The organism is Aquabacterium sp. G14 (assembly GCF_037482285.1).
GTDB lineage: Bacteria > Pseudomonadota > Gammaproteobacteria > Burkholderiales > Burkholderiaceae_C > Aquabacterium.
This window is the reverse complement of sequence record NZ_JBBEYB010000002.1, coordinates 287,930-344,689: the sequence shown is the minus strand read 5'-3', so window position 1 is coordinate 344,689 and position 56,760 is coordinate 287,930. Positions and strand designations below refer to the sequence as shown.

Here is a 56,760-nt window from a genome sequence, read left to right as displayed (position 1 = left end):
CAGCATCCATCCGGCCAGCGTCCAGCACAGGACCAAGGGCGCGTCGGTGCTGGCGAACATGCCGAGCAAGCCGACGGCCGGGATGGTGGCGAACAGCGCTGCTGCGACCACACCAGTGCGCACGCCGCTGCTGGTTGGCCACAATGCCCGCGCAAAGCCGACCATGGCCAGCGCTGACAAGGGGTAGAGCAGCATGACCAGCAGCTTCACGCCGAGCACGCCGTTGCCAAACAGTTGCGTGCTCAACCAGATCAGCCCGGCAATCATCGGGGGCTTGGAGTAGTAGCCCCAGGACAGGTCTTGCGCCCAGTCCCAGTACTGCGCTTCGTCAAAAAACAGCGAGATGCCGGAAGACTGAACAACCCACAGGCGGTAACAGAACAGCCCGATCAGGAAAACCAGCAGCAAGCCCAGAGAGGGGCCCCACAGGCGTGGCCAGCGCGAGGCACTGCGAGCGGGCGCTTGAGAAGCAGCAGAGGAAGGGCGACTCATGGGCATCAGTCCTGACGGTGCCATGCCTGATCGGCATCCTGGGGCGCGGTGTGGCTGGTGTGGTACGGGGCGATCTCACCACGGTTGTAATAGATGCGGATCAGCAGTTCGGCGATCACGCCGGTGGTCAGGAACTGCAGGCCACCGAGCACGCAGAAGAAGCCCAGCCACAGCAGCGGGCGGCCGCCGATGTCTTCACCGCTGATCTTCAGGGCCGCCAGGTAGGCCAGGATCAGGCCACCGATCATGGACACGCCCAAGCCCACCCCGCCGAAGAAGTGGCCGGGGCGGCTGGCAAAGCGCAGGAAGAAATTGACGGACAGCAGGTCGAGCACCACGCGCAGCGTGCGCGAGATGCCGTACTTGGACTCACCGTGGGCGCGGGCATGGTGGCTGACCGGCTCTTCGGCCATGCGGGCTGGGGAGGTGACGGTGGCCATCCAGGCCGGGATGAAACGGTGCATTTCGCCGTACAGGCTCACGCGCTTGAGCACGCTGGCGCGGTAGGCCTTGAGGCTGCAACCCAGGTCCTTGAACTCCAGCTGCGTGATCTTGCGGATGATGCGGTTGGCGATCTTGGAGGGCACCTTGCGCAGCCACAGGCCGTCTTGGCGGTTCTGACGCCAGCCGGCGACCAGGTCCATGTCTTCCTTGAGCAGACGGGCCACCAGCTTGGGGATGTCCTTGGGGTCGTTCTGCAGGTCGCCGTCGAGGGTGACGATGACGTCGCCGCGCGAGGCGTCGATGCCAGCCTGCATGGCGGCGGTCTGGCGGAAGTTGCGCCACAGGTGGACCGGGCGGACGTGCGGGCCGCGCAGGCGTGCCTGTTCGTCGAGCTTTTCACGCGTGCCGTCGCGACTGCCGTCGTTGACGATCAGCAGCTCCCACTCAAAGGGGTAGTTGCCCAGGGCGTCGTGCACGGCCGTGACGAAGGGCTCGACGTTGTCGACCTCGTTGTACATCGGCACGACGATGGAGAGGCGGTGCGGTGGGACGTCGGTCAGGACGTCGCCCGACGGGGCGGTGAAGGTGGTCATGGTGCGATTTTCCAGCATATGGGGGCGTCGGCTCAGGGGGTGCCGCGGGGCGGGTGGCCACGCTGAGGCGAGGGCGAAGAGGGGAGTTGGCTGAGCAGCCAGGCCAGTGCGCCAGCGAAAACGGCGCACAGCAGAAAACAGACGTGCAGGGCGAGGGCGGCGCTCACGGCCAAGGCCAGCGCGGGCGAGGTGGCGCTCAGGTGCGCGGCCATGCCCGCCCAGACGCCGGCCTCGTAGGTGCCAAAACCGGCCGGGCCTTGCAAGGGAACGACGGCGGCCAACTCTCCACCGAGGGCGCCGGACCAGGCGGTGCCCCAGTTGCTGCCGCTGATGGCCGACAGCAGGCAGGCGCCCGCGGCCAGCTTCACGCTCCAGTTGGCCAGCGTCAGCAACCAGGCCATGGGGCGGTGGTGGGCGGGCTCCAGCAGGGCGTGGCGCAGGCGCTGCAGCACTTGGGTCACCTTGCCTGCCGGGGGCGTTGGAGCGGTGGGTGCTGTGGCGGACGATTCGGGGTGCTGCCCATACCAGAGGCGCATGCCCCAGCTCACCATCCACCAGCCCAACACCATCGCGGCCAGCGCCGCGGCGCGCCAGACCAGCGGCACACCGGGCCACAGCAGCACACCCAGGGTGACCAGCACGATGAGGTCCTGCACTCGCATCCACAGCAGGCAGGCCACCGCGCGGGGCAGCGGCAGGTTCAATTCACGTGAGGCCAACCAGGGAAAGCTCAGCTCGCCGGCGCGCATGGGCAGCAGGTTGACGGCGGCGTTGTGCATCAGGATGACGCGCAGGGAGTCGGTGCGCAGGCCCAGCCAACGTCGAGGCGCACGGGTGTGGTCGTCGAGGGCCAGCACCACCTGCAGGCGTGCGGCACGCAGACCGTAGCTCAACAGCAGGCCACACAGTGTCAGCGCCCAGATGCCGATGCTCGGCCGTGTGATGGCTTCGCGCACTTCGGAGAACGGGGTGTGACTCAGCAGCCAGGCGAGCAGCGCCAGGCCCACGGTCCAGGCCACGATCATCTTGATGCGGGCTTTGGGCGTGGCCGAGGGACTCTGCGGTGGCGGCGGGCTCTGAGGCAGCACGGGGGCGGGGTGGGTTCAGATCAACCCTCTATTGTCTCGCATCTCCGCCTCGCGTGTGGGACGGCCGGGGGGCAGGGCACCCAGAATGTGCGTGGGGGCAGACAGTGAGGGCCCGGTGCGGCGCCTGGCGCGGATTCGGGGGCAACTGGGTGGACAATTTCGGCTCAGAATTTCGATTCCCCTTCATTTCGAGGATGACTGAGCATGACGACGAACTTTGCGACCTGCGACCTGTGCGACGACCACAAGAATGACACCGATGGCGCCTTCCGTGTGCTGCCCCCGGTGTTCAAGGACTACGGCAAGCGCATCAAGTTCAGCGGCCCGGTCAGCACCGTGAAGTGCTTTGAGGACAACACGCTGGTGAAGGCCGCTGTGGACTCTGCTGGCAACGGTCGCGTGTTGGTGGTCGATGGCGGTGCCTCGTTGCGTCGCGCACTGGTGGGTGGCAACTTGGGCAAGGCCGCGGCCAAGAACGGCTGGGCTGGCGTGATCGTGGACGGTTGCGTGCGCGACTCGGCCGAACTGGCCGAGTGCGATGTGGGCATCCGTGCGCTGGGTCTGATGCCCCTGCCGACCGAAAAGCGCAACGAGGGCCAGACCGATGTGGCCGTTCAGATCCAGGGCGTGTGGGTGCGCCCCGGTGACTGGCTGTATGCCGACGAAGACGGCATCGTCATCATGGACAAGCCCAAGGCCTGATCCGTTTCAGCCCTGAGACCTTCTCAGGGTGTGGGCCACAGCGCACCGCGCTGCACGGCCCAGCGCCACTGGGCCAGCCAGGCATCGACTTCAGCCTGAGCGGCCACCAGGGCTTGCTCATTGGCCAGGCGGCGTGCTTGCAGCACCTCGCTCAGGGCGCCTTCGCCCAGGGCAAAGCCCTTGTCCAGCGAGCGGGCCACCGATTGCAGTTGCTGCAGTCCCTCTTGTGCCAGTTGCCACAGACGCAGGCTGTCTTGCGCGTCTTGCTGCAGCAGGGTCAGGTCCCGATTGAGCTGGCGCAGTGTGTCTTCATGGCGCTGCTGGGCGGCGTCGGCCAGGGCTGCGCTCGATTGCGCGCCCAGGTCGCGGGCCGTGCTGCCGATGGGCCACGACAAGGTCAGCGCGACCATCTTTTCGGCGCTGCCGCGCGCCTGTCCCACTTTCACACCTACCGTGGGGTCGGCGGTGGTGTCGGAGCGGTCCAGCTGCGCCTGGGCCTGGGCGTAGTCGGCTTCCAGCTGGGACACGCGGGCTTCCGGCGTCTGGGCCAGCAGGGTCTGCTGCTCGGCGGCGTTCAGCGTGGTGCTGTGCGAGGGCAGCGTCGGCGTCGCCAACTGCGCGGGCCATCCGGGGAAGGCCGATTGCAGGCTGGTCCAGCGCGCCTGGCGCCGTTGGCTGGCGGCCTGGGCCTGCACGCTCGCTTGCGTCAGGCTGGCTTGCATCTGCAGGCTGTCAATCTGGGCGGCGTCTCCCAGCTTGTGGCGCTTGCTGACAGCCTCGCTTTGTTGCGTCAGCACTTTGACTTGGTCCATCCAGACCTGTTCTTGCCGGTATTCGCGCAGCCAGTCTGCGTAAAGCTGAATGGCTTGCAGGCTCAACTGCCGCCAGGTTTGCTGTTGCCGCGCTTCGGCCAGCGCGTCCTGGCGCTGGGCAGCCTGGTCGGCGGCGTGGGCCTTGCCCGGCAGGCGGATGCCGCGCTCGATGGCGGCTTCCCATTCGGCCTGGGTGGTGCGCGGCGTGGTGGCGTCGGCCTCGTAGGTGCGGCGGCCGTACTGCACCGATGGGGTCCACTCGTGCGGGCCTGCACGCTTTTGGGCGGCCAGGTGGCGCTCGGACTGCGTCTGGGCCAGTTGGGCCAGCCATGCAGGGTGGCGGGCGATGAGCTGGCGCATCAACTCGGCGTCAGGCAGACCCATGGCACCAGACGCGGGTGCCGATGCGGCAGACGCCACCTTGGCCTGGGGCGGGGCGGTCTGGGCGACAGCCTGCATCGATGAGGTGGATTCAGCCGCGGTGGCTAAACCCGATAAGCCGCTGACACAGACACTCAGGATCGCCAGCCGACGCCATGCGGTGGACGGCGTGGTCGGGATGGCGTCCGCAGAGGCCGTGCCGGTGCGCAAGATGTGATGCAACATGATGAAAACCTTCAAGCCTGTGCGGGGGTGTCGTCGGCGTCTGCCTGGACGCCGAAGCGTTCGTACACCAGGGGCAGCAGCAACAGGGTCAGGGCGGTGGAGCTCACCAGGCCGCCGATCACCACGATGGCCAGCGGCTTCTGGATTTCACTGCCGGGGCCGGTGGCGAACAGCAGAGGGATCAGGCCCCCCGCACTGATGGAGGCGGTCATCAGCACCGGGCGCAGGCGGCGCTTGGCGCCTTCCACCACGGCCTGGCGGGGTGTTCGGCCTTCCTCGATCAGTTGGTTGAAGTAGCTCACCATCACCACGCCGTTGAGCACCGCGATGCCCAGCAAGGCAATGAAGCCCACCGACGCCGGCACGGACAGGTATTCACCCGCCACAGCCAGCCCCACCACGCCACCGATCAGGGCCAGTGGGATGTTGGACAGCACCATGGCTGCCTGGCGCACCGAGCCAAAGGTGGAAAACAGCAGGAAGAAGATCAGCAGCAGGGCAATCGGCACGACCAGACCCAGGCGCTGTGCGGCGCGTTGCTGGTTCTCGAACTGGCCACCCCAGGTGACCTGGTAGCCGCTGGGCAAGGGCATGGCCTGGGCCAGCTTGGCCTTGGCCTCGTCGACAAAGCCCACCAGGTCGCGGCCACGCACATTGGTCTGGATGACCACATAGCGTTGGGCCTGCTCCCGGTCGATCTTCACCGGACCGTCGCGGTGGTCCAGGCTCGCCACCGAGCTCAGCGGCACGGCATCGCCGTTCGGTGTCGTCAGGCGCAGTGCCTCAAAATCGGCCGGGCTATTGCGCAGCTCGCTCGCGCCGCGGATGACCAGGGGCGTGCGGCGGCCGTCTTCGTGCACCAACCCGATCGGCTGGCCTTCAACCCAACGGCGCAGGTCGGCCTGGATGCTGGCTGCGTCCAAGCCCAGCCGGCCTGCAGCCTGGCGGTCGATGGTGACCTGCAGGTACTGCACGCCATCGTTGCGCAGGGTCAGGGTGTCGGTGGCACCAGGCACCGCCGCGATGATCTTTTGGGCTTTGGCCGCCATCTCATTGAGCGTGGCGAGGCTGCTGCCGTAGATCTTGATGGCGACGTCCCCGCGCACGCCGGTCAGCATCTCGGACACGCGCATGTCGATGGGCTGGGTGAAGCCTGCATCCACGCCAGGGAAGTCTTCCATGACCTTGCGCAATTCACTGATCAGCCATTCCTTGTCAGGCTGGCGCCATTCGGCCATGGGCTTGAGCACCATGAAGGTGTCGGTTTGGTTCAGACCCATGGGGTCGAGGCCCAGTTCGTCCGAGCCGCTGCGGGCCACGATGGATTGGATTTCGGGCACGCGTTTCAAGATGGCTTGTTGCACGCGCAGGTCCAGGTCCACCGTGCCCTTGAGGCCGATGGCGGGCAGCTTTTCCAGCTGCATGATGATGTCGCCCTCGTCGAGCGTGGGCATGAAGGTCTTGCCGATCTGGGTGAACAGCACGCCAGCCACGGCCAGCGCCGCCAGGGCCCCGCCCATCATCCAGCGCGGGTGCAGCAGGGCCTTGCTCAGCAGCTTGTCATAGATGACATCGAGCTTGCGCATCAACCAGGGTTCTTCGCCGTGGCCGGCTTTGAGCAGCCAGGAGGCCAGCACCGGCACCAGGGTGAGTGACAGCACCAGCGACACCGCCAGGGCGAACACAATGGTCAGCGCCACCGGGCCGAACAGCTTGCCTTCCAGACCCTGCAGACTGAGCAGAGGCAGGAACACGATGATGATGATGGCGATGCCAGAGGCTACCGGCGACACGACCTCGCGGCCTGCGCGGAGCACGACCTGCAGCATCGGCATCTTTTTGGCGTCGCCATGCGCCAGGTGACTTTCGATGTTCTCGACCACCACCACGGCACCGTCCACCAGCATGCCGATGGCAATGGCCAGGCCACCCAGGCTCATCAGGTTGGCCGACAGGCCGAACTGGCGCATCAGCACAAAAGTGCCCAGGGCGGACAGCGGCAGCATCACGGCCACCACAATCGCCGCCCGCAGGTTACCCAGGAAGGCCAGCAGCAAGAGCACCACCAGCACGACAGCTTCCAGCAGCGCCTTGCTGACGGTGTACACCGCGCGGTCCACCAGGCTGCCGCGGTCGTAGAAGGTGTTGATGGTCATGCCCTTGGGCAGGCTGGCTTGCATGCTGTCGAGCTTGGCTTGCACGGTGGCGACCAACTGGCGCGCGTTGGCGCCACGCAGGCCCAGTACCAGGCCCTGCACGGCTTCGCCCTCGCCATTGCGGGTGACCGCGCCATAGCGTGTCAGCTCGCCAATGCGCACTTCGGCCAGGTCGGCCACGCGGGTGAGTCGGCCGTCTTCGCTTCGCACCACGGTGTTGCGCACGTCGTCCAAATTCTGAATGGCCCCCTCGGCACGCACGATCAAGGCTTCCTCGCCGGCGTTCAAGCGGCCGGCACCGTCGTTGTGGTTCGACGCAGTCAGAGCCGTTTCCAGCTGGTTCAGGGTCAGTCCTTGCGCCAGCAGGGCTTGGGGGTCAGGGATGACCTCGAAGGTGCGCACAAAGCCGCCCAGGCTGTTGACGTCGGCCACGCCGGGCAGGGCGCGCAGGGCAGGGCGGATCACCCAGTCCAGCACGCGGCGGCGCTCTTCCAGCGTCTGCGGGCCTTCGATGGTGAACATGTACATCTCGCCCAGCGGCGTCGTGATGGGGGCCAAGCCGCCGGAGGCCGTGGGCGGCAGATCCGCCATCACGCCGGCCAGGCGCTCGCTGACCTGCTGACGTGCCCAGTACACATCAGTGCCGTCTTCAAAATCCAGCGTGATGTCGGCCAGGCCGTACTTGGACGTCGAGCGCAGCGACTTCTGCTTGGGGATGCCCAGCACCTCCTGCTCGATGGGGATCGTGATGCGGGTCTCGACCTCTTCCGGGGTCATGCCCGGTGCCTTGAGAATGAGCTTGACCTGGGTGCTCGACACGTCGGGGAAGGCGTCAATCGGCAGGCCCATCCAGGCGGCCACCCCGGCGCCCCCCAGCATGAACACCAGCAACATCACCAGCACGCGCTGGCGCAGAGAAAACTCGATCAGTTTCGCAAGCATGCGTCGGTCCTCAGTTGCCCAGCAGGGCCTTGAGGGCCGAGGTGCCACGGGTCACGACCTTGGTGCCGGCTGCGAGCCCGGATACCGTCCAGTTCTTGCCTTGGCGGCTCAGCACCTGCACGTTCGTGAGTTGATAGCGACCAGCGCCCTGATCGACGAAGACCTGGGTCACGTGACCGGGCGAGGTCAGCACCGCATCGCTGTTGAGCGTGACCGCGTTGGCGCTGTGCCCGGTTTGCAGGGCGGCTTCGACCCATTGGCCGGGTCGCACGGGCATCTCACCAGACTTGCCGTTGGTCGGGGTGATGCGTGCTCGCACCATGATGGATTGGGTTTTTGCGTCCACGCTGGCACCCAGGCTGATGACCTGACCCTTCACGCCGTCGGCGCCGGCCAGTTGCACCACGTCGCCCGTCCGCACATCACCGGCCAGTTTGGCGGGCACCTGGATTTCCAGCCACAGGGGGCTCAAGGTGGCAATGCGGTAGAGCGGGGTCATGGCGTCCACGCGTTGCCCCACCTGCACCAGCTGCGCCAGCACGCGGCCACTCAAGGGGGCAGACACGCTGACCGCGCCATTGGGCGCCATGCTGGTGCCGCCGGCCATCGCCAGGGCTTGACGGCGTTCCTGCGCTTGAGCCTGTTGTTGGGTGAGCTGCGCACGGCTGGCCTCCAAGCGTGACAGCGGGATCAGCCCTTCCTTGTAGAGCGCTTCATCGCGTTGAGCGGTGCGGCGCGCCAGCTCCAGCTGGCTGCCCGACTGCAGCACATCGCGCCCGAGTTCCTGGGCCTGGGGGCTGCGCATACGCACCAGCCATTGTCCAGCCCGCACGGCATCGCCCGTGCTCACCGACACGGATTCGATCAGCCCGGCCACCGGCGCAGCCACGACCTGCTCCTGATTGACTGGGATCACCACCTGCGCCGGGAAGCGCTGCTGAGTCAGACCGCCCGCTTGCACCGCCTCCGACGCGATGCCCAGGCTGCTGACCTGGGCCGGCTTGAGTGTCACGGGCGCCGCAGGTGGTGCCGCATGGGCAGCTTGGGCCATCAACAGTGCGGTCAGCAAAGGCAGGAGGGAGGGCAGACGCAAGGCAGAGGTGTTCATGGCGACAAGGACAAGAGTTCCGATCAGCTTAGGGTGTAGACCTGAATGGAAGCTGAAGTTGCACGATGCCTGGTGGTGCTAAGGTCGAGTCATGGCGAGTTCGGAGCGAAGACATGCGGCTGTTGTTGCTGGAAGATGACGAAATCCTGGGAGAGGGATTGCGCGACTTCCTGCGTTCGGAGGGGCACCTCGTGGACTGGGTCAGTTGCTTGCGCGAGGCGCGCAGCCAGGTCGGTGAGGCCTACGACGCCCTGCTGGTGGATTGGCAGCTGCCTGACGGCTCTGGCTTGGACTGGGTGCAAAGCCTGCGCCGGCAGGGAGACGATCGCCCGCTCATCATGCTCACGGCAAGAGACACGCTGGAAGACCGCGTCAGGGGTCTCAATGTGGGCGCGGACGACTACCTCGTCAAGCCCTTTGATCCGGAGGAGTTGGTGGCCCGCCTGCACGCCATCCGACGCCGAGCCGGCGGAGCGCAGTCAGGCGTGCTGCGGTTTGGCGATGTCACGCTGGACCTGAACGCTCGTGGGGTCTGGTTGCGTGACGTGACCGAAACCGATGTACGTGTTGAACTCACGGCGCGAGAGTGGACCGTCCTGGAGGCCCTGGCCTTGCGAGCCGGTCGCATCGTGCTCAAGTCCGATCTCGAGCAGTTGATGCTGGGATCGGTCAGCGAGGTGTCGAGCAATGTGCTGGAGGTGCACGTGGCCAATCTTCGGCGCAAGCTTGGGCGCGGCCTGATCGATACCGTGCGGGGATTGGGCTACCGCATGCAGAGCCCAGGGACATGACATGCGCATGCCGACCTTGAGGCAGGCTTCGTTGCCTTCGATCCGTGGGCGCTTGACCCGGTGGATCCTCGCGGTGTCCTGGGTTGCAGGCCTGGCGCTAGCCACAACCGTGGGCGTGCTGCTCCATTACGCTTTGGACGAGTTGCTGGATGACGGCCTGCAGGAGTCTGCTGAGGTGCTGTACGGCCTGCTCAGTCAGAACTCTGACCACATTGCGCGCCAGCGCGGCATGTTGCCCGCCCCCTCGCACGAGGAGGGTTTGGTCTGGCAGTTGGTCGGGAACGACGGTCGCATGTGGTTGCGCTCACATCGTGCGCCAGGGACGCCGCTCACACCCCATACCGCGGCGGGCTTCAGCAACGCCCCCTTGTGGCGCATCTACAGCATGCCCTTGCCCGACGGTACGGCCCTGCTGCACGTGGCCCAATCTGCGGACCACCGTCATCACGCACAGCTGTGGACCGTGGGTGGCAGCCTGGGTTTGTCCCTGTTGGTGGGCTGTCTGGCCGTGCTGTGGCTGAAGGTGCGCGTCAGCACGGAGATGCAACCTCTGCACAACCTGTCGGCCGTCGTGCGAAGTTTCGATCCCTTGCGGCCAGATGCCACCTTGCCCGCGGCGGCCCGTGCAGAGCTTTTGCCCTTGGTCTCCGCCCTCAATGACTTGGCCGAGCGCCTTCGTGCCCGCGTGGCCCATGAGCGCGCCTTTGCTGCCCATGCCGCTCATGCCTTGCGCACCCCGCTGGCGGGGATCGACATGCAGCTGGCTGTCGCGCAGCGTGAAGCGCCGGCATCGATGCAGGCGAGGCTGAACCAGACCCGCGAGGCGGCGGCCCGTCTGCGCCGCGTGACCACGGCGCTCATCAGCCTGTTTCGTGCTGGAGGGCAGATGAACTGGCAGGCTGTCCAGCTGAAAGCCCTCGTGGACACTTTGCCCGTACGCGGGGTCCATGTCTCCGTGCTGGGAGAGGACACGCTCTGGTGCGACCCCGATCTTCTGTCCGCCGCGCTCTTGAACCTGTTCGACAACGCCGCGCGTCACCATGCCAGCCACCTGCAAGTGAAGGTCACCGGTCATGACCCCATACAGCAGATCAGTGTGAGCGACAACGGAGAAGGCCTGTCAGCAGAGCGCCTCGCGGCCGTGCAGCACGCGCTGCAAACCGGGCAGAGCGAGGATGTGCTGGGACTGGGTTTGACCTTGGTGGATCTGGTGGCGCGCAACCACGGCGGACAGGTGAGTCTGGCGAGTGGGGCGGGCGGCGCGGGCTGTTGCGTCACGCTCACCTTGTCGCGTCAACCCCGAGCTTCACGTACCTGAGCGCGCGAAGCGCCCTGCATTCAGGCCAGTACTTCCAGCACGCGGTCCAAGCCGCCTTCATTGATGGCCACCATGGCCTGCTCACGCACCTTGGGCTTGGCGTGATAAGCCACGCTCAGGCCCGACACCCCCATCATCAACAGGTCATTGGCGCCATCACCCACGGCAATCGACTGGCGGGGGTCGCAGCCCAGGCGCGCGCACAGCTTCAGCAGGTGTTGCTTCTTGGCTTCGCCGTCCACGATGTCGCCCAGCACGCGGCCGGTCAGCAATCCACCTTCGATTTCCAGCGTGTTGGAGTGTGCCTCGTGCATGCCCAGACGCTCGCGCACGCGGTCGGCAAAGAAAGTGAAGCCACCAGACACCAGCAGCGTCTGCAAGCCGGCCGCCTTGGCCGCATTGATCAACTCGGGCGCGCCGGGGTTGATCTTCAGTCGCTGGTCGTACACCTCTTGCAGAGATTCGGCAGGCACACCCTTGAGCAGGGCGACGCGGCGGCACAGGCTGTCCTTGAAATCGGTGATCTCACCGCGCATGGCGGCCTCGGTGATCGCAGCCACCTCGGCCTTCTTGCCCACGGCATCGGCGATCTCGTCAATGCACTCGATGCTGATCAGCGTGGAGTCCATGTCAAAGGCAATCGCCTTGAACTGGGCCAAGGCCAGAGGAGGGGTGAAGTGCTGTATGACGAGGCCGGGGGCGAATTCTTGGGCAGACATGGGTGGGATGAAGGCGAGGCGTGCCAGGCCGGTCGAGATGGCAGGGGTGGAATTATCCCTCGCTCTGGCGTTGGCGAGGGCGTGATGGATGCACGCTCCGATCTGGGGCCAGGTGAAAAAAAATGAAATCCCAAGTTGTATGGGCTTTCAGTCTGACTTACGCTTGAATCTGGACAGATCCAAGGTTGGGCATGGCGTATCCGGAGTCTTCGATGCATCTGGAGCAAGAGGCATGGCACGCGCTGCCATGGGGCTTGCTCTGGGTGGACCTGTGCGGTTGGCGCATTGCGCACGCCAACCCGGCTGCATCAGCGCTCCTCGGCTTGCAGGAGCATGCCCCTTAGCACAGCCTGACCGATTGTCTGTCGGCCTCCGCCACGATCGCCTTGACCTCGGCGGCCCAAGATCCTGCTGGCTGGCCCAGCGCGTCAGTGCGCCTGCACATCAAGGCAGGTGAGCGCGTCTGTCGGGCGCATTGGCTGCGTTGCAGGGAGGAGGGCACACGTCGTCTGGGGCTCCTGTCCATCGAGTTGACCGTGCCAGCCGATGCGCGTGAAGACGCGCACGCCCAGGAAGCCGCGGCCACGGCCCGTCATTTGGAGGACGTGCTCGAGCAGAGCATCGAGACGCTTTCTGGCGCCTTGGCCGAGCGCGATCCCTACACCGTGGGACATCAACGTCGCGTGGCCGAAATTGCCGTCAATCTGGCCACCCACCTGGGTTTGAGCGCGGAGCGCCGCCATGTGCTGCACCTGGCTGCCATCGTGCACGACATTGGCAAGATCCGTGTGCCCATCGATCTGCTGACCAAGCCCACCCCTCTCCGACCCCAAGAGTTCGAAGTCATCAAGCAGCACGCTCAGGCCACCATTGACATCCTGGGAGGCATCCAGTGGCCCTGGCCTCTCAAGGAAATCGCCGGTCAGCACCACGAACGTCTGGACGGCACAGGCTATCCAGCCGGACTCAAGGGAGACGAAATCCTGTTCGAGGCACGCATTCTGGCCGTGGCCGACATCATCGAGTCCATGTCCGCGCCACGCCCTTACCGCCCGGCAGCGGGCTTGCCGGCTGTGCTGGACGTCTTGCGCCGCGGCCGAGGGCTGACGCTGGACCCCGACGTGGTGGATGCCGCGCTGTTGTTGTATGGCGCTGTGCAGGTGTCTGACTCGGGGGCATGACATGTTCATCAACGCGCAACTGTGGGAGACACAGCTCGACATGATGGGCAACACCATGATCCTGTTCATGGTGTACCTGCTGGCCGAGGCTGCCTTGCCCCGCCTGCCGTGGCTGGCATCGCGCGCTCGTCGCAAATACGTGCGGTTGTCGTCTATTCGCTGCTGGCTTCACTCAATGTGATGACGGCTTACGAGCCCGCGCCAGGGATACGGGTGGACACGCGCATGGGGGTCGAGGCCGCAGCCACCTTGACTCTGGGGCCGCTCGCTGGTCTCTTCGTCGGTGTGGTCACCGGGCTCACTCGCGTGTTCCTGGGCGGGGCGGGGTGGTTGTCGGGATCGCTGGCGATGCTGGGCGTGTGGGCTGCCACCAGAGCGCTGATGGCCTGGCAGGCAAGGCGCCGCCCGGGCCAGGATCCAGGGCGACATCTTGGCGTGGCCATCGGCGGTGCGATCTTCTCTTGGCTGATGAGTTTGCCTTCGCTGGTCTGGCTTGATTGGCGCGGCCACATGGAGCTGGATGCCGCCATCGTGCTGGTGGTTTTCCTGTGCAGCACCGTGACCACCCTCTTGCTGTGGGCGACGATCGCCCTGACCAGTTCGCGCACCCGGGCACTGGAGCAACTCTCGCAGGCCAATGAGGCCCTTCAGCAGTCTTTGCGTCAGACGATTGGTGCGCTGGCACAGGCGGTCTTGCACCGAGATCCTGGGTCGGCCCGACACCAACGTCGCGTCGCTGATCTGGCCTTGGCGATTGGCCGCGCCATGCAACTGGCGCCCCATCGGCTGGAGGCGCTGGAGTTGGCCGCACTGGTGCACGACATCGGACAGATCGAAATCCCCAGCGAGATCATCTCGCGCCCTGGGCCGTTGACGCCGGCGGAGATGGCACTCGTGCAGCAACACCCCGTGATGGGGTACGAGATCCTGAAAGACGTGCAGTCTCCCTGGCCTCTGGCCGACATCGTGCACCAACACCACGAGAACCTCGACGGCAGCGGCTATCCCCGCGGTCTGGCGGGCGACGCGATCTGCCTGGAGGCCCGCATCCTGCGCGTGTGCGACATCATCGAGGCCATGAGTTCCCACCGCGTGTATCGCTCCAGCCACCCCATGGACAGCGTGCTGGAGGAAGTCCAACGCATGGCGGGGCGAGAACTGGACGCCGAGGTGGTCCGCATCGGAGTGGCGCTGATCCGGCGCGAGGGCTACGCTTTTCCGGCTTGAGTGGCGGGCGCATGGTCTGCGTACCCGCCGCGGGACAGTTTCCACTGCCTGCCGGTTTGTGGCCTAATGCTTGATTGGATTTTTTTTGCCCACGCATCGCACTGCCATGCTGCGAATCACTGAACTGCGTCTGCCCCTGAATCACGCCGAGGACGAGCTGCGTCCTGCCGTGGTGGCCAGGCTGGGCATCGAGGATGCCCAACTCCTGAATTTCACCGTGTTCAAGCGCAGCTACGACGCGCGCAAGAAGACGGCCATCGTGCTGATCTACACGATCGATTGCGAGCTGGCCACGCCCGAGCTGGAAGCCCATGTGTTCCAGCGCATGGCCGGTGACACGCACATTCGCCCGACGCCGGACACGTCGTACCAGTTTGTGGGCCACGCGCCCGCCGATTTCCGTGCACCCGATGACCTGCGTCCGGTGGTGGTGGGCTTCGGCCCCTGCGGCATCTTCGCCGCCTTGATCCTGGCTCAGATGGGCCTGCGTCCCATCGTGCTGGAGCGCGGCAAGGAAGTGCGTCAGCGCACCAAGGACACCTGGGGCCTGTGGCGCCAGAGCGTGCTTAACCCGGAGTCCAACGTGCAGTTTGGCGAGGGTGGGGCGGGCACCTTTTCCGACGGCAAGCTCTACAGCCAGATCAGCGACCCGCGCCACCTGACCCGCAAGGTGCTCACCGAATTCGTCAAGGCCGGCGCGCCCGAAGAGATCTTGTACGTGAGCAAACCTCACATTGGCACCTTCCGCCTGGTCAGCATGGTCGAAAAGATCCGTGCCGACATCGTGGCGTTGGGCGGCGAAATCCGCTTCGAGCAGCACGTCACCGACGTCCAGATCGAGGATGGCCACATCCGCGGTGTCACCCTGCAAAACGGCGAGCAGATCCGGGCGGACCATGTCGTGCTGGCGCTGGGCCACAGCGCCCGCGACACCTTCACGATGCTGCATGAACGCGGCGTGTACATGGAAGCCAAGCCCTTTGCGATCGGCTACCGCATCGAACACCCGCAAAGCCTGATCGACAAGGCACGTTTCGGCCCCAACGCCGGCCACCCCATCCTGGGCGCGGCCGACTACAAGCTGGTGCACCACGCCCAGAACGGTCGTGCGGTCTACAGCTTCTGCATGTGCCCAGGCGGCACCGTGGTGGCGGCCACGTCCGAGCCCAATCGCGTGGTCACCAACGGCATGAGCCAGTATTCCCGCGCCGAACGCAACGCCAATTCGGGCATCGTGGTGAACATCACCCCGCAAGACTACCGCCAGGACGGTCAGACCGACGGCCCCGTCAGCCCGCTCGATGGCATCGCCTTCCAGCGCTTCTGGGAGTCGCGGGCGTATGAGTTGGGCGAGGGCGGCTACAAGGCGCCTGGTGCCCTGGTGGGTGACTTCATCAAGCGTCAACGCAGCAAGGTGCTGGGCAACGTCGAGCCATCCTACAAGCCGGGTGTGACCCTGACCGACCTGGCCCAGCCCGGCTACGGCAGCCTGCCCGATTACTGCCTCGACGCCATCCGCGAAGCCTTGCCCGCGTTTGACAAGCAGATCAAGGGCTTTTCGATGAAGGATGCCGTGCTGACCGGCGTGGAGACACGCACCTCGTCGCCGCTGCGTATCACCCGTGGCCGCGATTACCAGAGCCTCAACATCCAGGGCCTGTACCCCGCTGGCGAAGGTGCCGGTTATGCCGGCGGCATCATGTCCGCCGGGGTCGACGGCATCGAGGTGGCCGAGGCGGTGGGCGCCAGTATCCTGGGTGTGAAGGCCCCCTCAGCGTTGCGCTGAAGGACAACACCGTGAGGTGTGCAAGCATCCCGTGCCAGGGGCGCGGGGATTCACGCTTGCCAGATCATCAACGTGCCGCGGACGGGTTGACCATTCTCGACACGCAATGTCGTCTCGTGGGCTTCACGCACTTGGAAACCATGCTGTTGAGCCAGCTGGTTCATGTAGGTGCGTGACTGGCTGTAGCGCCCGGTGGCATTCAAACGGAAGTCCACTTCGGTGGTCTGCGCGCCTTCGTCACTATCCAGGTTCTCGATGGAGAACGCCAGCAGTCCGTTCGGGCGCAGCAGACGCTTCACCTCTTTGATCGTTTCGTCCAACTGGCCGATGTAGATGAACACATCGGCTGCAACCGCCAGATCAAAGCTGTCGGCTGCTTCGGCTTGCATCATTTGAACCAGATCGGCCTGGATCAGGCGCTGGTACACCTGTCGTGCTTGAGCGTGTGCCAGCATGCGCGCTGACAAATCGACGCCCACCAGTTGCGCCACCATGGGCGAGAGCGCGGCGCCCACCAAACCGGTGCCACAACCGAGGTCGAGGGCGGTCCAGTCAGTTGTCTCGGCGTCGGCGCAGGCCTGAATCCGTTGTGCGAGCTGGGCAGGCACGTCGTAAGCCAAGGTGCCCGTCAGATGCTGATCAAACTCGTCGGCATACACGTCAAAGGTGCGGCTGACGTAATCTGCGGGTGCCTGGGCGGTTTGTTGCCCCGTCAACATGGCAATCAGGTGCTTGGCATGACCGTCGTCGGGGGTCAAGCTCAGGCGACGCTGGTACATGGCCACCGCTTCCGCCACCTTGCCCTGCAGGCGCAGCACGTCGGCCAGGTTGTCCAAGGCTTCCAGAGAGTCGGGCTTCACTTGCAGCGCGTGCTGGTAGCAGGCTTCTGAAAAGGCCAGGTTGTTCAGCGAGCGATGGGTGCTGCCCAGGTTGTTGAAGGCTTCCCAGTCCATCGGCGACAGCTTGGCAGCCATCTGCATGGCGGTGAGGGCTTCCTGAGCGCGGCCTTGCTGCTTGATGGCCGCTCCCAGCAACTTCCAGCCAAAGCTGTCCTGAGGGTAGCGTGTCGTCAGACTCCGACTGGACTTCTCTGCTTCTGCAAACTGCCCTTGCTGGTAGAGCGTCAGTGCGATCTGGCGCTCGATGTCGCTGGCTTGCGCCGGTGGGCGGGCGACCGGTGGACGAGCAAAGACATGAGGAGAGTTGGACATGGCGGGCTCTTCGCGCGGTTGGCAGAAACGAGCCAGTGTAGTGGGGCCTCAGGGTCTGTCGCCCCCCTCATTTGAGCGCGGGAACTCCCCTCAGGTCTTGAGCGGCTGCCCCAGTTGCCGCAACAGATCCCGCACATACTGGGCCCGGTCCTTCGGGTCGGACAGGGCCTTCTCGATGCGCAGCTTGTCGTTGCCCGCCAGCTTGATCTGCTTGTTCTTCTGCACCAGCTCGATGATGCGCAGCGGCTCCACCGGCGGGTTGGGGCGGAACGTGATGTTGATGATGCCCGGTGCGGCATCGATCTTGATCACGCCATAGGGCTTGGACTGCACGCGCAACTTGTGCGTGTCGAACAGGGCCTGGGCCTGTGGCGGCAGCTTGCCAAAGCGGTCCACGATCTCTTCGAGCATCCCGTCGATCTTGTCGAGCGAGTCGGCGGTGGCCAGGCGCTTGTACAGGCTCAGGCGCACATGCACGTCGCAGCAGTAGGCGTCGGGCAGCAAGGCCGGGGCGTGCAGGTTCACGTCGGTGTTGCTGCCGAACATGCCCAGGGGGGACAGCAGATCGGGCTCCTTGCCCGCCTTCAGCGAGCGCACGGCCTCGCTCAGCATCTCGTTGTACAGCTGGAAGCCCACCTCCATCATGTTGCCGCTCTGGTTGTCGCCCAGCACCTCGCCGGCGCCGCGAATCTCCAGGTCGTGCATGGCCAGATAGAAGCCCGATCCCAGCTCTTCCATGTTCTGGATCGCATCCAGACGCTGGGCCGCCTGCTTGGTCAGCCCTTCCACATCGGGCACCAGCAGGTAAGCGTAGGCCTGATGGTGCGAGCGCCCCACGCGACCGCGCAACTGGTGCAACTGCGCCAGGCCGAACTTGTCGGCGCGCGACATGATGATGGTGTTGGCGCTCGGCACGTCGATGCCGGTTTCGATGATGGTCGAGCACAGCAGCACGTTGTGGCGTTGCGCCACGAAGTCGCGCATCACCCGCTCCAGCTCGCGCTCGGGCATCTGACCGTGGGCAATGCCGATGCGGGCCTCGGGCACCAACTCGGCCAGCTTGTCGCGCCGGTTCTCGATGGTCTCCACCTCGTTGTGCAGGAAGTAGACCTGGCCGCCGCGCTTGAGCTCGCGCAAGATGGCCTCGCGGATCACGCCGCTGCTTTCGCTGCGCACAAAGGTCTTGATGGCGAGACGACGTTGCGGTGCGGTGGCGATCACGCTCAGGTCGCGCAGGCCTTCCATGGCCATGCCCAGCGTCCGCGGGATGGGGGTGGCGGTGAGGGTGAGCACGTCAATTTCAGCGCGCATGGCCTTCATCGCTTCTTTGTGGCGCACGCCAAAGCGGTGCTCCTCGTCGATGATGAGCAGACCCAGGCGCTTGAACTTCACCGAATCACTCAGCAGCTTGTGGGTGCCGACCACGATGTCGATGGTGCCGTCTTCGAGCCCTTGCATCGCGGCCTTGATTTCCTTGGCGGAACGGAAACGCGACATCTCGGCCACCTTCACGGGCCACTGCGCAAAGCGGTCGGCGATGTTCTGGTAATGCTGCTCGGCCAGCAGCGTGGTGGGGGCCAGCAGCACGACCTGCTTGCCTCCGGTCACGGCCACAAACGCCGCACGCAAGGCCACCTCGGTCTTGCCGAAGCCCACGTCGCCGCAAACCAGTCGGTCCATCGGGCGCGGGCTGATCATGTCCTGGATGACGGCGTGGATGGCCGCACGCTGGTCGGCCGTCTCCTCAAAGCCGAAGCTGGTCGCAAAGGCCTCGTAATCTTGCGGTGAGAAGCGGAAGGCAAAGCCCTCACGGGCCGCGCGGCGGGCGTACAGGTTCAGCAATTCGGCCGCAGTGTCACGCACCTGTTCGGCCGCCTTGCGCTTGGCCTTGTCCCACTGGGGCGAGCCCAGCTTGTGCAGTGGTGCCTCTTCGGGGCTCACGCCGGTGTAGCGGCTGATCAGGTGCAGTTGCGACACGGGCACATACAGCGTGGCCTTGTCGGCGTATTCCAGATGCAGGAACTCCGACGGCCCGTCACCCAGGTCCAGGTTGATCAGGCCTTGGTAGCGCCCGATGCCGTGGTTGCTGTGCACCACCGGGTCGCCCACATTCAGCTCGCTCAGGTCTTTGATGAGCGAATCGACGTCGGTGGCCTGCTCGTTCTTGCGGCGGCGGCGCGTCGCCGGCGTCGCATCGAACAGCTCGGTCTCGGTCACGAACTGGATGCCGGCCCCCGCGCTGCCGTCGTGCCAGATGAACCCGCCTGCCAGCGGTGCCGCCGTGATCGCATGTCGATGATCGCCACGCACAAAGGCGTCGAGCGTGTCCACACTGGGCAAGTCGATGCGGTGGTCGCGCAGCAACTCCATCAGGTTCTCGCGGCGGCCGGCGCTTTCGGCCACCACCAGCACCCGTTGCCCGGCACGATCGGTCTGGGCAATGTGCTGCTCCAGCTTGCGCAGAGGGTCCTGGCCACCACGCTCCACACTCAAATCGGGCAGCGGGCGCGCCCACTCAGTGGGCTCTTTGCCACGCACGGCCAGTTGGGCATGGGCATTGGCATGGTTGAAAAACTCTTCCACCTTCAGGTAAATGTCTTCGGGAGGCAGCAGGGGGCGCTCTGGGTCGTGCTGCAAGAAGCGATGGCGCTCGCGCGTCTCGTTCCAGAAACGCTCCAGCGACTCGGTGATCTCACCATGCAGCACCAAAGCGGCCTGTTCGCCCATGTGCTGGAACAGCGTCGAGGTCTCGTCAAAGAACAGCGGCAGGTAGTACTCGATGCCGCCCGTGGCCACGCCCGTGCCCATGTCCTTGTAGATGCGGCTCTTGGTCGGATCGCCTTCCATGCGCTCGCGCCAGCGGTCCCGGAAGGCTGCACGTGACGCCTCGTCCATCGGGAACTCGCGGCCCGGCAGCAAGCGCACCTCGGGCACCGGGTACAGGCTGCGCTGCGAGTCCGGGTCAAAAGTGCGGATCGAATCGACCTCATCGCCGAACAGGTCCACGCGATACGGCACAGGTGAGCCCATGGGGTACAGGTCGATCAGTCCGCCGCGCACCGCGTATTCGCCAGGCGACACCACCTGGCTCACATGGTTGTAGCCCGCCAGCGTCAGCTGCGACTTCAGTGCCGCCTCATCGAGCTTTTGCTTTTGCTTGAAGTGGAAGGTGTAAGCCGCCAGGAAGGAGGGCGGGGCCAGACGCGTCAGCGCCGTCGTGGCTGGCAGCAGCACCACGTCCACGCCGGTCTCGGCCTTCACGCCCTGCTGCATTCGCCACAGCGTTGCCAACCGCTCCGAGATCAGATCCTGGTGCGGCGAGAAGGTGTCGTACGGCAGCGTCTCCCAGTCCGGGAAGATCGCGCAACGCAGTTCCGGCACAAAGAACGCCATCTCGTCCATCAGCCTCTGCGCGTCGGATGCATCGGCCGTCAGGATCGCCGTCAGCTGTCCCTGCGCCTTGCGTGCCTGTGCGAAGTGCGCCAGCAGCAGCGCATCCCCGGAGCCGGCTGGGCGGGGCACGGTGTAGCGTTTGCCAGGGGCGATCGAAGGCAGGGGCAGGGCGGGCAACATGGCGTTCAGAAATGACAAAGCGCCCGTTCACCGAGGTGGCCGGGCGTGTTGAATTCAAAACGCACATTCTAGGTGGGGGACAATCTCCCCATGTCCCTCACGATCGCTTCACACGAATTCAAACCCCGGGCGTTCGCCCTCGTGCCCTGCGCAGGCGTGGGCGAGCGCGCCGGTGTCGGCGGCCCCAAGCAATATCACCCGGTGGCAGGCAAGGCTGTGGTGGCGCATACCCTGGCGGCGCTCGCGGCGGTCCCTGGCATCGATGCCACCTTGGTGGTGCTCTCCCCCGATGACACGCAGTTCGAGCAGCATGCGCCTGACTTTCAGGGCGACCGTGCTTGGGTGGCGCGTGTCGGTGGCGCCTCACGCGCCGACAGTGTGGCCAACGGCCTGCAAGAGCTGCTGGCCCGTGGCGCTCAGCCTCACGACTGGGTGCTGGTGCACGACGCCGCGCGCTGTTTGATCCAGCCCGATTGGGTGCAGCGCCTGATGGACGCCTGTGAACACGATGAGGTGGGCGGCTTGCTCGCCTTGCCCCTGGCCGACACGCTCAAAGCGGCGGTCAGCGGCCCCGGCGGCGAGCCCCGCGCCCAACACACGGTGGACCGCGCGGGCAAGTGGGCCGCCCAAACCCCTCAGATATTCCGTCTTGGCTTGCTGCAACCGGCTTTGACGGCGGCCCTGGCTGATCCCGGCACGGCCGCAGCCATCACCGACGAAGCCAGCGCCATCGAGATGCTGGGCCACCAACCTCGTCTGGTCCCCGGCGCTTATGACAATTTCAAGGTTACCTGGCCGGGTGATTTCGCGCTGGCCGAGCGGCTCCTGTCCACCCGGCCCTGAGCGATCACCAGGACACTTCCTGCTCCGGGCTGGCCTTGATGCGGTGCACCGACAGGTCGGCGCCGTCAAACTCTTCCTCTTGCGACAGGCGCAGGCCCATCAGGCGGTTCAACGTGCCGTACACGACAAAGCCGCTGACCAGCGCAAACGCAACGACGAACAAGGTGCCCAGCACCTGCGCACCCAGGTTCACCCCGCCGGCGCCGCCCAGCCAAGGCTGACCAAACAGCCCCGCAGCAATGCCACCCCAGGCGCCGCACAGGCCATGCAGGGGCCACACCCCCAGTACGTCGTCGATCTTCCACTTGTTCTGCACCAGGGTGAACATCAGCACGAAGATCGCGCCGGCAATCGCTCCCACCGCCAAGGCGCCGGCTGGGTGCATGATGTCGGACCCGGCACACACGGCCACGAGTCCCGCCAAGGGGCCGTTGTAGGCAAAGCCTGGGTCATTCTTGCCCATCAGCAGCGCCACCAAGGTGCCACCCACCAGAGCCATCAGCGAGTTCACCGCCACCAGACCTGAGATCTTGTCGATGGTCTGTGCGCTCATCACGTTGAAGCCGAACCAGCCCACCGCCAGAATCCATGAGCCCAGCGCGAGGAAAGGGATGCTCGACGGCGGGTGAGCCGACATCGCACCATCCTTGCGATAGCGGTTGCGGCGCGCGCCCAGAATCAGCACGGCCGGCAGAGCCAGCCAGCCTCCAAACGCGTGAACGACCACCGAGCCGGCAAAGTCATGCATGGTGCCGCCAGTCACATGCTGCAGCCACACCTCAAAGCCGAAACGGTCGCCCCAGATCGCACCTTCGCACAGCGGGTACAGCACCCCCACGATCACCGCCGTGGCGATCAACTGTGGGTTGAAGCGTGCCCGCTCGGCAATCCCGCCCGAGATGATCGCCGGTATGGCCGCGGCGAACGTCAGCAGGAAAAAGAACTTCATCAGCGCATAGCCGTTGCCCTCGGCCAGCGTGTGAGCGTCCACATAGAAGTCCACGCCATAGGCCACGGTGTAGCCCACGAAGAAGTACGCGATGGTGGACACGCAGAAGTCCACCAGGATCTTCACCAGCGCATTCACCTGGTTCTTGCCCCGCACAGTCCCCAACTCCAGAAACGCGAAGCCCGCGTGCATCGCCAGCACCATGACCGCCCCCAGCATGATGAAGAGGGTGTCTGCACCTTGTTTGAATGAATCCATGTTCAACTTCCGCAATCCAACGGCCTTGAGCGCACTGTTTTGAACCCTCTGCCGCATTCAGGTTCAAAGCGCACCAAGGTGAAGCACAAAACATGCCCGCATTTGGCGCCTGCGCTGAGAGGTGTTTGCACCGAGTTGGCGCTGCGGTGACCTTGCTTGGTGCTTGCGCCTTCCCTTGGGTTGCGGTGGCCCTGTGATGGTGCGCGAGGTGGCTGCATCGATCTGGCGGGCATGCTGGCAGGACGTCTTTCCAGCGACAATCACACCTTGTTCATTTTTGCCCTGCGAGACCATCATGAATGTGCCCGCCTTGCGTGTGGGGGAAGGCTGGGATACCCACGCCTTGGTGCTGGACCGTCCTCTGATTCTGGGTGGTGTGACCATTCCCCATACCCATGGGCTGCTCGGCCACTCCGATGCCGACGCCTTGCTCCATGCCATCACCGACGCCCTGCTGGGGGCGGCGGCATTGGGGGACATCGGCCGTCATTTTCCCGATACCGAGCCACAGTTCAAAGGCGCTGATTCCGTGGCCTTGCTTCAGGAGGCTGCGCGACGTGTGCGCGCCACGGGCTGGGATATTGGCAACCTCGATGCCACCATCGTGGCGCAAGCCCCCAAGATGGCCCCTCACATTCCACTGATGCGCACACGCATCGCCGAGGCCTTGGGACTGAGCGAGGATCAGGTCAACGTCAAAGCCAAAACCGCCGAGAAGATGGGTCCCGTGGGCGAAGGTCGTGCCATCGAGGCGCGCGCGATCTGTTTGCTGTTCCGGGCTTGACCCGAATGGGCCCTTGAGTCACCGAGGGCGGGGCCCTTTGACCTGGGCACAGTCCGTGAGGTCAGGGCGCGCGCTTGAGTTTGATGTGTGCCACCAAGCCGCCCCCGGCAGCATTGGCCAGTTCAAAGTCTCCGCCCATGCGCTGCAGGGCCTTCTCCACAATCGCCAGCCCAAGTCCGGCACCGGTCGCCGCGGTGCGCGCTGCATCGCCTCGGAAGAAGGGCGTTGTCAGTTCCGCGAGTTTCTCCGCCGCGACACCAGGCCCATGGTCGCGCACGCTCAGCACCACCCACGAGCCTGCACGCGCATAAGTCACCTCGACATTGGTCACGCCGGTGTAAGTGTTGCGACCATAGCGCCGCGCGTTTTCGAACAAATTGGTCAACACCCGGCCGAGTTCGGTTTCGTCAGCCATCACACGGGTGTCAATGGGCAGTTTGCTGGTGATGCGGATGCGCTGCGTGTCACGGAACTGACTGATCGCCTTGTCCACCACGGTGGCCACATGGACGGGTACCAACTCCACCTCACCAGGGCGCGCGTAGTCCATGAACTTGTCGATGATGGCGTCGAGCTGTTCAATGTCTGCCACCATGTTGCGGCGGGCCTCTTCGTCGGCCACGCTCATTTCCGTTTCCAATCGCATGCGCGCCAACGGCGTGCGCAGGTCATGTGAGATCCCTGCCAGCATCACGGCACGGTCCTCTTCCACCTTGGCCAACTCTCGAGCCATGCGGTTGAAGCCTTGGTTCACCTCCCGGATTTCGCGCGTGATCATCGACTCATCCAGTCGGGAGTCGTACTCTCCCTCTCGGATTCGGCTGGCGGCAAACGACAACTCTTTGAGTGGTTTGTTGATCAACCGTGCGATCACGATCGAACCCAGCAAGGTGGCAATCAAGGCGATGCCCACCCACACAAACCAGGTGCGCCCGGTCATGCTCCCAAAGCGACGGCTGTCGGTTTGCAGCCAGTAAAGATCCCGCTCGATCGCGAAGCGCACCCACAGGCCCTGCACACCATTGACACTGCCTGCGACCACCGTGTTGTCACCCAAACGAGAGCGCAACTCTGTGGCAATCGTGCGTGTGAAACGATCTTGCTCAAAGGGCAGATAGGTGTCGGTCGGTTCGCTGGGCTTCAGCGTGATCGACTCCTGATCGAACAAGGTCTTGATCAGGGTCACCCGGTTGATGCTGTCGGCATAGCGTAGCCCTGCTCGAGACAGGTTGACCAAGCTGGCAATCTGCTGAGCGGACTGAACCGCGCGCGGTTCGAATTCCAGCGCGCGAAACGTTTGCACCCATGCCACGATCCCCACCGTGAGCAACAGCCCCAGCAGGATGAAAGTGCGCCAAAACAGGCTGAGTGCCAGACGGTTTTCAGGCATCAATCAGGTACCGCCGTCCGGCACGAACACGTACCCCACGCCCCACACCGTCTGGATGTAGCGAGGTTGCGCGGGATCGGGTTCGATCATCTTGCGCAGGCGCGAAATTTGGACGTCCAGGCTGCGATCGAAAGGCTCGAACTCGCGCCCGCGCGCCAATTGGGCGAGCTTGTCACGTGACAACGGTTGACGGGGATGGCGTACCAGGGCCTTGAGCATGGAGAACTCACCTGTGGTCAGCGCGATCGGCTCACCGTCCTTGCTCAGGCGACGCAAGGTCAGGTCAAACTCGAACGGTCCAAAGTTGACACTTTGCGCGTCCTTGGCAGGGGCTCCTGGCGCCTCTTGGGCAGGACGGCGACGCAACACAGCGTGAATGCGTGCCAGCAATTCACGGGGGTTGAAAGGTTTGGGCAGGTAGTCGTCAGCGCCCACCTCCAGGCCCACGATGCGGTCCACATCCTCAACCTTTGCGGTCAGCATGATGATCGGCGTGACGTCGTTGGCGGCACGCAGGCGACGGCAGATCGACAGACCATCTTCGCCGGGCAGCATCAGGTCCAGCACGATGAGGTCGACGGTTTCGCGCGTCAGCAGGCGATTGAGCGCCTTCGCGTCTTCGGCCAGCAGAACTTCGAAGCCTTCCTGACTCAGATAACGACGCAGCAGATCACGAATGCGGGCATCATCATCGACCACGAGCACGCGATCAGGACGCTGATTGGGGGAAGGAGACGACATCGGCATTCCTCGGAATTTGTAACAGAGGCGGATTGTGCGCAGTTTCGAACCCGGAAAGTCGGATCGCTGACCACCTGTTACAAATCTTGCGGCTCTGTGTCAGGCCCGTCAACCCCCTGAAAGCACCGGTCAGCCAAGTTGGCAACTCGCACGTTCAATGGGCACAACCAACCTCCGAAAGGGAAGTTTTCATGCACACGCATACCGTTTCTTCTCGCTGGCACCAAGGGCTGAGCGTACTGGCTTTGAGTCTGCTGGCTGGTGTGGTTCACGCTGAAGCGCCGCGCCAAAACGCCTTGTCATTCAGTGCCAGCGCCACCGAAGAGGTCACGCAGGACTTGCTGGTGGTGACCTTGCAGGCGACCCGAGAAGGCAACCAGGCCTCGGATGTGCAAACGGCGCTCAAGCAGGTCATGGAGTCTGCCCTGACCGAGGCGCGTAAAGCGGCTCAAGGCCAGGCCGGTATCGAGGTCCGTACGGGTTCCTTCTCGGTGCAGCCTCGCTATACCAATGCCGGTCGCATCAGTGGTTGGCAAGGCACTGCGCAGTTGATGCTGGAGGGGACCGACACTACACGCATCTCGCAGACTGCAGGCAAGCTCACCCAGCTCAACGTGGTCAACATGCAATATGGCCTGTCGCGAGCCCTGCGGGAGCGGCATGAGGCGGCTCTGACCAGCGAGGCCATCCAGCGATTCCGCTCACGTGCCGGCGCCATGGCGCAGGCCTTCGGTTTCAAGGGCTACACGCTTGGCGAGGTGTCGGTTTCGTCCACCGAGCCAGGCTTTGAGCCACGCCCCTACATGATGGCAGCGCGAGCCAAAACCATGGAAGCCGCAGATGCGGCTCTGCCGGTCGAGCCAGGCAAAGGACGCTTGTCGGTCAGCGTCAACGGACAGGTTTACCTGACGCCCTGAAGCCCTGGCGGGGCTTGCCATGCCCCGTCCAGCAAGATTTCGTGCGGGGTGAACTGAGCCTTGTAGGCCATTTTGGGGCTCTCGGCGATCCAGTAGCCCAGGTAGAGGTGGGGCAACCCCAACTCCTGGGCCTGGTGAATCTGCCACAGCACATTGAAGGTGCCGTAACTGGCCTGATCGTCGGGATCGTAAAACGTGTACACAGCTGACAGCCCATCGCTGAGGATGTCCACCACCGACACCATCTTCAGCGCACCTGGTGTGCCATCGGCTTGCTCTGGGGTTCGAAACTCGATCAACCGCGAGTTCACGTTGCTTTGCAGCAGGAACTGACTGTACTGATCAACCGAGTCCAGGTCCATGCCCCCTCCCTGATGGCGCCTCTGCTGGTAGCGCAGGTACAACTCGTAGTGCTCCTGCACGAAACACAGCGGCAGCACACGCGCCTGCAGGTTCTTGTGCGCCTGCCATGCGCGCCTCTGACTGCGCCTGGCTACGAACTGCGCCACCTTGATCCGCAGCGGCAAACACGAGCGACAGCCGTCGCAGTGAGGTCGGTAGGTGAACAAACCGCTGCGCCGAAACCCATTGACGACCAGTTCCGAATACACATCGGCATGGATCAACTGGCTGGGTGTGGCCACCTGCGAGCGTGCCTGTCGGCCGTCCAGATAGCTGCAAGGGTAGGGCGCTGTGGCGTAAAACTGCAAAGACGCCAGGGGAAGCTCTTGAAGTTGGCTCACGGGCGGGGGGCTCCAGACGGTGCATCCAGGTAAGACCACAGAGTGTCATCATAGGCCCAGGTGCCCACGGGCGGCAGATCGACCACATCACGCAAATGTGCTTCAAAGCGCTCGCGCGGCCAAGGGCGAGCACCCAGAGAGGCGAGATGTGCGGTCTGCTGTTGGCAGTCGATGACCGTGATGTCGTGGGCTCGGCAAAAGCACACCAACGCAGCAAGGGCAATTTTGGAGGCGTCGGTTCGGTGGGCGAACATCGACTCACCGAAAAACATGCGGCCCAGGCCCACGCCATACAAGCCCCCGACCAGTTGACCGTCTACCCAGGTTTCGAACGAGTGGACCTTGCCCTGGGCATGCCAGTGCGCATAGGCCGTGCACATGTCCGGCACGATCCAGGTGCCGTCTTGACCTTCGCGAGGTGTGTGGGCGCAGGCCGCCATCACCTGGCTGAAAGCGTGGTCAACGCGCACCTCGCAAGCCGGGGTTCGACGGAACTTCTGGATGGTTTTGCGCAGCGAGCGACTCAGCTTGAACGCTGACACGGGCAACACCATGCGTGGATCAGTGGTCCACCACAGCACAGGTTGGCCTTCGCTGAACCAGGGGAAGATACCGCGCCGATAGGCTTCGGTCAGCCTTGCTGGGCTCAGATCACGCCCGGCTGCCAGCAGGCCTGGGGCATCAGACTGTGGGCCCAGTGCGTCGTGGGTATCGGGTAGGGGGTCGTCGGGTTCGAGCCAGGGAATCATGGCCACATCATAAAAAAAGCCCGATGGCGAACCATCGGGCTTGAAAGGTACCTTAGAAAAGGCTCATGAGGTACCGAGGAGACAACCTTTCAGGAGGACCGTTCGTCCAAAACGGTCATCTCTCAGATCTGGGCAGTGTGATGAAGTTCCCTGCCAGCAACTCGGCTCTGTGAGCTTGTGTTACTGGCGATGGCCTGACCACGCTGCGAGTTCAATCAGGCCGACTTGCGAGCCTTGCTGGAAGCAGCCTGAGTGGCCTTCACAGCAGTGTTGGTGATGGCTTGGAAGTTGGCTTCGGCCACGTCAGCGGCTTGCTTGGCGGCCTTCTGCACGGAGTCAAAAGCGTTGTTGGCAGCGGCCACGGCCGACTTGACCAGCACAACGGCGTTTTCGGTACCGGCAGGAGCGTTCTTCACAGCGTTGTCCACCACGGAGGCGAACTTGCTTTGAGCTTCGGCCAGTTGCGATTCAGCCAGCTTGCTCACTTCGGCGCTGGTGCCCGAAGCGATGTCGTACAGGTGACGACCGTAAGCGGCAGCCTTTTCAGCAGCGGGTTGCAGCAGCGAAGCTTGCAGGGCCAGCAACTCTTGGGCGTCCTTGACAGCCAGCACGGCCTTGGCGTGCTCGGAGGCTTCTTCCAGGGAAGTCTTGGCGACTTGCAGGTTCAGCTCCATCACCTTTTCCACGCCTTCGAAAGCCTTTTGGCCCAGGTCGAACAGGGTGGCGAGGTTGGCCTTTTGAGCGGCGAGCATTTGTTCAGCGGTCAGCATGTTCAGATCTCCGGTAAGTGATGACAGGTAGGTTGATTGCATCCTGCGGCTGCCTCAATCGGCTTTGCTGCGTTGCAACATGGTTCTCAGTATAGGCAAGACGACTGTGATTGCAAGCGTTTTTTGTGCGCTGCAGCAAATTAGGCGTTACGGTCTGTAAAATGCGCTTGCCGGCATGGCCTACACTTGCGCATCCTTCCGATTCCCAACCTTGTGATCGAACCATCATGAGCCTGCTCAACGTTCCCGCCGGTGCCAAGGCACCTGACGTCTTCAACGTCATCATCGAAATCCCCGCCAACGCCGATCCGATCAAGTACGAAATCGATCATGAGACCGGTGCGGTCTTCGTCGATCGCTTCATGGGCACGGCCATGCACTACCCCTGCAACTACGGCTACGTGCCGCAGACCATCGCTGCGGATGGCGATCCGGTCGACGTGCTGGTGGTGACGCCGTTCCCCTTGCAGCCGGGTGTGGTCATTCCATGCCGTCCGTTGGGCATCCTGAAGATGGAAGACGAGGCAGGTGGCGACTCTAAGCTCGTGGCCGTGCCGACCGAGAAGATCTGCGCGATGTACAAGAACATCCAGAAGCTGGAAGACCTGCCGGAGTTGCTGGTCCAGCAGATCAAGCATTTCTTCGAGCACTACAAGGATTTGGAGCCCGGCAAGTGGGTGAAGGTCACCGGCTGGGATGGCATCGATGCCGCCAAGGCCGAAGTCACTTCTGGCCTGGCAGCCTTTGCCAAGTCTCACTGACAAGGTCGCGCCACCTTGCCTGACCCCAAACCGCTCAACCTGCGTTGAGCGGTTTTTTTTCGCCCCTCTGATGGCGCCCCCGGAACGGGGGTGTTGTCATTTCACGTCATGTCACCGTTCATGTCTGTCAGCACATGAAGAGTCATGTCTTATATAAGACATAAGTCTTTACCAAAGTGGGCAAACCGCGGTAGACTGACAACTTCTCGAACCGTTTCACCAACCCCCCGGAGATCTCGTCATGACGAACCTCACCCGTGAACAGCAAATCGCTGCCCTGGAAAAAGACTGGGCCGAAAACCCCCGCTGGAAGCTTGTCAAGCGCGGCTATTCCGCTGCTGACGTTGTGCGCCTGCGTGGCAGCCTGCAGCCTGAGTACACCCTGGCCAAGCGCGGCGCTGAAAAGCTGTGGGAAAAGGTCAACGGCGGTGCCAAGAAGGGCTACGTGAACGCTTTCGGCGCCATCACCGCCGGTCAAGCCATGCAACAGGCCAAGGCTGGTCTGGAAGCTGTGTACCTGTCGGGCTGGCAAGTTGCTGCCGACGGCAACACCTCCGAAACCATGTACCCCGATCAGTCGCTGTACGCTTACGACTCCGTCCCCACGATGGTTCGTCGTATCAACAACACGTTCAAGCGTGCTGACGAAATCCAATGGTCGCGTGGCATCAACCCCGGCGACGAAGGCTTCATCGACTACTTCCTGCCGATCGTTGCTGACGCTGAAGCCGGTTTCGGTGGCGTTCTGAACGCTTTCGAACTGATGAAGAACATGATCGCCTCCGGCGCTGCTGGCGTTCACTTCGAAGACCAGCTGGCTGCGGTCAAGAAGTGCGGCCACATGGGCGGCAAGGTGCTGGTTCCCACCCGTGAAGCCGTTGAGAAGCTGATCGCTGCTCGTTTCGCTGCCGACGTGATGGGCGTGCCCACCATCGTTCTGGCTCGTACCGACGCTGAAGCTGCCAACCTGCTGACTTCCGACTGCGACGACAACGACAAGCCGTTCGTCACTGGCGAGCGCACCCAAGAAGGCTTCTACCGCGTCAAGAACGGTCTGGAGCAAGCCATCAGCCGTGGCGTTGCTTACGCTCCCTACGCCGACCTGGTGTGGTGCGAAACCGGCGTGCCTGACATCGGCTTCGCCCGTGAATTCGCTCAAGCTGTCCACGCTGCCTGCCCTGGCAAGCTGCTGTCGTACAACTGCTCGCCTTCCTTCAACTGGAAGAAGAACCTCAACGACGCGCAGATCGCTTCGTTCCAGGAAGAGCTGTCGGCTCTGGGCTACAAGTACCAGTTCATCACCCTGGCTGGTATCCACGTCAACTGGTACAACACCTTCCAATTCGCCCACGCTTACGCTCGCGGCGAAGGCATGAAGCACTACGTCAACATGGTGCAAGAGCCCGAATTCGCTGCTCGCGAAAAGGGTTACACCTTCGTGTCGCACCAACAAGAAGTGGGCGCAGGCTACTTCGACGACGTGACCACCGTGATCCAAGGTGGCTCGTCTTCCGTGAAGGCCCTGACTGGCTCGACCGAAGAAGAACAGTTCCACTGATCCCTGGCGTGAAGTTCGCTCTCTGCGGGCTTCACCCTGGACAGCAAGGCCACCCTCGGGTGGCCTTTTTTGTTTCCACACCGCCCCCTCGAATAAGGGGGTTTTACCATGTTTGTGAATTTGTAACGGTTTCGTCACTGCGTCTCCCTAGAGTCCGCCTGCGCCCCCGCATCGCAGGCCAGTACCGGAGCGGCACGGATGGGTGTGTTGGACATTCCTCTCCCTTCCTTGATTGCCACGCTCATGCTGACCAAAACTCATGCTTTGCCGACGCTTCGGCGTCTGACTGCCGCCTTGGCTGCTGCGATTCCTTTGTCCCTCTTGGGGCATGTCTCTGCATCGCATGCCGCGATGGTCATCAGCCAGGTCTATGGCGGTGGTGGCAACTCGGGTGCCACCTACAAGAACGACTTCGTTGAACTTTTCAACAACGGTACCTCTGCGGTTGCCGTGGGGGGCTGGTCGGTGCAGTACGCTTCTGCGACGGGCAGCAGCTGGCAAGTGACCCAACTGCCGTCAAGCATGGTGGTGCAGCCTGGTCAGTATGTGCTTGTCCGGATGGCTGCAGGCACCGGTGGTACGGTTGACTTGGTGCCCGATGTGCTGGGTAGCACGGCCATGGCTGGCGCCAGCGGCAAGGTTGCGCTGGTGTCCAGCACCGTCGCTTTGACAGGTGCGGCGCCGACTGGCACGGTGGATGCTGTCAGTTACGGCTCGGCGACAGCGCTGGAGGGGGCATCGACCGCCGTGTTGAGCAACACGACGGCCGCCATGCGTGCTGGTAACGGTTGCCTTGACACGAACAACAACTCCTCCGACTTCGCGGTCGTCAGTCCGCAACCGCGCAACAGTGCCTCGCCGATCCTGACATGCGGCGGCGCCGTCACGCCACCGCCCCCGGTGACGCCGACGGTGCCTTTGCTTGAGATTCCTGCCATTCAGGGTGCGGCCGCGACCAGCCCTTACGTGGGCCAGGTGGTGCGCACCACCGGCGTCGTCACCCGCTTGACCAACAGCGGCTTCTACATGCAGGCCCTGCAAGGCGATGGCAACGATGCCACGTCGGACGGGATTTACGTGTTCACCAGTGCGGCGCCCACTGTGAGCGCGGGGCAGTTGCTTCAGTTGAGTGGCACGGTGGCTGAGTTCGCGGGTGGTGGTTCGACCGTCACTCAGCTGACTTCGCCCACGGACATCGTGGTGCAGGGCGCGGGCTACAGCCTTGCGCCTGTTGCCATCACGTTGCCGGTGGTCGGGGGCCTGGAGCGCTACGAGGGCATGCTGGTCACCGTCAATGGCCCCTTGACCGTCAACCAGAACTACTTTCAGGCCCGTTTTGGCCAGTTGACCTTGTCGGCTGGCGGGCGCTTGGAGATGCCCACCAACCGCCATCGCCCTGGCGCGCAAGCCACGGCTCAGGCAGCGGACAACGCCAGCCGTCGCATCGTGCTGGAAGATGGCACCTCGCGCCAGAACGTCAACCCGACGCCGTTCACCGGTCCCACCGGCGCCTTGCGTGGTGGCGACACGTTGGGTTCAATCACCGGTGTCATCGACTACGGTCCTTCCACAGCAACGGCGAGCGGCCCAGGGGATTACCGCATCGTCCCGTTGAACCCTGACGCCCTCAGCTACACGATCACGCACCCTCGTCCAACGTATGTGCCATCGGTGGGGGGCAACTACAAGGTGGCCAGCTTCAACGTGCTGAACTACTTCACCACGTTCACCAACGGTGAAACCATCGTCAATGGCCAGACCGGGCAAACGTGTGTAGCCGGGCAGACGGCCGCTGCCAGCTGTCGCGGTGCCAGCAACTACACCGAGTTTGTGCGCCAGCGCACGAAGATCGTTGAAGCACTGAGCAAAATCGACGCTGATGCAGTCGGTTTGATGGAGGTGCAGAACAACGCGGTGGCCGCCCAGAACCTGGTCGACGCCTTGAATGCCAAGGTCGGTGCGGGCACGTACGCCGTCGCGCCGGGGGCTGCGGCTGGGGTCATCGGGACCGACGCCATCAAGGTGTCGATGATTTACAAGCCGGGTAAGTTGCAGGCTGTGGGCATGTCGCAGATCGACGCATCGCCTGTCAACAGCCGCCCGACCTTGGCGCAGACCTTCCGGGCCCCCAATGGAGAGAGCTTCACGCTGGTCGTGAATCACCTCAAGAGCAAGGGCAGTTGCCCGACTTCCGGTGCGGATGCCGACCAAGGTGACGGCCAAGGTTGCTACAACGCCACCCGCTTGCAGCAAGTGAGCCAGCTGCGCAATTTCGTGAGTGCCTTGCAGACGTCCTCGGGTGTCTCGGATGTCCTGCTGGTGGGGGACTTCAATGCCTACGCCAAGGAAGATCCGATCCACGCTTTGACCAGCAATGGCTACGTGGACCAGATCGGGCGCTTCAACACGTTTGGCTATTCCTATGTGTTCGATGGCGCCGCAGGCCGACTGGACCATGCGATCAGCACGGCATCGTTGTCGCCCAAGGTCTCGCATGCGCTGGACTGGCACATCAACGCCGACGAGTCGTTGGCCCAAGACTACAACCTGGAGTTCAAGCAGCCACTGTGCGCCACTTGCGCGCCAGATCCCTACACGGCCACACCCTACCGCTCGTCCGACCATGATCCGCTGGTGGTGGGCTTGAACTTGTACAACCAGTACATCACCGCGCCTGTCACCAGCACGTCGGTGGTCGGAACAGCTGGGGATGATTTGATCACCGTGGGCGCCGGACGCCGCACGCTGGCCGGTGGGGCGGGTCGCGACCAGTTTGCGTTCCGTGCGGACTTCACAGGCGGTGCCACGATCACCGACTTCACTCCCAACGCGGACGTGATCGGCCTGCGCGGCGTGCTGCAAGGTCTGCGCATCCAGGTAGCGGACCCGATCAGTCAGGGCTATGTCAGCTGTGCTGCATCAGGTGTGGCCGATGCACTCATCTCTGTCGATCCCGATGCCACAGGCCCCTCAGCCCGTCGCCCCATGATCGTACTCAAGAACACCACGTGCGATGCGCTGAGCCGCAGCAACTACATCTTTTGACGAGCCCAGCCCGCATGTTTCACGGACATCACATCATGAACACTACTTTTCACGCAGTGGCGAGCCTGGTTCTGGCCAGTTTGGCCACCTCGGCTTCGGCCGCCATGTTCACCTTTGAGGGCAGCGTCAACGACGGCAGTCCCTTGGCCGGGCAGACCATCTCGGGGAACTTTGCTTACGATGATCTGAGCGCGGGGGGGGGTGACACCATCGCTTTGAGTGATTTCACGCTGAACTTCCTCGGGCAAACCTACACGTTGGCGTCACCCAATGCCGCAGGATTTGCCTGGCTGAGTGGCGGGGCGTTTGACGGCATCAGTTATGTGGTGTCCGACGGCTTGGCAGCCCCGGAGTTCAGCATCGATTTGGTCTCGGGCTTCCCTGGTGAAGCCCTTCAGGGGCAGTTTGGATACCTCTCCAACACCGTTGATACAACGGTGTTTGGCATGTTCACGATCACGCCTTCTGCGGTTCCGGAGCCCCATATCTTGGGCCTGCTGCTGGCCGGCGGTGTCGCGGCAGCTTGTGTCGCACGTCCACGCCGACAGGTCTGAAGCTCGTCCCGTCCCTGGCATGCCTGCCGGGTGTCCGGAGTGGGCGTCAGAACTTGAGTCTGACGCCCGTCCCGACTGCCCAGGCGCGGTTGCGAGGAAGGGTGGGGTCGGTGCGGGGCCAGAAGTGCCCCACGATGACCTCGCCGATCACGAAGTCTTGGTGAACTGGTTGAGACCATTTCATTTGCAACCCGTAATCCTGGACGACGACGGGCTGTCCGATCACACCGTTGAGCAACGCCTCGATGGACAGCAGTCGTTGCCCCTCAAATGACTTGAAGACGCCAGCGCTGCTGGACCACCCTGCGTCTTTGCTCCGGGCGGTGGCGGTGATGGCATTGAGCCATCTGGCCGTCAGTCCGGGGGCCAGCGCATGCTCGTACGTCAATGCAGTGGTCGAACCAATTTGATCTGCCACGCTGTAGAACAAGGTTTCGCGGAACTCGACGCGGTTCTTGGGGCTGAGTGCCCAGATGTGGCGGTATCGAACCTGCGCATAGGGCTTCAGCCCCCCGCGAAAACCCAGGCGGACATCCAGGTTGTCGCGCAAGGTCGCGCCGATGCCCGCGAAGAATGCATTGTCTCGGTTGTCGCCCCGCAGCAGTTGCTGTTGCCGAGTGAACGTGTCCGGCTGGTCGCTCACGATTTCACGCCTGTCGTCGTTGCCCACAAACAGGTACTGATATGACGCCAGGTTGGGCAGCCGAAAGCGGGCCTTGAATCGCAAGCCCAGGCTGGCCGCGTCATCCTCGCGTTTGTAAAGCGACAGACCAACCTCACCATCGGTGACCTTGCCGCCCTCAGAGAAAGGAATGTCCCCAAACCAGCTGTCCACACCGCTGGCCAGCCATTCCACCGAGGTGCGGACGCTGCTGCGTGTGCGGCTCAGTGGGGATTCTCCGCCGGGCGCGCGGGCATCGCTTGCTGCGGCGGCTTCAGCGCCCGGTGAGTCGGATGCCGGAGGGGTGACCGTCGCAGCAGCCTCGCTGGCCTGCGCTGCGCTCATCCACAGCAGTCCGGCACAAGACAACAGGGCCAGTGTGGTGCTTACTGGTCGTGACGGCAGCCAAGCAAATCGATTGATCATCCAATTTTCCGAAGTGGCGAAGGGGGCCTGCGCCGTCCGTGCGGCACCGGTACCCCAGCAGCATACATGCCTGCAATGGTGGTGACATCAGGGTGAAGGGGGTGAAGGGGGTGAAGGCTCGGTTGCGGATGTGCGGGTGCACGGTCCCCGCTACAATAGCGAGATCGGCGCCAGTCTCCGGTGCGCCCCGTGCAGCAGGTAAGAAGCGTAGAAAGGCAGATCCGGTTATGACACCGCGAACTTCGACCACCCCCTACACCTCGATCGAGGTCTAGTCGGCTGGCCGCTGCTTTCGTTTTCCTGTTGTCACTCAGAAAGCGCGGCGTCCACCGCGCTTTTTTCATGCCCCTCGCGGCTTTGCGTCGGGCGCGCTCCAGATACTGAAGGTTTCCTCATGATTTCCATTCAATTGCCCGACGGCTCCAAGCGTGAATTTCCGGGCCCGGTGACCGTGGCCGAGGTGGCTGCGTCCATTGGTGCGGGACTGGCCAAGGCCGCACTGGCCGGCCGCGTGGGCCGTGGCGAGTCTGCCCGTCTGGTTGATACCAGCTATTGCATCGAGGCTGACGAGGCTCTGGCCATCGTCACCGAGAAGGATGCCGACGGCCTGGACATCATCCGCCACTCCACCGCCCACTTGCTGGCCTATGCCGTCAAGGAGTTGTTCCCCGATGCGCAGGTTACCATTGGTCCCACCATCGAAGACGGCTTCTATTACGACTTCGCCTACAAGCGCCCCTTCACGCCCGAAGACCTCGAAGCCATCGAGAAAAAGATGGCCGAACTCGCCAAGAAGGACGAGAAGGTCGAGCGTAAGGTGTTGCCGCGTGACGAAGCAGTGAGCTACTTCAAGGGACTCGGCGAGCATTACAAGGCCGAGATCATCGAAAGCATCCCGGCTGATCAGGATGTGTCGCTGTATAGCGAAGGCGCCTTCACCGACCTGTGCCGTGGTCCCCACGTGCCCAGCACTGGCAAGCTCAAGCACTTCAAGCTGATGAAGGTGGCAGGCGCCTACTGGCGCGGTGACCACCGCAACGAGCAGTTGCAGCGCGTGTATGGCACCGCCTGGACGACCAAGGACGATCTGGCCCAGTACCTTCATCGTCTGGAAGAGGCTGAAAAGCGCGATCACCGCAAACTGGGCCGCGAGTTGGACCTGTTCCACATCGACGACCACGCGCCGGGCGTCGTGTTTTGGCACCCCAAGGGCTGGACCGTCTGGCAGGCGGTCGAGCAGTACATGCGTCAGGTCTACCGTGACAACGGCTACCAGGAGGTCAAGGGCCCCCAGATCATCGACAAGACCCTGTGGGAAAAGACCGGTCACTGGGACAAGTACCGCGACAACATGTTCACCACCGAGTCGGAAAAGCGCGACTACGCGCTCAAGCCGATGAACTGCCCCGGCCATATCCTGATCTTCAACCAGGGCATCAAGAGCTACCGCGACCTGCCGCTGCGCTACGGTGAATTCGGCCAGTGCCACCGCAACGAGCCCTCGGGCGGCCTGCACGGCATCATGCGCGTGCGAGGCTTCACGCAGGACGATGGCCACGTCTTCTGTACAGAAGATCAGATCCTGTCCGAGTGCGTGGCCTTCACGGCGTTGCTGCAAAACGTCTACAAGGACTTTGGCTTTACTGACATCATCTACAAGGTCGCCACGCGTCCCGAGGCACGCATCGGCTCGGACGAGGTGTGGGACAAGGCCGAGAACGCATTGATGGAGTCGCTGCGCGCCACGAACAGCGAGTTCACCATCGCTGTGGGTGATGGCGCCTTCTACGGTCCCAAGATCGAGTACACCTTGAAGGACGCCTTGGGCCGCCACTGGCAGTGCGGCACCATCCAGGTGGACTTCTCCATGCCGCAGCGCCTGAACGCCGAATATGTGGCCGACACCAGCGAGCGCAAGCACCCGGTCATGCTGCACCGCGCCATCCTTGGCTCGCTCGAGCGTTTCATTGGCATCCTGATCGAGCAACACGCCGGCTCACTCCCGGTTTGGTTGGCTCCGGTGCAGGCGGTGGTACTCAACATCACCGACGCGCAGGCTGATTACGCGCAAGAGATTGCCAAAACGCTGCAGAAGCAGGGCTTGCGCGTGCAGTTGGATTTGCGCAACGAGAAGATCACGTATAAAATCCGCGAGCATTCGTTGCAGAAGGTGCCGTACTTCATCGTTGTCGGTGACAAGGAGAAGGCAGATGGCACCGTCGCCGTGCGCGCCCGGGGTAACCAGAACCTCGGTGTGATGTCACTCGATGACTTCTCCCAGAAGATCTCTCAAGACATCGCCAGCAAGGCCTGAGGCGGGATGGCGCTTTGCCCATGTGGGTGAGGCGCGATCTTGCTGGGTTTGCCTGGGTGCGTGATCAAGGTTAACCGGTGCCAGGCGTCCAGAGCCTGTGGCCAAAAGGAATTCAACATCGCTAACTTCTTTGACCGCCGTACGCGCAATGACGAGCGCAAGCATCGGCTCAATCGTGAAATCATGGCTCCGGAAGTCCGTCTGACGGGCGTGGAAAACGAGCCCCTCGGTATCGTCAGTGTCCAGGAAGCCTTGCGGATGGCCGCAGAGCTTGACGTGGATCTGGTGGAAATCTCTGCCACGGCTGAACCGCCGGTCTGTCGCCTGATGGACTACGGCAAGTTCAAGTACCAGGAGCAGAAGAAGGCCCACGATGCCAAGATGAAGCAAAAGGTCATTGAGGTCAAAGAGGTCAAATTCCGTCCGGGCACCGATGAAGGCGACTACCAGATCAAGCTGCGCAACCTGCGTCGCTTCCTGGAAGACGGCGACAAAGGCAAGGTGACCCTGCGCTTCCGCGGTCGTGAAATCACGCACCAGGAACTGGGGATGAAATTGCTGGAGCGTGTGCGCGACGACCTGACCGATTGCTCGGTCGTCGAGAACATGCCCAAACTGGAAGGGCGCCAGATGATCATGGTGCTCGGTCCGAAGAAGAAGAAATAATCACCCGGCGCAGGCCGTGTGATTTGCCAAGGTGGCGGTTTGGTCGCCACCACCATTGGCTCAAAGTGCCTGCAGGCCATCAAGACACGGAAGTGGTATCCGTGGCGCCTGGCAGGAACAACGTAAAAGGAGCAGAACATGCCCAAAATGAAGACCAAGAGCAGTGCGAAGAAGCGTTTTCGCGTGCGTCCGGGTGGTACCGTCAAGCGCGGTCAAGCCTTCAAGCGCCACATCCTGACCAAGAAGACCACGAAGAACAAGCGCCAGCTCCGCGGCGCCGTCAACGTGCACGAAACGAACATGGGCCACATGGCTCAGATGCTGCCTTTCGCTGGCCTGTAATCGGCTACCGAACAGCAGATCGTTTCATTGGTTCAAGATAGTTAACGCCGAAGGAGTCATCCATGCCTCGCGTCAAACGTGGTGTAACAGCCCGCGCTCGTCATAAGAAAGTTCTCGCCCTGGCCAAGGGTTTCCGTGGTCGCCGCAAGAACGTGTTCCGCATCGCCAAACAGGCTGTCATGAAGGCTGGGCAGTATGCCTACCGCGACCGCCGCGCCAAGAAGCGTGAGTTCCGCCGTCTGTGGATCGCACGTATCAACGCCGGTAGCCGTGCTCTGGGCCTGACCTACAGCAAGTTCATCGCTGGCATCAAGAAGGCATCGATCGAGATCGACCGCAAGGTGCTGGCCGACATGGCCGTCAACGACCCGGCAGCTTTTGCCAGCATCGTTGAAAAGGCCAAGGCTCAACTGGCTGCTTGATTTTAAGCAATCAGCAAGATGCTGCGCCCGGCTGCATCGGTTCAGGGAAACCTGAGCGAGCAGGCGGGTGATTCAAAGGCCAACCGTGTGTTGGCCTTTTTTTTCGACACAAGACAATGAACGATCCCCATAGCGACCTTCAGGCACTGGTTCAATCCGCCCAAGCGGCTTTTGCGGAGGCCACCACCCCGGCCGATCTGGAGAATGCCAAGGCACGCTTCCTGGGCAAGTCGGGCAGCGTGACCGAGCTGCTCAAGGGCATGGGGGCACTCACTCCCGAAGAGAAGAAGACCCGTGGCGCCGCGATCAACCAGGCCAAGCAGCGGGTCGAGGCCGCGCTCACCGAGCGCCGTCAGGCCCTGGCCGATGCCGAACTGGCGCAGCAGCTGCGCGCCGAAAGCCTGGATGTGACCTTGCCCGGTCGCCGCCGTGGCGAAGGTGGCCTGCATCCGGTTTCCCTGAGCATCGAGCGCATCGAAGGCATCTTCGGCTCGATGGGTTTTGCCGTGGCCGATGGCCCCGAGATCGAAACCGACTGGTTCAACTTCACGGCATTGAACACACCGGAAGACCACCCCGCACGTTCGATGCATGACACCTTCTACGTGGAAGGCGGCCACCTGCTGCGCACGCACACCAGCCCGATGCAGGTGCGCTATGCCGTGCAGCACGTCCAGCGTCATGCAGCGGCCATGGCCCAAGGTGGGCGCATGCCCGATCTGCGCGTGATCGCGCCGGGTCGCACTTACCGCGTGGACAGCGACGCCACACATTCGCCGATGTTCCACCAGTGCGAAGGCCTGTGGATTGGCGAGAACGTCAGCTTCACCGACCTGAAGGCGATGCTGGGCGACTTCTTCAGCACCTTCTTCGAGACCGACGAGTTGGACATTCGTTTCCGCCCGTCCTTCTTCCCATTCACCGAGCCTTCGGCCGAAGTGGACATCGCTTTCGCCTCTGGCCCCCTGAAGGGGCGCTGGCTGGAAGTGGGCGGGGCAGGGCAGGTGCACCCGAACGTGGTGCGCAACTATGGCCTGGACCCCGAGCATTACATCGGCTTCGCCTTCGGCCTGGGCCCAGACCGCCTGACCATGCTGCGCTACGGTGTCAACGACCTGCGCCTGTTCTTCGAAGGCGATTTGCGCTTCTTGCAGCAATTCCAGTAAGGAGCACGCCATGACGACTGCCACCTCGATCCGCGCCTGGGCCGCGCAGGCTTTGAATCAGCCTGTGGTGCCGTTCTCGTACGAGCCGGGCCCCTTGGGCGCGGAGGAGGTCGAGATCCGCGTCGAGCATTGCGGCCTGTGCCACTCCGACCTGTCGGTGATCGACGGCGAGTGGGGCCCGGCTGCGTATCCCGTGGTGGGCGGTCATGAGGTCATTGGCAGCGTGGTGGCACTTGGTCCCCAGGCGCGTGGCCTGAAGTTGGGCCAGCGCGTTGGCTTGGGCTGGATGAGTGGCAGCTGCATGGCCTGTGCGCCGTGCCTGAGCGGCCAGCCGCAGATGTGCCGTGCTGGTGTGCCCACCATCATCGGTCACCACGGTGGCTTTGCCGAGCGCGTGCGGGCGCATTGGTTGTGGGCCGCACCGATCCCCGAGGGGCTGGACCCCAAGGATGCCGGTCCTTTGCTGTGCGGCGGGGTCACGGTGTTTTCGCCGTTTCTGAACTTCGACATCAAGCCGACGCACCGCGTGGGCGTGGTGGGCATCGGGGGCCTGGGTCACCTGGCCTTGCAGTTCGCGCGGGCCTGGGGGTGTGAGGTCACGGCCTTCACGTCCAGCGAATCCAAGCGCGATGAAGCCTTGCAGATGGGTGCTCACCACGTCGTCTCCAGCGTGGATGCCGGTGCGATGAAGGCCCTGCGCGGCCGTCTCGACATGGTGCTGGTCACCGTCAATGTCATGCTGAACTGGAAGGCGCTGATGAGCACGTTGGCGCCCAATGGCCGTCTGCATCTGGTGGGGGTGCTGCCGCAGCCCATGGAGGTGGAGGCCGGCCCGCTGATCGGTGGTCAGCGCAGCGTGTCGGGTTCGCCCACTGGCTCGCGTCAAGACATCGACACGATGCTGGAATTTGCCGCACGCCATGGCATCAAGCCGCAAACCGAACATTTCCCGATGAGCCGCCTCAACGACGCGCTGGACCACCTGCGCGCAGGCAAGGCTCGTTACCGTGTGGTGCTGGACGCCGATTTCGAGCAGGCCTGAGAACAGGTCCTGTCCCCGCACGGTTCACTGAATACAGATACCCAAGGATCCCTGACATGCAATTCCCCGAGTCCTGGCTGCGCAGTTTCTGCAACCCCGACCTGAGCACCCAGCAACTGGCTGACCTGCTGACGATGGCCGGTCTGGAAGTGGAAGAGCTGCATCCGGTGGCACCGGCCTTCACCGGTGTGGTGGTGGCGCAGGTGCTGGAAGTCGCCAAGCACCCTGATGCCGACCGTCTGAACGTGTGCAAGGTGGATGCGGGTACGGGCGAAGTCCTGCAGATCGTCTGTGGCGCGCCCAATGTGCGCCCCGGCATCAAGATCCCTTGCGCCACGGTGGGCGCTGAGCTGCCCCCGGGTGCCGATGGCAAGGCCCTCAAGATCAAGCTGGGCAAGCTGCGGGGTGTCGAGAGCCAGGGCATGCTGTGCTCGGCCCGTGAACTGGGCATCTCGGAAGAGTCCAACGGCCTGCACATCCTGGCCGAAGACGCGCCCATCGGTGTGAACATCCGTGAGCACCTCAAGCTCGATGACACACTGTTCACCCTCAAGCTCACGCCCAACTTGGCTCATTGCCTGAGCGTGGCGGGCATTGCCCGCGAGGTGTCGGCCCTGACCGGCGCCCCGCTGACCTTGCCGAGCATCGAGCCGGTCCAGCCCGGTGTGGATGCCGCACTGAAGGTGACCGTGCAGGCGCCCGAGCTGTGCGGCCGCTTTGCCGGCCGTGTCATCCAGGGCGTCAACCCCCAGGCGAAGACGCCGGACTGGATGGTCGAGCGCCTGGCGCGCTGCGGCCAGCGTCCCGTGTCGGCCTTGGTCGACATCTCCAATTACGTGATGTTCGAGTTGGGTCAGCCCTCGCATGTGTTCGACTTGGACAAGATCCAGGGCGAGTTGCAGGTGCGTTGGGCACAGCCGGGTGAAACGCTCAAGCTGCTCAATGGCAACACGGTGACGCTGGACGAGCAAGTGGGCGTGATCGCCGCCGGTACGCAGGTCGAGTCGCTGGCTGGCATCATGGGCGGTGACGAGACCGCTGTAGGCGATGAGACCCGCAACGTCTACCTGGAGGCCGCGTTCTGGTGGCCCAAGGCCATTGCCGGACGGGCCCGCCGCTACAACTTCTCGACCGATGCCTCGCACCGCTTCGAGCGTGGTGTCGATCCGGCACCGACCGTGCAGTACCTTGAGCGCATCACTCAGCTGATCCTCGATATTTGCGGCGGCCAGGCCGGTCCGGTCGACGATCAGGTCGTCAAGGCCGCTGAGCGCAAGCCGGTGACACTGCGCCTGTCGCGCGCCCAGCGCGTGATCGGCATGCCGGTGACCTTGGCCGAGTGCCAGACTGTGTTGCACCGACTGGGCCTGCCTTACAGCACTGTTGCGCAAGGCGACGACACGCATCTGGTGGTGACGCCGCCGAGCTGGCGTTTCGACCTGCAGATCGAGGAAGACCTGATCGAGGAAGTGGTGCGCGTGATCGGCTTTGACAAGCTGCCCAAGCGTCCACCGCAAGCGCCGGTCACGCCGCTGGTGTTGCCCGAAGCGCGTCGCAGCCTGTACGCCGTGCGCCGCGATGTGGCGCGCCGTGGCTATCAGGAAGTCATCACCTTCAGCTTCGTGGAAGAGCGTTGGGAAGCCGACTTTGCCGGCAACACCCAGCCCATTCGCGTGCTCAACCCGATCGCCAGCCCGCTGTCCGTGATGCGCTCGACGCTGATCGGCAGCCTGGTCGAGGTGCTCAAGACCAACCTGTCCCGCAAGGCCGAACGCGTGCGCTTGTTCGAAGTCGGCCGTGTGTTCAAGCGCGACGCCTCGGTGGTGGACAGCAACCTGACGGTGGGCGGCTTTGACCAGCCAGTGCGCGTGAGCGGTCTGGCTTATGGCCCGGCCGACGCCTTGCAGTGGGGCGCCGCAGCCCGCAATGTCGACTTCTTCGACGTGAAGGGCGATGTCGAGGCGCTGCTGGCGCCGCGTCAGGCCACGTTCGTGGCGGCCGAGCATCCTGCCTTCCACCCGGGGCGGTGCGCGCAGGTTCAGGTCGGCGGCCAAGCTGTGGGCTTCGTGGGTGAGTTGCACCCCAAGTGGCGCCAAGCCTACGATCTTCCCTTGGCCCCGGTGCTGTTCGAGCTGGATGCGAGCGTGCTCAGCCAGCGTGTGGTGCCCACCTTCCAGCCCGTGCCGCGCATGCAATCGGTGTACCGCGACCTGGCCTTGGTTGTGTCTGACACCACGGCCCACGACGCCGTGATCGGCGCGATCACGCAGGCTGCCACCGACGGCCTGGTGCGTGGTGCCCGCCTGTTCGACATCTATAAGCCCAAGACGCCGGTCGCGGGCATGGCCGAGAACGAACGCAGCCTGGCCGTGCGCGTCGAGCTGCGTGACGACGAGCAGACCTTGACCGACGAGCGCATTGACGCTGCCATGCAGGCGGTGTTGGCTGCGGTGGCTTCGGCCGTGGGTGCGCGCGTGCGCGCTTGAGGCCGGGGAGGGCCGTCGACATGAATGACAAGATCAGCGACCTGACCGTGCTGTTACCGACCATCGAAACGCCCACTCTGACGAAGGCGGAGTTGTCGGAAATGCTGTTCGACCGCCTGGGCCTCAACAAGCGTGAGTCCAAGGACATGGTCGAGGCGTTTTTCGAATCGGTGCAAGGTGCGCTGGTCGAGGGGCAGGATGTGAAACTGTCGGGCTTTGGCAACTTCCAGATCCGTCGCAAGGCCGCACGTCCGGGGCGCAATCCGCGCACTGGGGAAGTCATTCCCATTGAAGCCCGCAATGTCGTGACGTTCCACGCCAGTCAGAAACTCAAAGGCATGGTGCAGGGTGACGTTCCGTCTGACGAAGACTTGGAGTAAAGTCTGAACTCTTTGCCCGCTGCGGTTGATGCGGGCAAAGTTTTTCATGTTGGATTGACCTCAGGGACACATGGACCGCGTCGACAGCGCTTTGCCGCCCATTCCTGCCAAACGCTACTTCACCATCGGTGAGGTGAGTGAGTTGTGCCTGGTCAAGCCCTACGTGTTGCGTTATTGGGAGCAGGAGTTTGTCCAACTCAAGCCCATGAAGCGACGGGGTAACCGCCGCTACTACCAGCACCATGAGGTTTTGTTGATCCGTCGTATCCGCGAATTGCTGTACGAGCAGGGTTTCACCATCAGTGGTGCGCGCAACCAGTTGGCCGACGGGGCTTCGCAGGGGCATGTGGCCCCCGCATATGGGCATGATGACGATGTGCCTGTCGATGCTGCACAGGTCATGGGTGCCACTGGGTTGACCGCTCAGGCGGTGATGGCTGCGGCCGCAGCACACACGACGAGTCCTTCATCGTTCAGTCGTCCTTTGCAAGCCAGTGGCGCCACGGTCATCGGGGCTGCATGGGGTGCCCCCGATCTGACTGAACTGCAATCCGTCGATGCAAGAACAGTGCTGGCCTTGCGCGAAGCACTCGTGTCGATCCGAGATTTGTTGTCCTGATGCAAAAAATTCGCTCTGACTTGCAAAATACGGTTTTTCCATCATATAATTTAATTCTTGTCGGGGCGTAGCGCAGCCTGGTAGCGCACTTGCATGGGGTGCAAGGGGTCGCGAGTTCGAATCCCGCCGCCCCGACCAAGAAATAGCCGAAACCCGGTATCGAAAGATACCGGGTTTTCTGCTTTTTGGCGCCCCTGCACGCGATACGCGCCACATGCCGTCGGTCGGTGCGGTTCAGGTGAAAAGACTGGGGTGTGCGGACGTGACGTTGCGTGAGCCCCGAGATCAAGACGGGCTCACTTCAGGCGCTTCAGCTGCTTTTGGATGCTGCGATCAAATTCTTGCTGAAGCACAACCGGAAATGCGGCGCTGATCGAGCCGATGGCCAGAGGGCGCAGTCGCTCAAACAACGCCTTCAAGGGCTCCACCACATTGCCGTCGGTCGGCTTTCCCTTCGCTTTGGCGCTCTCTGCCTTGGCTGCCACATCTTTGGCCAGGTTCAGGAACAGTTGTTCCACATATGCCTTGGCAATGATGCGGGTGTGCTTGATCAACTCGTCTTGCAGGTCGAGAACGGTGTCGAGCGGCACATGCAATTCAGCCAACTGAATGCCGATGCGCTCCAGTGCAGGGCTGAGGATTTCGACCTCGTCCGGCCCAATGCGCCGGTAAAGCCCGTTCTGGCTCAGGCGCTCTTTCTGCTCAGGTGTGGCAGGGGTGGCCCAATGCGAGGCCATTTCTGACAAGGCCTTGCGCTTGGGCGCTTCTACGGTGAAGAAGGTGGTGGAGAACAGGCCGCTGATCAGCGAATACTCTGACCATGCCCCTTCCGGAGTGTTCTCCAGCATGTCCTTGATCGTGTCCAGGCGGAAGCCTTGCTGCCGCAGATCGCGGATCAGCTCCAGCTTGCCCTGATGCTCGTGGTCGTACAGCCCAAGTCGGCCCTTCAGCCGCGGCGGTGGCATGAGCCCGGCAGTCTGGTAAGCGCGGATGTTGCGCACGCTCACGCCCGTACGGGCCGACAACTCCTCCACCGTGATCTCCGGATCGGTGCTGTCTGGCGAGCGGACGGGGCGGGCGCGTGAAGAATTGGCAGATTTGCTTTGCATCGGCTGGGCGAACGCTGAATGGACGACATGATACCGATCGCATATTGCAGAGTTAATGTAACATTCGGTTTGTTGTGTTAATGCGGCTGGTCGTGCATGCGCGGTCGTCTGAGGTATTCATGGAAAAAATCTGGTTGAAGCACTACCCTGCCGGCATGCCGCAGGAAATCGACGCGAGCCAATACGGTTCGCTGGTGGCCCTGTTGGACGAGGCCATGCGCAAGTACAAGGACCGTGTGGCTTTCCGTTGCATGGGCGCAGCGCTGACTTACGCAGAGTTGGACGAGTTGTCGGCTCGTGTCGCGTCTTGGCTGCAGGCGAAAGGCCTGAAAAAAGGTAGCCGCGTGGCGGTGATGATGCCCAATGTGCTGCAGTACCCCGTGGTGGTTGCTGGGATCTTGCGCGCGGGATGTGTGGTGGTCAACGTCAACCCGATGTACACACCGCGTGAGTTGGAGCACCAGTTGCACGACAGCGGTGCCGAGGCCATTTTCATCCTCGAGAACTTTGCGACCACCCTGCAGGCCATCCAGGCGCGGGGGCATCTCAAGCATGTGGTCGTGGCGTCGATGGGCGACTTGATGGGGCTCGTGAAGGGCGCCTTGACCAACTTCGTGGTGCGCCGTGTGCGCAAGATGGTGCCTGCGTGGTCCCTGCCAGGACATCATCGGTTCGGTCAGGTGCTGACGGAGGGCGCGCGCCAGGCTTACAAGCCGGTCACACTCACCCCTGACGATGTGGCCTTTTTGCAGTACACGGGTGGTACCACCGGCGTCTCCAAGGGCGCTACGCTGCTGCAGCGAAACCTCCTCTCCAATGTGTTGCAGTGCGAGGCCTGGTTGATGAACGGCGTGGACCGTCAGGCCTTCCCGCAACTCAATGTGGTGTGCGCACTGCCGCTGTATCACATCTTCGCGCTGACGGTGTGCGCGCTCATGGGCATCCGCAATGGTGCCTGCATGCTGCTGATCCCGAACCCGCGCGACATCCCGGGCTTCATCAAGGAGCTGTCGCAGTTCCGCTTCCACCTGTTCCCCGCGGTCAATACGCTCTACAGCGGTCTGATGAACAACCCCGACTTTGCCAAGCTGGATTTCTCCAGCCTTCAAGTGACGATCGGTGGTGGCATGGCGGTGCAGCGTGTCGTGGCAGAGCGCTGGAAGGCGATCACGGGCAAGCCGATCATCGAAGGCTATGGCCTTTCGGAGACGTCGCCTGTGGCCACCTGTAACGCCAACAACATTGAGGTTTACACCGGCACCATCGGCCTGCCACTGCCCTCGACCGAAATTTCGATTCGAGATGATGATGGACAGGAAATGGCCCTGGGGCTGGCCGGCGAGATCTGCATCCGCGGTCCTCAGGTGATGGCCGGATACTGGCATCGCCCGGAAGAGACAGCCAAGGTCATGACGGCGGATGGTTTCTTCAAGACCGGCGACGTGGGGGTGATGGACGAGCAGGGCTACGTCAAGATCGTCGACCGCAAGAAGGACATGGTCCTGGTTTCAGGCTTCAATGTCTATCCGAACGAGGTGGAGGATGTGGCGGTTTCACACCCTGGTGTGCTGGAGGCCGCGGTGATTGGCGTGCCGGATGCACATTCCGGTGAGGCAGTGAAGTTGTTTGTGGTTCGTCGTGATCCGGAGTTGACGGTCGCCGATCTGGCCGAGTTCTGCAAGGAGCAGTTGACCGGCTACAAGCGACCCAAGTACATTGAATTCCGCGACGAGTTGCCCAAGTCCAACGTGGGCAAGATTTTGCGTCGTGAATTGCGTGACGCTGACCTGAAGAAAGCCGCCTGATCATGAGCTTCCTGACCAAGAAAATTGCCAGCGCGGCCCTGTCTGCCATGTTGTTGGCAGCGTTGCCCATGGCGCACGCTGCCCGTGAGGTGGGTGGCGTCCGTTTTGAGGATCAACTGACGCTGGCCGATCAGCCTCTGGTGCTCAACGGCGTTGGCATGCGTGTCAAGATGATCATCAAGGTCTACGCTGTGGGGCTGTATGTGCCTCGCCGCGATGCCTCGGCGGCATCGGTGCTGAACCAGCCTGGGCCCAAGAGTGTGCGCATTGTGTTGCTTCGCAATGTGTCGGCCGAGCAGTTGGCCGACAGCTTGGTGGCTGGCATCGAGGACAACGTTTCGTCGGCGGAGCAGGCTGTGCTGCGCAAGCGTCTGGATGCGTTGCAGTCCACCATGCTGAAGGTGGGGGAGGCCCAGAAGGGCTCGGTGATTCAGCTGGATTACGTCCCCGGACAGGGCACCCACATCACCTTGGGTGGCAAGGCACTGGGGCAAGACATTGCCGGGGAAGACTTCTACCGCGCCTTGTTGAAGATCTGGTTGGGTGAGCGTCCCTCGGACAACGCACTCAAGCGAGATTTGCTGGGCGTTTCTTGATGCCTCGGCGTCCTTGATGCAAAAAAGGCCGGTGTTTCAACCGGCCTTTTTTCTGCCTGAGCGAATGACAGGCGTGTGGTCAGCGGGTGCTCAGCACTTGATGCCCATGTGCATGGCGACCACACCGCCAGTCATGTTGTGCACATCGACATGGCCGAAACCGGCCTCCTTCATCATGGCCTTGAGTGTGGCCTGGTCAGGGTGCATGCGAATGGATTCCGCGAGGTATTGGTAGCTGGCGGCGTCTCCTGCGACGAGTTGACCAAGCTTGGGCAGCACTTTGAAGGAGTACCAGTCATAGACTTTCTCCAGCGGCTTGGCCACTTTGGAGAACTCCAGCACCAGCAAGCGGCCGCCCGGCTTGAGCACGCGGCACATTTCCTTGAGGGCGATGTCCTTGTGTGTCATGTTGCGCAGGCCGAAGGCCACCGTGACGATGTCGAAGGTGTCGGTCGGGAAGGGCAGCTTTTCAGCGTCGCACAGCGTGGTCGGCAGAGCCACGCCGCTGTTGAGCAGGCGGTCGCGACCGGTGCTCAGCATGGCCTCGTTGATGTCGGTGTGAACCACCATGCCACTGGGGCCAACGCGCTTGGCGAAGGCCTCGGACAGGTCGCCCGTGCCGCCGGCGATGTCGAGCACCTTGTGGCCTTCACGCACGCCGCTGGCGGCGATGGTGTAGGTCTTCCACAGGCGGTGCAGACCCATCGACATCAGGTCGTTCATGATGTCGTACTTGTTGGCGACGGAGTCGAACACACCGCGAACGCGTTGTGCCTTCTGGGACTCGTCAACCTGCTGAAAACCGAAGTGCGTGCTGCTCATGTCGGCATCTTACTACCGGGTTAGCCCGCTGTTGCCCCAGGGCCGGGGGAGAGGGCGCGCCCGCAGGCCACCCCGCTGGCCCAGGCCCACTGGAAGTTGTAGCCGCCCAGCCAGCCGGTCACGTCCACCACTTCGCCAATGAAGTACAGGCCGGGTACCTTCTTGCTTTCCATGGTTTGCGAGCTCAGCTCGCGGGTGTCCACGCCGCCGGCAGTCACCTCGGCCTTGGCATAGCCCTCGGTGCCGCTGGGCACGATGGACCAGGCGTTGGCCGACTGGCCCAGGGCGTCCAGGTCTTTGTCCTTGAGTTCGGCCAGGGCTGCATCGGGGCGCAGCGAGGGCGAGATGCGCACGGCCTGCTCAGCCAGCCACGTCTGCGCCAGGCGCTGCGGTACGGCTTCACCCAGGGCGCGAGCCCATTCTGTCGACAGTTGTTTGCGGGAGCCGGTCTTCGCTTGCTTGAGGCTGGCAGCCAGGTCGCGTTGCGGGGTGAGGTTCAGCGTGAGCGCCTGGCCGGGTTGCCAGTAGCTGGAAATTTGCAGGATGGCTGGGCCGCTCAGGCCACGGTGGGTGAAAAGCAGGTCTTCTAGGAACAGTGGGGCGCCGCCCTTGCCGCGTTTGCCCTTGGCGCCGCCGGTCGCTGGGGTGCTGACTTCGACCTCCAGCGAGATGCCGGCCATGGGCACAAACGGCGCCCAGGTGTCGGCTGCGAAGGTGAGCGGCACGAGGGCAGGGCGCAGGGGCAAGATCTGATGACCGAGCTGCGCCGCAAGATTCTGGCCGAAGTCGGTCGCGCCGATCTTGGGGATGGCCAGCCCGCCGGTCGCGATCACGACCTGGTGCGCCCGGATGAGGCCGCGGTCCGAGTCAATCTCGAAGCGCACGGCATCGGTGTCGGCGGCACCCAAGGGCCGGACGGCCTTCACGACGCAGGGCTGCCAGCGGGTGACCTGACCGGCCTCGCATTCGCGCAGCAGCATCTGGATGATGTCGTTGGCGCTGTGGTCGCAAAAGAGCTGGCCGCGGTGCTTCTCGTGCCAGGCGATGCCGTGGCGTTCGACCATGGCCAGAAAGTCCTGCGGGGTGAAGCCCGCCAGGGCCGAGCGGCAGAAGTGGGGGTTCTCGCTGAGGAAGTTGGCGGGTGTGACCTCACGGTTGGTGAAGTTGCAGCGCCCGCCCCCCGAGATGCGGATCTTTTCGGCGACTTTGGGAGCGTGGTCCAGCAGCAGGACCTTCAGGCCGCGCTGACCCGCCACGCTCGCACACATCAGACCGGCTGCGCCCGCACCGATCACCACCACATCGTAAGAAGACATGGCCCGATTGTCGCCGCTTCGGCCACCTGCCCGGCTGCAGTTCAGAAGCCGCTGTGGCCCAACGTCTGGCTGGGAGAGAACACCGGCAGGCCGTCATCGTCCTCGGCCGACACGAAGCGCGAGTCGCCCTGGCTGCGTGCTTCGTCCAAGGCTTGAGAGGCACGCCGGATGGCATCGGTCAGGTTCTCGTCAGGCTGCACTTGCACGACACCAAAACTGATGCTCAAAGGCTGTTGTTGCAAAGAGCGACGGTTGCGCTCTACATGCGCCACCATGCGTTGTGCCACGTGCAGGGCGTCCTTCACTGTGGTGTCGGTCAGCAGCGCGACGAACTCGTCGCCACCAAGACGGCCCATCAGGTCACGGGTGCGTAGCAGGCGTCTGGCACTGCCTGCCACGAGTTTGAGCGCTTCATCTCCCGCAGCGTGACCATGTTGTTCATTGATCTGCTTGAAGTGGTCGATGTCAAACAGCATCAAGGCGGCAGAGCCTGGCGCGCTCAGGCGCAGGGCCTGTGCGCCCATTTCGGTGAAATGACGCCGGTTAGGCAATTGCGTGAGCATGTCGAAGTCGGCCATGACGCGCAACTGCCGATGCGATTCACGCAGGTCGTGTTCAGTGCGTTCGTACGTGAGCAGCAGACAGATGTAGACCGAAAAGATCACGCCAGCCACCAAGGCCACGAGCACCGCAGGTTGTTGAATGTGATCGGGCGCGATGACAGGGGCTCCCCAACTGCTGAGGCCGGAAAGAAGCCGAGGCACCTGTATCAGAGCGGCCGAGACGAGGTAGAGCAGCAGAGCCTTCAGATAGACGCTTTGACGCCAGTCTCGGATGGCGTGGATCTGCCAGGCGGCATACAGGAAAAAGCCGATGCTGACGAAACTGAAACTGGCGACGCGCGCGCCCAGATCGTCGGGCATGTGTTGCTCAAGGGTCAGAAGGGCCCAGAAGCCCAGTACCAGCAGGGCGCCATCCATCCACTGCGGTGTGCGGAAGTCAGTGCGGGCGTAGAACTGCCGCATGCCCACCAGCATGGTCATGGGCCATTGCAACCACAGCAACACCGACAGGGCCGGCAGCCAGGGGTGGGTGTCGCGCAACAGCAGGCAGATGGCACTCAGCAGAGTCAGCCCCTGAGCGGCTGTCCACCACCAGAAACCACGGTAAGTGCGTTGGGTCAGGCCCACCAGCGTCATGATGACGGTGGTGGTCAGGAGCACCACGCACACCACCAAGGCCAGGGTCGGGAGATGAAGCGACATCGAAGAGGGTAGGAGACAGGGGGCTCCGGCCGAACGGCATCAGAGGCGGCAGATCTCGGCCACAATGATTGCAGGTTTTCGCTCTGCTGTAGTGAGATGCAGGGCATTTTGCTCCCCGCAGGAGGGGTGTGTCACCCCGCTTCCTGGGGTGCGGAACTGGGTGGAGAGTTCAGTCATGGCCATGGATGTGGTGGATTACGAGATCAAGGGTGCCGAGATGCAGTTCGTGGAGGTCGAACTCGACCCCGGCGAGGCGGCCATTGGCGAGGCCGGCAGCATGATGTTCATGGAGTCCGGCATCGAGATGGACACCGTTTTCGGAGACGGCTCAACGCAGCAAAGTGGTGGCCTGTTCGGCAAGTTGTTGGGGGCAGGCAAGCGTTTGGTCACCGGAGAAAGCCTCTTCACGACGGTTTACACCAACCAGGCCAGCGGCAAGAAGCGTGTGGCGTTTGGTGCGCCATATCCCGGCAAGATCCTTCCCATGGACCTGCGGCAACTGGGGGGTACGCTGATTTGCCAGAAAGACTCCTTCCTGTGCGCAGCGCGGGGGGTGTCCCTGGGCATTGCCTTGCAGAGAAAACTGGGCACGGGCTTCTTCGGTGGCGAGGGCTTCATCATGCAAAAGCTTGAAGGCGATGGCATGGCCTTCGTGCATGCGGGTGGCACCGTGGTACGCCGCGAGTTGCAGGCGGGCGAAACCCTCTACATCGACACCGGCTGTGTGGTGGCCTATACCCAGGGCGTCGATTTCGACATTCAGTACGTTGGCAAGATCAAGACGGCCTTGTTCGGCGGTGAGGGGCTGTTCCTGGCCCGTGTGACCGGGCCTGGGCACGTGTGGTTGCAGAGCTTGCCGTTCTCGCGTTTGGCGTCTCGCATCTTCGCTGCCGCGCCACAGGCTGGAGGCCGCGGTCGTGATGAAGGCTCACTGCTAACGGGCGTTGCCGGCGGTTCGCTGCTGGGTGGTCTGTTGGGCGGAGACCAGGAGTGACTGTGAACGTGCCGGTGGTGGGCCGCATGCTCGACGCGGCGTGGCGTGCCCTAGCATATTGCCTGATGCCGCAGGTCATCTGGTTGTCATTGCTGCCGCTGTTGCTGGCCGCCGTGGTGCTGGGAGGTTTGGCCTGGTGGGGCTGGTCGGATGGTGTCGCCTGGGTGCGTGGTCTTCTGGATGGCTGGGCCGTCAGTCAACATGTGCTCGCTGCGCTGGATGGCTGGGGCTTGTCACAACTGCGAATGGCGGTGGCCCCACTGGTCCTGGTGCTGGTGATCATTCCGCTGGTGGTGGTGATGTGCTTGCTGCTGGTGGCGGCGTTCATGACGCCAGCCTTGGTCAAGCTGGTGGTACGCCGTCGCTTTCCTGGGATGGTGTCGCGTCATCAGGCTTCTGTGTGGCACAGCCTGTGGTGGTCGTTCCGCGCGACGGTGCTGGCGCTGCTGATGCTTGCCGTGAGTTTGCCGCTGTGGTTGCTGCCTCCTTTGGCCGTGGTGTTGCCACCTTTGATTTGGGGCTGGCTGACTTATCGGGTGTTGGTGTTCGACACCTTGGCGGACTTTGCGACGCCAGCAGAACGCGAGACGTTGATGCAGGCGCACCGCACGCCTTTGCTGACGATGGGGGTTTTGGTTGGCTATCTGGGCGCGGCACCGGCGGCCCTGTGGGCCTTGGGGGTGTTGGCCCTGGCGTTGGCGCCCTTCATCTTGCTGTTGTCGGTGTGGATCTACACCTTGGTATTTGCGTTTGCCGCCTTGTGGTTTGCGCACTACCTGCTGCCGGCGCTGCATGCAATGCGTGCGGCTCCCACTTCTCTCGAACCTGTGACGCCACCGTTGGTGGCGGGTGAATCATCATGATCGGACTCATCATCATTGGCGATGAAATCCTCAGTGGACGTCGTCAGGACAAGCACCTGAGCAAAGCCATCGAATTGCTCGGTGAGCGTGGCATGGCGTTGTCCTGGGCTCGTTATGTCGGCGATGATCCGGAGCGGATCACGGCGGATCTGCGGCACGCCCTGAGCAGCGGCGATGTCGTGTTTTCCTTTGGCGGAATTGGTGCCACGCCTGATGACCATACCCGTGCGTGTGCGGGTCAAGCGGCAGGGCGCTCTCTGGTTCTGCACCCGGAGGCGAAAGAGCTCATCTTGCAACGCAGTCGTGAAATGGCTGAAGAGGCCGGCCAGGCATTTGACCCGGTTTCTCCAGACACGATGCGCCGTTTGCAGATGGGGTTCTTTCCGGAGGGGGCCACCATCATTCCCAACCCATACAACCGCATTCCAGGCTTCACGCTGGCGGGGCGCGTGCATTTCCTTCCGGGGTTTCCGGTGATGGCTTGGCCGATGATGGGCTGGGCGCTGGATCACCTGCATCAGGACTTGCACGGCAAGGTACAGGTGCGTGAGAAGTCCATCGTTGTCTACGGTGGGATCGAGTCGACTTTGACACCTTTGATGGTGTCGATCGAGGATCGTTTTGCGCCTGTCAAGGTGTTCAGCCTGCCGAGCGTGGATCATCCGGAGCATGGGCGTCACATCGAGCTGGGCGTGAAGGGGCGGGCGCAGGAGGTGGAGCAGGCATTCGAAGCCTTGCTGCAGGGCTTGTCCCAGTTTGGTGCGCAAACCGGCCCCATTTCGGTGCGCCAATGAGTTCGAGTTCATGTGTGCACCGATGTGGTGCGTTCGTGGGGTGGGGCTGTTCAGTTGCTGCGCCACTCGGTACATTTCCCACTGTTTCGGTGCAGCCCTGTGCCTGCATGTACCTCTGGGCGTTTTCTGCGCGCGCGGGCCAAACAAGGTAAGTCGGCACACTTTCTGCTAGTAAACTGGGCGCTGTTTCCGGATCTCTTGAAACAGCTTCAAATTTCTCGCTTTTACATTCAGCCTCTGGCTAGGAGCATCTGATGGCCAACAAGACCGTCGCCGACGTGATGAAGATGGTGAAGGACAACGAAGTCAAGTTCGTTGACTTCCGTTTTACCGACACCCGCGGCAAAGAGCAGCACACCACGGTTCCCGTTTCTCACTTTGACGAAGACAAGTTCGAATCGGGTCACGCCTTTGACGGCTCGTCGATCGCTGGTTGGAAGGGCATCGAAGCCTCCGACATGCTGCTGATGCCGGACGCCAACACGGCCAACATCGATCCTTTCTTTGAAGAGCCGACGCTGATCCTGACCTGCGATGTCATCGATCCGCATGACGGCAAGCCTTACGAGCGCGATCCCCGCTCTCTGGCCAAGCGCGCTGAAGCCTACCTGAAGGCTTCGGGCCTGGGCGACACCGCCTACTTCGGTCCGGAACCCGAGTTCTTCGTGTTCGACTCGATCCGCTGGGGCAACGAAATGTCCGGCAGCTTCTTCAAGATCGAATCGGAAGAAGGCGCCTGGAACACCGGTACCGCTTACGAGCACGGCAACAATGGCTACCGTCCCACCGTCAAGGGCGGCTACTTCCCCGTGCCTCCCGTGGACTCCGGTCACGACATGCGCTCGGAAATGTGCCTGATCCTGGAAAGCCTGGGCATTCCCGTTGAAGTGCACCACCATGAAGTGGCCAACGCCGGCCAAATGGAAATCGGCACCCGCTTCAGCACCCTGACCGAACGCGCTGACTGGCTGCAACTGCAGAAGTACGTGATCGTGAACGTGGCCAATGCCTATGGCAAGACCGCCACCTTCATGCCCAAGCCCATCGTTGGCGACAACGGTTCCGGCATGCACGTTCACCAGTCCATCTGGAAGGATGGCAAGAACCTGTTCGCTGGCGACGGCTATGCTGGTCTGAGCGAATTCGCCCTGTACTACATCGGCGGCATCATCAAGCACGCCCGTGCTCTGAACGCCATCACCAACCCCGGTACGAACTCGTACAAGCGTCTGGTGCCTGGCTTCGAAGCTCCGGTGAAGCTGGCTTACTCGGCCAAGAACCGCTCGGCCTCGATCCGTATTCCTTACGTCGCCAACCCGAAGGGCCGTCGTATCGAAGCACGTTTCCCCGATCCTTCCGCCAACCCGTACCTGGCCTTCTCGGCCCTGATGATGGCTGGTCTGGACGGCGTGGAAAACAAGATCCATCCGGGCGAAGCCGCCACGAAGGACCTGTACCACCTGCCGCCCGAAGAGGACGCTCTGGTGCCGACCGTCTGCCACAGCCTGGATCAGGCTCTGGAGTACCTGGACAAGGACCGCGCGTTCCTGACCAAGGGTGGCGTGTTCACCAACGAGTACATCGACGCCTACATTGAACTGAAGATGCAGGAAGTGACCCGTTTCCGCATGGCCACTCACCCGGTCGAGTTCGACATGTACTACAGCCTGTGATCCTTCGGGACCGGGCCTGGGAGTGACATCCCGATACAAAGGGCGGCGTGAGTCGCCCTTTTTTCTTGCCTCCGGCGCCTGCGCGTGCGGAACCGCTGGGGCATACTGGGATCGCACTTCAGGCTCAGAACGACACTCACCGGACATGATGCACTTCACCTTGTCACCTTCGCACGCTTTCTCACGGG

General features: G+C 63.1%; 50 protein-coding genes and 1 tRNA gene (2 of these 51 only partly in view). 31 read left to right on the top strand and 20 right to left on the bottom strand.

From position 1 onward, the window contains the following. The 3 genes in view from WIT60_RS03895 to WIT60_RS03885 are tightly spaced (at most 32 nt apart) and all read right to left on the bottom strand, a layout consistent with a single transcriptional unit that may run on beyond the window. On the bottom strand, window positions 1-492 hold the 5' portion of the coding sequence (locus WIT60_RS03895) for an ArnT family glycosyltransferase (RefSeq protein WP_339582627.1). 1,242 nt of this gene lie to the left of the window's left edge; the window shows 492 of its 1,734 coding nt (coding positions 1-492); the start codon lies at window positions 490-492; the stop codon falls past the left edge of the window. A 5-nt stretch (window positions 493-497) separates the two neighbouring features. Beyond that, window positions 498-1,529 (bottom strand): glycosyltransferase family 2 protein, encoded by a 1,032-nt coding sequence (locus WIT60_RS03890; protein WP_339582626.1) that lies wholly within the window; start codon window positions 1,527-1,529, stop codon window positions 498-500. Between the two features lie 32 nt (window positions 1,530-1,561). After that, window positions 1,562-2,617 carry a lysylphosphatidylglycerol synthase transmembrane domain-containing protein gene (locus WIT60_RS03885; RefSeq protein WP_339582625.1) on the bottom strand — a complete coding sequence of 352 codons (1,056 nt, stop codon included), beginning with the start codon at window positions 2,615-2,617 and terminating at the stop codon, window positions 1,562-1,564. A 204-nt stretch (window positions 2,618-2,821) separates the two neighbouring features. Here WIT60_RS03885 and rraA point away from each other — a divergent pair, with 204 nt between their 5' ends. After that, entirely contained in the window at window positions 2,822-3,319 is a 498-nt protein-coding gene (rraA, locus tag WIT60_RS03880; RefSeq protein WP_320366970.1) for a ribonuclease E activity regulator RraA, read from the top strand. Between the two features lie 23 nt (window positions 3,320-3,342). On the opposite strand, the gene WIT60_RS03875 is transcribed toward rraA, so the two are convergent. The 3 genes from WIT60_RS03875 to WIT60_RS03865 are packed head-to-tail and all read right to left on the bottom strand — an operon-like array spanning window position 3,343 to window position 8,943. Then, window positions 3,343-4,737 carry a TolC family protein gene (locus tag WIT60_RS03875; RefSeq protein ID WP_339582624.1) on the bottom strand — a complete coding sequence of 465 codons (1,395 nt, stop codon included), beginning with the start codon at window positions 4,735-4,737 and terminating at the stop codon, window positions 3,343-3,345. Window positions 4,738-4,748: 11 nt separating this feature from the next. After that, a complete protein-coding gene (locus WIT60_RS03870; protein ID WP_339582623.1) occupies window positions 4,749-7,835 on the bottom strand; it encodes an efflux RND transporter permease subunit in 3,087 nt (1,028 codons plus the stop codon). A 10-nt stretch (window positions 7,836-7,845) separates the two neighbouring features. After that, a complete protein-coding gene (locus tag WIT60_RS03865; protein ID WP_339582622.1) occupies window positions 7,846-8,943 on the bottom strand; it encodes an efflux RND transporter periplasmic adaptor subunit in 1,098 nt (365 codons plus the stop codon). 113 nt (window positions 8,944-9,056) lie between these two features. On the opposite strand from WIT60_RS03865, the gene WIT60_RS03860 reads away from it, so the two are divergent. Both WIT60_RS03860 and WIT60_RS03855 read left to right on the top strand, forming a co-directional pair. Beyond that, window positions 9,057-9,734 carry a response regulator gene (locus tag WIT60_RS03860; RefSeq protein WP_339582621.1) on the top strand — a complete coding sequence of 226 codons (678 nt, stop codon included), beginning with the start codon at window positions 9,057-9,059 and terminating at the stop codon, window positions 9,732-9,734. Window positions 9,735-9,807: 73 nt separating this feature from the next. Then, a complete protein-coding gene (locus WIT60_RS03855) occupies window positions 9,808-11,052 on the top strand; it encodes an ATP-binding protein (protein WP_339582620.1) in 1,245 nt (414 codons plus the stop codon). Window positions 11,053-11,072: 20 nt separating this feature from the next. Here WIT60_RS03855 and serB read toward each other — a convergent pair whose 3' ends face one another. Next, on the bottom strand, window positions 11,073-11,771 hold the full coding sequence (gene serB, locus WIT60_RS03850) for a phosphoserine phosphatase SerB (protein ID WP_339582619.1): 699 nt from the start codon (window positions 11,769-11,771) through the stop codon (window positions 11,073-11,075). A gap of 386 nt (window positions 11,772-12,157) precedes the next feature. On the opposite strand from serB, the gene WIT60_RS03845 reads away from it, so the two are divergent. From WIT60_RS03845 to WIT60_RS03830, 4 genes are all read left to right on the top strand, one after another. After that, on the top strand, window positions 12,158-12,952 hold the full coding sequence (locus WIT60_RS03845; protein WP_339582618.1) for an HD-GYP domain-containing protein: 795 nt from the start codon (window positions 12,158-12,160) through the stop codon (window positions 12,950-12,952). 1 nt (window position 12,953) lies between these two features. Continuing rightward, window positions 12,954-13,133 (top strand): hypothetical protein, encoded by a 180-nt coding sequence (locus WIT60_RS03840; protein WP_339582617.1) that lies wholly within the window; start codon window positions 12,954-12,956, stop codon window positions 13,131-13,133. Then, window positions 13,133-14,179, top strand: coding sequence for an HD domain-containing phosphohydrolase (locus WIT60_RS03835; protein WP_339582616.1), 1,047 nt, complete (start codon window positions 13,133-13,135; stop codon window positions 14,177-14,179). The genes WIT60_RS03840 and WIT60_RS03835 overlap by 1 nt, the downstream gene beginning before the upstream one ends. 106 nt (window positions 14,180-14,285) lie before the next feature. Further along, window positions 14,286-15,965 (top strand): NAD(P)/FAD-dependent oxidoreductase, encoded by a 1,680-nt coding sequence (locus tag WIT60_RS03830; protein ID WP_339582615.1) that lies wholly within the window; start codon window positions 14,286-14,288, stop codon window positions 15,963-15,965. A gap of 50 nt (window positions 15,966-16,015) precedes the next feature. Here WIT60_RS03830 and WIT60_RS03825 read toward each other — a convergent pair whose 3' ends face one another. After that, window positions 16,016-17,176 (bottom strand): methyltransferase domain-containing protein, encoded by a 1,161-nt coding sequence (locus tag WIT60_RS03825; protein ID WP_339582614.1) that lies wholly within the window; start codon window positions 17,174-17,176, stop codon window positions 16,016-16,018. Between the two features lie 90 nt (window positions 17,177-17,266). Continuing rightward, window positions 17,267-20,749, bottom strand: coding sequence for a transcription-repair coupling factor (mfd, locus tag WIT60_RS03820; RefSeq protein ID WP_445207639.1), 3,483 nt, complete (start codon window positions 20,747-20,749; stop codon window positions 17,267-17,269). A 90-nt stretch (window positions 20,750-20,839) separates the two neighbouring features. Between mfd and ispD the strand changes: the two genes are divergently transcribed. Next, window positions 20,840-21,592, top strand: a complete 753-nt coding sequence (gene ispD / locus WIT60_RS03815; RefSeq protein ID WP_339582613.1) for a 2-C-methyl-D-erythritol 4-phosphate cytidylyltransferase — start codon at window positions 20,840-20,842, stop codon at window positions 21,590-21,592. Between the two features lie 4 nt (window positions 21,593-21,596). Here the strand turns inward: ispD and WIT60_RS03810 are convergent, their stop codons facing one another. Further along, a complete protein-coding gene (locus WIT60_RS03810; RefSeq protein WP_339582612.1) occupies window positions 21,597-22,799 on the bottom strand; it encodes an ammonium transporter in 1,203 nt (400 codons plus the stop codon). Window positions 22,800-23,094: 295 nt separating this feature from the next. On the opposite strand from WIT60_RS03810, the gene ispF reads away from it, so the two are divergent. Then, window positions 23,095-23,583 (top strand): 2-C-methyl-D-erythritol 2,4-cyclodiphosphate synthase, encoded by a 489-nt coding sequence (ispF, locus tag WIT60_RS03805; RefSeq protein WP_339582611.1) that lies wholly within the window; start codon window positions 23,095-23,097, stop codon window positions 23,581-23,583. A gap of 61 nt (window positions 23,584-23,644) precedes the next feature. Here the strand turns inward: ispF and WIT60_RS03800 are convergent, their stop codons facing one another. Then, complete coding sequence (locus WIT60_RS03800) at window positions 23,645-24,973, bottom strand: sensor histidine kinase family protein (RefSeq protein WP_339582610.1); 1,329 nt, start codon at window positions 24,971-24,973, stop codon at window positions 23,645-23,647. A gap of 3 nt (window positions 24,974-24,976) precedes the next feature. Continuing rightward, the gene (ompR, locus tag WIT60_RS03795) at window positions 24,977-25,714 is read right to left on the bottom strand and encodes an osmolarity response regulator transcription factor OmpR (RefSeq protein ID WP_339582609.1); all 738 of its coding nucleotides are present in this window, start codon (window positions 25,712-25,714) and stop codon (window positions 24,977-24,979) included. Between the two features lie 191 nt (window positions 25,715-25,905). Between ompR and WIT60_RS03790 the strand changes: the two genes are divergently transcribed. Further along, window positions 25,906-26,631, top strand: a complete 726-nt coding sequence (locus WIT60_RS03790) for an SIMPL domain-containing protein (RefSeq protein WP_339582608.1) — start codon at window positions 25,906-25,908, stop codon at window positions 26,629-26,631. Here WIT60_RS03790 and WIT60_RS03785 read toward each other — a convergent pair. The 3 genes from WIT60_RS03785 to WIT60_RS03775 all read right to left on the bottom strand — a co-directional run bounded on the left by WIT60_RS03785 (window position 26,616) and on the right by WIT60_RS03775 (window position 28,893). Further along, entirely contained in the window at window positions 26,616-27,374 is a 759-nt protein-coding gene (locus tag WIT60_RS03785; protein WP_339582607.1) for an arginyltransferase, read from the bottom strand. The two genes, WIT60_RS03790 and WIT60_RS03785, sit on opposite strands and share 16 nt — an antisense overlap. After that, a complete protein-coding gene (aat, locus tag WIT60_RS03780) occupies window positions 27,371-28,123 on the bottom strand; it encodes a leucyl/phenylalanyl-tRNA--protein transferase (protein WP_339582606.1) in 753 nt (250 codons plus the stop codon). Before aat ends, WIT60_RS03785 begins: the two co-directional genes overlap by 4 nt. A gap of 215 nt (window positions 28,124-28,338) precedes the next feature. Then, on the bottom strand, window positions 28,339-28,893 hold the full coding sequence (locus WIT60_RS03775; RefSeq protein ID WP_339582605.1) for a phasin family protein: 555 nt from the start codon (window positions 28,891-28,893) through the stop codon (window positions 28,339-28,341). Between the two features lie 227 nt (window positions 28,894-29,120). On the opposite strand from WIT60_RS03775, the gene ppa reads away from it, so the two are divergent. The 4 genes from ppa (at window position 29,121) to WIT60_RS03755 (ending at window position 34,811) form a co-directional block, all read left to right on the top strand. Next, a complete protein-coding gene (ppa, locus tag WIT60_RS03770; protein ID WP_339582604.1) occupies window positions 29,121-29,654 on the top strand; it encodes an inorganic diphosphatase in 534 nt (177 codons plus the stop codon). A gap of 241 nt (window positions 29,655-29,895) precedes the next feature. Beyond that, window positions 29,896-31,212 (top strand): isocitrate lyase, encoded by a 1,317-nt coding sequence (gene aceA / locus WIT60_RS03765; RefSeq protein WP_339582603.1) that lies wholly within the window; start codon window positions 29,896-29,898, stop codon window positions 31,210-31,212. 243 nt (window positions 31,213-31,455) lie between these two features. Further along, window positions 31,456-34,257 (top strand): ExeM/NucH family extracellular endonuclease, encoded by a 2,802-nt coding sequence (locus WIT60_RS03760; protein WP_339582602.1) that lies wholly within the window; start codon window positions 31,456-31,458, stop codon window positions 34,255-34,257. A gap of 35 nt (window positions 34,258-34,292) precedes the next feature. After that, window positions 34,293-34,811: a hypothetical protein gene (locus tag WIT60_RS03755; protein ID WP_339582601.1), complete on the top strand. Its 519-nt coding sequence runs from the start codon at window positions 34,293-34,295 to the stop codon at window positions 34,809-34,811. A 46-nt stretch (window positions 34,812-34,857) separates the two neighbouring features. On the opposite strand, the gene WIT60_RS03750 is transcribed toward WIT60_RS03755, so the two are convergent. Then, window positions 34,858-35,817 (bottom strand): hypothetical protein, encoded by a 960-nt coding sequence (locus tag WIT60_RS03750; RefSeq protein ID WP_339582600.1) that lies wholly within the window; start codon window positions 35,815-35,817, stop codon window positions 34,858-34,860. Window positions 35,818-36,292: 475 nt separating this feature from the next. Here WIT60_RS03750 and thrS point away from each other — a divergent pair, with 475 nt between their 5' ends. The 10 genes from thrS (at window position 36,293) to WIT60_RS03700 (ending at window position 45,473) form a co-directional block, all read left to right on the top strand. Continuing rightward, window positions 36,293-38,212 carry a threonine--tRNA ligase gene (gene thrS / locus WIT60_RS03745; RefSeq protein ID WP_339582599.1) on the top strand — a complete coding sequence of 640 codons (1,920 nt, stop codon included), beginning with the start codon at window positions 36,293-36,295 and terminating at the stop codon, window positions 38,210-38,212. Window positions 38,213-38,329: 117 nt separating this feature from the next. Continuing rightward, window positions 38,330-38,878, top strand: a complete 549-nt coding sequence (gene infC / locus WIT60_RS03740) for a translation initiation factor IF-3 (protein ID WP_445207646.1) — start codon at window positions 38,330-38,332, stop codon at window positions 38,876-38,878. 138 nt (window positions 38,879-39,016) lie between these two features. After that, on the top strand, window positions 39,017-39,220 hold the full coding sequence (rpmI, locus tag WIT60_RS03735) for a 50S ribosomal protein L35 (protein WP_028601240.1): 204 nt from the start codon (window positions 39,017-39,019) through the stop codon (window positions 39,218-39,220). Between the two features lie 62 nt (window positions 39,221-39,282). Then, window positions 39,283-39,642 (top strand): 50S ribosomal protein L20, encoded by a 360-nt coding sequence (gene rplT, locus WIT60_RS03730; protein ID WP_035034889.1) that lies wholly within the window; start codon window positions 39,283-39,285, stop codon window positions 39,640-39,642. Between the two features lie 116 nt (window positions 39,643-39,758). Then, window positions 39,759-40,808 (top strand): phenylalanine--tRNA ligase subunit alpha, encoded by a 1,050-nt coding sequence (locus WIT60_RS03725; protein ID WP_339582597.1) that lies wholly within the window; start codon window positions 39,759-39,761, stop codon window positions 40,806-40,808. 10 nt (window positions 40,809-40,818) lie between these two features. Beyond that, on the top strand, window positions 40,819-41,850 hold the full coding sequence (gene ahr / locus WIT60_RS03720; protein WP_339582596.1) for an NADPH-dependent aldehyde reductase Ahr: 1,032 nt from the start codon (window positions 40,819-40,821) through the stop codon (window positions 41,848-41,850). A gap of 56 nt (window positions 41,851-41,906) precedes the next feature. Continuing rightward, the gene (pheT, locus tag WIT60_RS03715; protein WP_339582595.1) at window positions 41,907-44,336 is read left to right on the top strand and encodes a phenylalanine--tRNA ligase subunit beta; all 2,430 of its coding nucleotides are present in this window, start codon (window positions 41,907-41,909) and stop codon (window positions 44,334-44,336) included. 20 nt (window positions 44,337-44,356) lie between these two features. Next, entirely contained in the window at window positions 44,357-44,716 is a 360-nt protein-coding gene (locus WIT60_RS03710; protein ID WP_339582594.1) for an integration host factor subunit alpha, read from the top strand. A gap of 70 nt (window positions 44,717-44,786) precedes the next feature. Then, a complete protein-coding gene (locus WIT60_RS03705; protein WP_339582593.1) occupies window positions 44,787-45,335 on the top strand; it encodes a MerR family transcriptional regulator in 549 nt (182 codons plus the stop codon). 61 nt (window positions 45,336-45,396) lie between these two features. Further along, window positions 45,397-45,473 (top strand) — tRNA-Pro (locus WIT60_RS03700). A gap of 158 nt (window positions 45,474-45,631) precedes the next feature. On the opposite strand, the gene WIT60_RS03695 is transcribed toward WIT60_RS03700, so the two are convergent. Further along, complete coding sequence (locus WIT60_RS03695) at window positions 45,632-46,444, bottom strand: MerR family transcriptional regulator (RefSeq protein WP_339582592.1); 813 nt, start codon at window positions 46,442-46,444, stop codon at window positions 45,632-45,634. Window positions 46,445-46,563: 119 nt separating this feature from the next. On the opposite strand from WIT60_RS03695, the gene WIT60_RS03690 reads away from it, so the two are divergent. Both WIT60_RS03690 and WIT60_RS03685 read left to right on the top strand, forming a co-directional pair. Further along, window positions 46,564-48,249, top strand: coding sequence for a long-chain-fatty-acid--CoA ligase (locus tag WIT60_RS03690; protein WP_339582591.1), 1,686 nt, complete (start codon window positions 46,564-46,566; stop codon window positions 48,247-48,249). 2 nt (window positions 48,250-48,251) lie between these two features. Continuing rightward, window positions 48,252-48,845 (top strand): chalcone isomerase family protein, encoded by a 594-nt coding sequence (locus WIT60_RS03685; protein ID WP_339582590.1) that lies wholly within the window; start codon window positions 48,252-48,254, stop codon window positions 48,843-48,845. Window positions 48,846-48,935: 90 nt separating this feature from the next. Here the strand turns inward: WIT60_RS03685 and ubiE are convergent, their stop codons facing one another. The 3 genes from ubiE to WIT60_RS03670 are packed head-to-tail and all read right to left on the bottom strand — an operon-like array spanning window position 48,936 to window position 52,248. Beyond that, a complete protein-coding gene (ubiE, locus tag WIT60_RS03680; RefSeq protein WP_339582589.1) occupies window positions 48,936-49,667 on the bottom strand; it encodes a bifunctional demethylmenaquinone methyltransferase/2-methoxy-6-polyprenyl-1,4-benzoquinol methylase UbiE in 732 nt (243 codons plus the stop codon). A 20-nt stretch (window positions 49,668-49,687) separates the two neighbouring features. Beyond that, on the bottom strand, window positions 49,688-50,983 hold the full coding sequence (locus tag WIT60_RS03675; protein WP_339582588.1) for a BaiN/RdsA family NAD(P)/FAD-dependent oxidoreductase: 1,296 nt from the start codon (window positions 50,981-50,983) through the stop codon (window positions 49,688-49,690). Window positions 50,984-51,024: 41 nt separating this feature from the next. Further along, window positions 51,025-52,248 carry a GGDEF domain-containing protein gene (locus WIT60_RS03670; protein ID WP_339582587.1) on the bottom strand — a complete coding sequence of 408 codons (1,224 nt, stop codon included), beginning with the start codon at window positions 52,246-52,248 and terminating at the stop codon, window positions 51,025-51,027. Between the two features lie 175 nt (window positions 52,249-52,423). Here WIT60_RS03670 and WIT60_RS03665 point away from each other — a divergent pair, with 175 nt between their 5' ends. The 5 genes from WIT60_RS03665 to WIT60_RS03645 form a co-directional block, all read left to right on the top strand. Continuing rightward, the gene (locus WIT60_RS03665) at window positions 52,424-53,242 is read left to right on the top strand and encodes a TIGR00266 family protein (protein ID WP_339582586.1); all 819 of its coding nucleotides are present in this window, start codon (window positions 52,424-52,426) and stop codon (window positions 53,240-53,242) included. Beyond that, window positions 53,239-54,105, top strand: coding sequence for an EI24 domain-containing protein (locus WIT60_RS03660; protein ID WP_339582585.1), 867 nt, complete (start codon window positions 53,239-53,241; stop codon window positions 54,103-54,105). The genes WIT60_RS03665 and WIT60_RS03660 overlap by 4 nt, the downstream gene beginning before the upstream one ends. Next, window positions 54,099-54,899, top strand: a complete 801-nt coding sequence (locus WIT60_RS03655; RefSeq protein WP_339582742.1) for a competence/damage-inducible protein A — start codon at window positions 54,099-54,101, stop codon at window positions 54,897-54,899. The genes WIT60_RS03660 and WIT60_RS03655 overlap by 7 nt, the downstream gene beginning before the upstream one ends. 254 nt (window positions 54,900-55,153) lie before the next feature. Then, a complete protein-coding gene (glnA, locus tag WIT60_RS03650; protein ID WP_339582584.1) occupies window positions 55,154-56,572 on the top strand; it encodes a type I glutamate--ammonia ligase in 1,419 nt (472 codons plus the stop codon). Between the two features lie 145 nt (window positions 56,573-56,717). Continuing rightward, window positions 56,718-56,760: the beginning of an HlyD family secretion protein gene (locus WIT60_RS03645; RefSeq protein WP_339582583.1), read on the top strand. Its footprint extends 500 nt past the window's final position; only the first 43 of its 543 coding nucleotides appear in the window; it begins with the start codon at window positions 56,718-56,720; the stop codon falls past the right edge of the window.

What these genes read in the sequence shown, in the direction of transcription:
- WIT60_RS03890 (WP_339582626.1), bottom strand. Translation starts at nt 1,529, where the DNA reads ATGACCACCTTCACCGCCCCGTCGGGCGACGTCCTGACCGACGTCCCA.
- rraA (WP_320366970.1), top strand. Translation starts at nt 2,822, where the DNA reads ATGACGACGAACTTTGCGACCTGCGACCTGTGCGACGACCACAAGAAT.
- WIT60_RS03875 (WP_339582624.1), bottom strand. Translation starts at nt 4,737, where the DNA reads ATGTTGCATCACATCTTGCGCACCGGCACGGCCTCTGCGGACGCCATC.
- WIT60_RS03870 (WP_339582623.1), bottom strand. Translation starts at nt 7,835, where the DNA reads ATGCTTGCGAAACTGATCGAGTTTTCTCTGCGCCAGCGCGTGCTGGTG.
- WIT60_RS03865 (WP_339582622.1), bottom strand. Translation starts at nt 8,943, where the DNA reads ATGAACACCTCTGCCTTGCGTCTGCCCTCCCTCCTGCCTTTGCTGACC.
- WIT60_RS03860 (WP_339582621.1), top strand. Translation starts at nt 9,057, where the DNA reads ATGCGGCTGTTGTTGCTGGAAGATGACGAAATCCTGGGAGAGGGATTG.
- serB (WP_339582619.1), bottom strand. Translation starts at nt 11,771, where the DNA reads ATGTCTGCCCAAGAATTCGCCCCCGGCCTCGTCATACAGCACTTCACC.
- WIT60_RS03840 (WP_339582617.1), top strand. Translation starts at nt 12,954, where the DNA reads ATGTTCATCAACGCGCAACTGTGGGAGACACAGCTCGACATGATGGGC.
- WIT60_RS03835 (WP_339582616.1), top strand. Translation starts at nt 13,133, where the DNA reads ATGACGGCTTACGAGCCCGCGCCAGGGATACGGGTGGACACGCGCATG.
- WIT60_RS03830 (WP_339582615.1), top strand. Translation starts at nt 14,286, where the DNA reads ATGCTGCGAATCACTGAACTGCGTCTGCCCCTGAATCACGCCGAGGAC.
- WIT60_RS03825 (WP_339582614.1), bottom strand. Translation starts at nt 17,176, where the DNA reads ATGTCCAACTCTCCTCATGTCTTTGCTCGTCCACCGGTCGCCCGCCCA.
- mfd (WP_445207639.1), bottom strand. Translation starts at nt 20,749, where the DNA reads ATGTTGCCCGCCCTGCCCCTGCCTTCGATCGCCCCTGGCAAACGCTAC.
- ispD (WP_339582613.1), top strand. Translation starts at nt 20,840, where the DNA reads ATGTCCCTCACGATCGCTTCACACGAATTCAAACCCCGGGCGTTCGCC.
- WIT60_RS03810 (WP_339582612.1), bottom strand. Translation starts at nt 22,799, where the DNA reads ATGGATTCATTCAAACAAGGTGCAGACACCCTCTTCATCATGCTGGGG.
- ispF (WP_339582611.1), top strand. Translation starts at nt 23,095, where the DNA reads ATGAATGTGCCCGCCTTGCGTGTGGGGGAAGGCTGGGATACCCACGCC.
- WIT60_RS03800 (WP_339582610.1), bottom strand. Translation starts at nt 24,973, where the DNA reads ATGCCTGAAAACCGTCTGGCACTCAGCCTGTTTTGGCGCACTTTCATC.
- ompR (WP_339582609.1), bottom strand. Translation starts at nt 25,714, where the DNA reads ATGTCGTCTCCTTCCCCCAATCAGCGTCCTGATCGCGTGCTCGTGGTC.
- WIT60_RS03790 (WP_339582608.1), top strand. Translation starts at nt 25,906, where the DNA reads ATGCACACGCATACCGTTTCTTCTCGCTGGCACCAAGGGCTGAGCGTA.
- aat (WP_339582606.1), bottom strand. Translation starts at nt 28,123, where the DNA reads ATGATTCCCTGGCTCGAACCCGACGACCCCCTACCCGATACCCACGAC.
- WIT60_RS03775 (WP_339582605.1), bottom strand. Translation starts at nt 28,893, where the DNA reads ATGCTGACCGCTGAACAAATGCTCGCCGCTCAAAAGGCCAACCTCGCC.
- ppa (WP_339582604.1), top strand. Translation starts at nt 29,121, where the DNA reads ATGAGCCTGCTCAACGTTCCCGCCGGTGCCAAGGCACCTGACGTCTTC.
- aceA (WP_339582603.1), top strand. Translation starts at nt 29,896, where the DNA reads ATGACGAACCTCACCCGTGAACAGCAAATCGCTGCCCTGGAAAAAGAC.
- WIT60_RS03760 (WP_339582602.1), top strand. Translation starts at nt 31,456, where the DNA reads ATGCTGACCAAAACTCATGCTTTGCCGACGCTTCGGCGTCTGACTGCC.
- WIT60_RS03755 (WP_339582601.1), top strand. Translation starts at nt 34,293, where the DNA reads ATGAACACTACTTTTCACGCAGTGGCGAGCCTGGTTCTGGCCAGTTTG.
- WIT60_RS03750 (WP_339582600.1), bottom strand. Translation starts at nt 35,817, where the DNA reads ATGAGCGCAGCGCAGGCCAGCGAGGCTGCTGCGACGGTCACCCCTCCG.
- thrS (WP_339582599.1), top strand. Translation starts at nt 36,293, where the DNA reads ATGATTTCCATTCAATTGCCCGACGGCTCCAAGCGTGAATTTCCGGGC.
- rpmI (WP_028601240.1), top strand. Translation starts at nt 39,017, where the DNA reads ATGCCCAAAATGAAGACCAAGAGCAGTGCGAAGAAGCGTTTTCGCGTG.
- rplT (WP_035034889.1), top strand. Translation starts at nt 39,283, where the DNA reads ATGCCTCGCGTCAAACGTGGTGTAACAGCCCGCGCTCGTCATAAGAAA.
- WIT60_RS03725 (WP_339582597.1), top strand. Translation starts at nt 39,759, where the DNA reads ATGAACGATCCCCATAGCGACCTTCAGGCACTGGTTCAATCCGCCCAA.
- ahr (WP_339582596.1), top strand. Translation starts at nt 40,819, where the DNA reads ATGACGACTGCCACCTCGATCCGCGCCTGGGCCGCGCAGGCTTTGAAT.
- pheT (WP_339582595.1), top strand. Translation starts at nt 41,907, where the DNA reads ATGCAATTCCCCGAGTCCTGGCTGCGCAGTTTCTGCAACCCCGACCTG.
- WIT60_RS03710 (WP_339582594.1), top strand. Translation starts at nt 44,357, where the DNA reads ATGAATGACAAGATCAGCGACCTGACCGTGCTGTTACCGACCATCGAA.
- WIT60_RS03705 (WP_339582593.1), top strand. Translation starts at nt 44,787, where the DNA reads ATGGACCGCGTCGACAGCGCTTTGCCGCCCATTCCTGCCAAACGCTAC.
- WIT60_RS03695 (WP_339582592.1), bottom strand. Translation starts at nt 46,444, where the DNA reads ATGCAAAGCAAATCTGCCAATTCTTCACGCGCCCGCCCCGTCCGCTCG.
- WIT60_RS03690 (WP_339582591.1), top strand. Translation starts at nt 46,564, where the DNA reads ATGGAAAAAATCTGGTTGAAGCACTACCCTGCCGGCATGCCGCAGGAA.
- WIT60_RS03685 (WP_339582590.1), top strand. Translation starts at nt 48,252, where the DNA reads ATGAGCTTCCTGACCAAGAAAATTGCCAGCGCGGCCCTGTCTGCCATG.
- ubiE (WP_339582589.1), bottom strand. Translation starts at nt 49,667, where the DNA reads ATGAGCAGCACGCACTTCGGTTTTCAGCAGGTTGACGAGTCCCAGAAG.
- WIT60_RS03675 (WP_339582588.1), bottom strand. Translation starts at nt 50,983, where the DNA reads ATGTCTTCTTACGATGTGGTGGTGATCGGTGCGGGCGCAGCCGGTCTG.
- WIT60_RS03670 (WP_339582587.1), bottom strand. Translation starts at nt 52,248, where the DNA reads ATGTCGCTTCATCTCCCGACCCTGGCCTTGGTGGTGTGCGTGGTGCTC.
- WIT60_RS03665 (WP_339582586.1), top strand. Translation starts at nt 52,424, where the DNA reads ATGGCCATGGATGTGGTGGATTACGAGATCAAGGGTGCCGAGATGCAG.
- glnA (WP_339582584.1), top strand. Translation starts at nt 55,154, where the DNA reads ATGGCCAACAAGACCGTCGCCGACGTGATGAAGATGGTGAAGGACAAC.